This window comes from Paenibacillus cymbidii, assembly GCF_004764705.1.
In the GTDB taxonomy this organism is placed as follows: domain Bacteria; phylum Bacillota; class Bacilli; order Paenibacillales; family NBRC-103111; genus Paenibacillus_AN; species Paenibacillus_AN cymbidii.
Map to the genome: position 1 here is coordinate 1 of NZ_SHLX01000025.1, position 57,671 is coordinate 57,671.

The following is a 57,671-nucleotide window of genomic DNA, read 5'->3' on the forward strand; positions in this document are numbered from 1 at the left end:
CGGGGTTCGGGGTTCGGGGTTCGGGGTTCGGGGTTCGGGGTTCGGGGTTCGGGGTTCGGGGTTCGGGGTTCGGGGTTCGGGGTTCGGGGTTCGGGGTTCGGGGTTCGGGGTTCGGGGTTCGGGGTTCGGGGTTCTGCCTCTGCTTCTGCTCCTGGTTCAAAAAAAACGGAGACGCATGTCGTCTCCGCTCTCCTGCATCCTATGCCGTGCTCAGATCAGCGATACGTTGTCGCGGCGGCCGGCGCCGGGCGATTTGCGCTTGTCGATGAGCCGGTTGATCGCATCGATGTACGCCTTCGCGCTCGCTTCCAGGATATCGGTGCTGACGCCGCGGCCCGACACGGAGATGCCGTTCTGCTTCAGCACGACATGCACTTCGCCGAGCGCATCCTTGCCTTGCGTAACCGACTGGATCGAATAATCGTCCAATTCGACTTCCTCTTCGGTCGCTTTATCGATCGCCATATAGATCGCGTCGACCGAACCGTTGCCTTCGGCGGACACCTCGATCGCTTGTCCTTCGTGGTGCAGCCGGACCGTTGCGCTCGGCGCCGACTGGTTGCTGTACGACACCTGAATGGCGTCGAATGCGAACACTTCCGGCGTCGCCACGAGCTTCTCTTCGATCAAGGCGCGCAAATCTTCGTCGCTGACATTCTTCTTGCGGTCAGCCAAATCCTTGAACTTGGCGAACGCCACGTTCAGTTGCTCGCCCTCAAGCTCATAGCCGAGGTCGACCAGCTTCTCGCGGAACGCGTGACGGCCGGAATGTTTGCCCATCACGAGCTTGCTTTCCTTCAAGCCGATCGTTTCCGGCGACATGATTTCGTAGGTCGTCTTCTCTTTCAGCATGCCGTCCTGGTGAATGCCGGACTCGTGCGCGAACGCATTGGCGCCGACAATCGCCTTGTTGCCCGGCACCACCATGCCGGTTAGCTTGCTGACCAGACGGCTCGTGCGGTAAATTTCGCCCAGCACCAGCCCCGTCTTCGCCTGGAAAAACTCCTGGCGCGTCTCCAGCGCCATCGCCACTTCCTCGAGCGACGTGTTGCCGGCGCGCTCGCCGATGCCGTTGATCGTGCCTTCGATTTGATCGGCGCCGTTCAGCACCGCAGCGAGCGCGTTCGCCGTCGCCATGCCGAGGTCGTCATGGCAATGCGCGCTGAGCTGGATCTTTTCGATGCCGCGCACGTTGTCCTTCAGCGTCTTGAAAATATTGCCGAATTCGCTTGGCGTCATATAGCCGACCGTATCCGGGATATTGACGACCGTCGCGCCGGCGCGGATCGCCATTTCCGTCACTTCGCACAGAAAATCGAGCTCGGTGCGGCCGGCGTCCTCCGGCGAAAACTCGATTTTGCTGAAATACTTTTTGGCGTATTTGATCGCCGCTTCGGCCGCTTCCAGCACCTGATGCTTCTCCATCCGCAGCTTGTGCTTGCGGTGGATCGGCGATGTCGCCAGAAACAGATGGATGCACGGATCCTGCGCCAAGGCAAGCGCCTCGCGCACCGCCTCGATGTCCTGCTCGCGCGAACGGGCAAGGCCGATGATAGTTGCGTTTTTCACCGCGCGCGCTACCGCGCCCACGGCGGCGAGATCGCCCGGCGATGCGGCGGGAAACCCGGCTTCGATCCGGTCGATGCCCAGCTTCTCCAACTGCAGGCCGATTTCCACCTTCTCCTGCACGTTCAGGTTGACGCCCGGCGACTGCTCGCCGTCGCGCAGCGTCGTATCAAAGATATAAATTTTGCGCATAACGGTCACCTCCTGTAGCGTTGCGATAAGCTTGCAGGGAATAGGTCCGGCCGCGGCTTGCCGGCCCGAATCTATTCCCTGCACAAGGGCGGACATCGGACGCTGCCACTAGACAGCTCGGTGCCCGCCGGTACTTACTATCATGCTATGGCTTATTTCTTGATCCAATGCATCATGTCGCGCAGCTCTTTGCCGACCACTTCGATCGGATGCTCGGACTCGATACGGCGAATCGACGTCAGGAACGCACGATTCGATTGGTTCTCGAGAATGAAGTCGCGGGCGAATTTGCCTTGCTGGATGTCGCTCAGCACTTTCTTCATTTCTTTCTTCGTTTCGTCGGTGATGATGCGCGGGCCGGTTACATAGTCGCCGTATTCGGCCGTGTTGCTGATCGAATGGCGCATGCTGGCAAGGCCACCTTCGTACATCAGGTCGACGATCAGCTTCAGCTCGTGCAAGCACTCGAAGTAAGCCATCTCAGGCGCATAGCCGGCTTCCACGAGCGTTTCGAAGCCCGCTTTGACCAGCGCGGAAGTACCGCCGCACAATACGGCTTGTTCGCCGAACAGGTCGGTTTCGGTTTCTTCCTTGAACGACGTTTCGATTACGCCCGCACGGGTGCAGCCGATGCCTTTGGCATAAGCCAGGCCGATTTCTTTCGCCTTGCCGGAAGCGTCCTGGTGAACGGCGATCAGGCCGGGAACGCCGAAGCCCTCGACGTATACGCGGCGAACCATGTGGCCCGGCGATTTCGGAGCGACCAGGAACACGTCCTTGTCGGCCGACGCATTGATTTGGCCAAAATGCACGTTGAAGCCGTGGGAGAAAACGATGGCGACGCCGGCTTTGACGTTCGGCTCGATTTCTTCCTTATATACCCTGGCTTGCGTTTCGTCCGGCATCAAAATTTGCACCAGATCGGCGCGACGAGCCGCGTCGGCTACAGACAGCACTTCGAAGCCGTCGTTTTTCGCTTGATCCCACGAACGTCCCGGACGAAGACCGACAACAACGCTCAGGCCGCTGTCGCGCAAGTTTTGCGCTTGGGCGTGGCCTTGGCTGCCGTAGCCGATGATTGCGATCGTTTTGCCTTTCAGCGCGCTGAGGTCTGCATCTTTTTCATAATAAATATTGACTGCCATGTTCGTAGTTCCTCCTTTGATTTTGAACCCTGTGAGCGGGTGCCGCAGCGGACCCGCACTCACCCGGCGACACCGGACACGGACAAGCCGTGCGCGTTTCCAGGCCGGCGCGAGGGTCCGTTCCGACCCCCGCTCACAAGATTATAGCGGTTGCTTGCCCAAGTAACAATCCGATCGACGAATAACGACGGTTTACTGCGCGGCGCCGCGGATCATCGCGGTCACGCCGGTGCGGGAAAACTCCTGAATGCCGTAAGGCTTCAGCAGCTCGGCCATGGCGTCGATCTTGTCCGGCGCGCCGATGACCTGCACGATCAACGAATGCGGCCCGATGTCGACGACGGACGCGCGAAACGTTTCGACGACGCCAAGCACTTCCGGACGCTGCGACGGTTCGGCAGCGACCTTGATCAATGCCACCTCGCGGGCGACCATCGGCTGCGCGCTGATGTTGACGACGCGGATGACGTCGATCAGCTTGTACAGCTGCTTGCTGATCTGGTCGAGCATGCGGTCGTCGCCGGTCGAGACGATAACCATGCGCGACAAGCCCGCTTCCTCCGACGAGCCGACGGTAATGCTTTCGATATTGAAGCCGCGCCGGCCGAACAGACCGGACACCCGCTGCAGGACGCCCGGCTGATCGTTTACAAGAACGGATATCGTATGCTTTCTCGCGCTCATTCCGAATCCCCCATTATCATTTGCCCGATCGTATTACCCTGCGTCACCATCGGATACACGTTTTCTTCCTTGCGGACGACGAAGTCGATCACGACCGGTCCCGGCGTATCGAGCGCTTCCTGCCAGGCGCGGCGCGCTTCTTCCTTGTTCGTTGCGCGCAAGCCCTTGACGCCGTAGGCTTCGGCCAGCTTGACGAAATCCGGGCTGCCTGCAAGATCGATATGGCTGTAGCGGTTGTCGTAAATGATTTCCTGCCACTGCCGCACCATGCCGAGCACCTGGTTGTTGATGATGACAATCTTCACCGGAATGTTGTGGATCGCGCACACCGCAAGCTCCTGCGAGCACATCTGCATGCCGCCGTCGCCGTTGATCGACACTACCAGCTTATCCGGGTTGCCCATCTGGGCGCCGATCGCCGAAGGGAAACCGAACCCCATCGTGCCGAGTCCGCCCGAGGTGACCCAGGAGCGCGGCCGTTTGAACTTGTAGTATTGCGCCGCCCACATCTGGTGCTGCCCGACGTCGGTCGTCACGATCGCTTCGCCCTTCGTCGTTTCGTTGATCATTTCGATTACGAACTGCGGCTTCAGCTCCGTATCGGAATCTTTGTAGCGCAGCGGGAACTCTTTCTTCATCTGCTGGATCTTGGCGACCCACGCTTCCGATTTGGCCGGCTTCGCTTTCGTGTTGGCGTACTGCAGCACCACTTTGACGTCTCCCGCCACCGGTATGGCCGTTGCCACGTTTTTGCCGATTTCCGCCGGATCGACGTCGATGTGCACGATTTTCGCTTTGGGCGCGAAGCCGTCCAGCTTCATCGTGACGCGGTCGTCGAAACGGGCGCCGATCGAAATGAGCAGGTCCGCATCCTGGATCGCCATATTCGACGTGTACGTGCCGTGCATGCCCGGCATGCCCATCCACAGCTCGTGCGCGCTCGGGAAGCCGCTTAAGCCGAGCAGCGTCGTTGTGACCGGAATGCGCGTCTTCTCGGCAAAAGCGATAAGCTCCGCCGAAGCGTCGGCATACACGACGCCGCCGCCGGCCAGAATGACCGGACGTTCCGCCGCGGCGATCGCTTCGATCATTTTGTCCGCTTGCGCCTTGTTCGGGTCGTTGTTGACCTGATAGCCGCGAATGTTCACGCCCGTTACCGGCTTGAACACCGCCTTGTGCGCGGAAACGTCCTTCGGAATATCGATCAGCACTGGACCTTTGCGGCCGGTATTCGCGATATGGAACGCCTCGTGAATGATGCGCGGCAAATCCTCGACGTTGCGCACCAGATAGCTGTGCTTCGTAATCGGCATCGTGATGCCGGTAATATCCGCTTCCTGGAAGGCGTCCGTACCAATAAAATTCGTCGCCACGTTGCCGGTGATGACGACCAGCGGAACCGAGTCCATATACGCCGTCGCAATGCCGGTGACCAGGTTCGTCGCGCCCGGACCCGAAGTGGCGATGCAGACGCCGACTTTGCCGGTAGTGCGCGCGTAGCCGTCCGCGGCGTGAATGGCGCCTTGCTCGTGGCGGGTGAGCAAATGGTGGAAATCCGGATTGCCGTGCATTGCGTCGTAGATGAACAGCACGGCGCCTCCCGGATAGCCGAATACGCAGTCTACCCCCTCCAGCAGCAAGGAACGCAACAGCATGTCGGAGCCCGAGATGACGTCCGGCTGCCGCAGCTTGTCGAGCAGCTCTTCCTTCAGCACTTTCGACGGATTGATAACACTCATTCCAAAACCCTCCTCTCAAAATAGCGGGGTGCGCAAATACCAAAAAACCCCTCGCGTCCCGAATGTCATAACAAACATTCGACGGGACGAAAGGGGTTAAGCTTCCGTGGTACCACCCACATTTGCCGCATGCCTCACAGCATACGACCTCGACAGGTATCGACCGGAGCGCGCAGCTCGGACCGAACCTTCGGCACGGTAACGTGTGCCAATCCGATTCTCCCTAATACGCGGATCCATTCGAACACGCTTTTCAGGAAAACAGCTCCGAGGTGAGCTCGTAATAAGGGATTATGGCATTGGTTTCAGCTAATCCTCTGCTCTCTGAAACATAAGGGCCCTTAAAACTTCGTCCTCTTCATAGCCGATAACATGTAACAACGATAAAAGTATTATACGCACAGGAGCAGCCCCAAGTCAAGATGCGGTTGCAAAATGATCGGGCAAGCGCTCGGCGGCGTTATGGACGGCCGACCCACTTTTCGTTGCCGTTCGCAAGCGGAATCGCGCGGTAGCCGGTTGACGCCGCTTCGATCTCCGCGTACGCCCAATGTTTCTCCGGCACGTCGGGCCAAGTCGGCTGCGGCGCGCCTTCCAGCGCCGGGCGTCCGAGCGCGCGATTCATCAGCTTCGCCGCTTCGGCCCGCGTCAGCGACTGCTCCGGCCGGAACGAACCGTCCGGGTAGCCGTCCAGCCAGCCGGCTGCGGTTGCCGCGTCGATCGCGTCCGCCGCCCAGTGCCCGCTCGTGTCGGCATAATCGTGCGCAGCGGCCTCGCCGGCCTGCTTCCAGCGCGCCAGCACGGCGGCCATTTCCGCTCGCGTGATCGGACTTTGCGGGCGGAACAGCCCGTCGCCGTCGCCGGCCATAATGCCGGCTGCCTGCAAGCGGGCCACGGCTGCGCTCGCCCAGAACGCGTCCGGCACATCGGCATAGCCGTCCGCTTCCGTTGCGGCCCCGTCGCCCAGCGACCGGTCGATCAAAGCGGCGATTTCCGCCCGCGTCACCGGCTGGTCCGGCCGGAACGTGCCGTCTTCGTAGCCGAACCAATATGGTTCCCGCACGCGGGTATTGTCGGCCCGGACAATCGTAAACGTACTGAATTTGTCGATGGCGATTTCGATGCCGGCCGGATTGCCCGCCGCATCGTATTTGATCGTGCCCTTCTGCAGTTCCTTCGTGCCGTCGCTATGTTCGATGTAAACGGCCAGTTGGGCCAGGAACGCTTCCCGCTGCTGCGGGTCGGCAGGGATGGAGCCGGCCGGCAACGGGAACTCGACCAACGTCCGGCGGTCGGCATAGTTCGTTTCGATCGTCATCGGCTTGCCGAGCACGACAATCGTGGCCGCCTTCGTTTCCTGCCTGATTTCCTCCGCCTTGGTCACGCGGGTTTCGACCTGCTGCCGCTCGTCCGGCTTGACGATCGGCACGATGCGGAAATACAGGTCGCGATCGTCGGCTTGCAGTTCGCCGAGGGTCGCCTGCGGCAGCGTAATTTTGACATCGTTCGTTTGGATGGAAAGATCGACGTTTTGGCCGGCCGTAGCGCCGATCGCTTGTTTCGCCAGCGTCACCGCAACGGCATCAGCCGGATCCTGGGGCAAATCGTCAATCACGATGCGCACGCTGCTTTGCCCGTTCTGCTTCGCTTTGTCCACGGCCTCCAGCGCCTTCTTCTCTTCGAAGACGACTTCGTCCAGCTTCGTCCCGTCCGCTTCCTGCTTGCGCGTGATGTCGACTTTGGCGGCCGAGCCGCCAAGCTCGCCGACGACCACATCGACTTGCCGCGTAGCCGCATTCGGCTTGGCCGTTGCCGCAGGCGTCGGCGTCGGTGTCGGCGACGGTGTTGCTTCCGGTTCGCTGCGGTACACGTTCACGTAATAAGTCGTCGCGCTCGTACCATCCTGCGACGTCACTACGATCGGAATACGCGACCAGCCGTAGCCGACCGAAATCGTTTGCTGCGACAAGCCGGTTTCGGCCGCGACCCCGTTAATGCGAATGGACCCGTGGCTCCACGACTCCGCTTTAAGCGTCACGGCGTTGATATATTCGGGCATCGTCACCGAATATTCCGTCGTATCCCGGCTGAACGCCGGCGATATGCCGAAACTGACCGACTCCAACGCATGCAGCTTGCCGTCGGCATTCGGCACGACATTGGAATGCTGGAGCGTCGTCGTGTGGAAAACGACATCGGCGTGAACCATCGTCATGCGGAATTTGTAGGCCGTGCCGGCGTTCAGTCCGTAAACGTCATAAACGACGGAATTGACAGTTGCGGAAACCGGCCTGATTTGCGATAGCGACCATGAGCTCCCGCCGTCGGCGGATTGTTCGATCGACATGTCGCTCATTGTATCCTTGGGCTTAAAGGCCAGTGTCGCTTCCGTGCCGTCGACGCTTCTCCCCTGGAACTGCAGCAATTCGTCGGTGTAGAATTCGACGGAGGAATCGCGCGCCGCCAAATAATCGCGCGCAGTGTTCTGCTTGGACACGTTTTTGCCGGCGACATCCATAGCGGCCGCATAGGCCTGGTCATAGTTGGTGATCGCGATGCCATTGATCGTGAACGCCACCACCTCCGCCCAAACGCCGTCCATTTCGATGCCGATATAGTTGTGATGCACGTAGTTGTTTTCAAGTGTTACGGTAAGCGAGGCCGTCAAGAACGGCGTAATTGCAATGCCGGAGCTCGTATAGTCCGCAAGAAACGAATTATCGTAGCCCGAAACCGTATTTCCGGTCACCGTCGCGGTGCCGCCATACAGGAAGAGGGCGTACTCGTATCCGTCCGAGTCCCGCAGCTTCTGCGCCATGATGTCGCTTGCGCCGACAAATGTGTTGTTGCGGATGACGGCCGTCGTTCCTTCGCGCACCGCAATAGCATTGCGGAACGCGTTCGAGTCGTCGACCGAACTGTTCTCGACCGTAATGACCGGGGCGTAGCCCAATTTCCTTTCCGTATGTACGGCGAAAGACAAAGGAGTGTCCTTCTCGGGATGATCGGCGTTATTGTTGTCGGTAACCGCGTCGTGCTCCCCGAAAAAATTGCGGAACTTCACGCCGTTCACATTCACTTGTGCGTTGTACGCCGCGTTGATGACCGTCAAAATTTTATATCCGCCGCCCGACAGCGTCATGTTGTCGATGCGCAGGTCGCCGTCCTGCATCACCATCAGAAATCCGTGCCCGTGATAGACGCTGGAGCCTTCGATGACCGGATAATATTTGCCTTCCCCCGCCACGATTGTGGCGCCGTTGCCGTGAATGGCCACCTGCCTGGTAATTTCGGCATAATCCAGGTTGTATACTGCCGCCGCCTTCAACGAAATGACCGATACGTTCGCATCGTCCAAATACGTGCGCAGCGCGGTCGAATCCGCCGCTGTGACGGTGCTGTCCAGGTTGTCGGTCGCCGCGGACAGCGGCTGTTGCTGGCGCACCCGAATCGTTTTGGCGCCGGTCGAATCGACCGTCGTGCTGTCGCCGATCGCCGTCCATGTCGTCCCGTCCGTCGTATACGCCAATCCGTCGGATGCGGCGACCCGGCTGCCCGTACCGTCCGCGGAGCGGACGAAATAAGCGGCAGCGGATTCGACGGACGACAACGATACCGTCGGCGCGGGCAAGCTGCTGTCGGCCCAAGCGACCGCAGCCGGAAAACTGGCGGCGAACATCGCCGCTATCGTACCGATAGCCGCCATCTTGGCGACCAGGCGTTGCAAATATGTTTTCATGATGAGTCCCTTCCCCTGTTGGATTTTCCTACTAATCAACTAAAAATGACATACTTCGCCATATTTCCGCTTTATTCGCGGCACCAGCTCCCCTATTTCACCAAGTAATCATCTCTATTATAGGACAAAAGACTTACAAAAGTCTTACAAGAATGATCAAAAACACGCAAAAATATGCCCGCCCGATCGGAACCGATGGGCGCATAGCCAGTCGAACCGGCAAATAAGCCCTGTTTTATTGCCTATTGGGGTGAAAATGGGCACCCACAACAATATAGCCAGTGAAATCGCTGGCTATTTCGCAGAAAAGTCCCGTTTAGAGGTGATTTGAGCCATATACCCAGTGAAAACACTGGCTATTTTTCTCGAAGCGGATAAAACGGGGCCAATAAGCCATTTTTCATGGCCTATTTCGGTGAAATGAATAACAGAGGGGGGGTTCCGCCCGCTCCGCTTCCTCGCGAAGCGGGTCTGAACCCCACGACCAAACGAAAAAACGCCGCGACCCAAAGGTCGCGACGCAAAGATCCGGACGGCTTACGCGTTCATTTTTTGCTTGGCGGCTACGGCCAAGTCGGAAAATGCTTTGGCATCGCTGACGGCGAGGTCGGCGAGCATCTTGCGGTTGACGTCGATGCCGGCCAGCTTCAGGCCATGCATGAACTTGCTGTAGCTGAGGCCGTTCGTGCGGGCTGCAGCGTTGATGCGGGTAATCCACAGCTTGCGGAAGTCGCGCTTCTTGGCGCGGCGGTCGCGGTATGCGTACAGCAGGGATTTCATGACCTGCGCGTTTGCCGTTTTAAAAATGCGGTGTTTGGAACCGAAATACCCTTTTGCCAGCTTCAAAATCTTTTTATGACGACGACGAGTGGTGAACCCGCCCTTTACTCTTGCCATACTGTTCTACCTCCTTGGGATGATCGACGTGCGGCGCGCGTCGTTTATTTCACGTATACGAGCAGTTGTGCGATCCGTTTGGCGTCTCCGCTCGATACGAGCGCTGGCTTGCGCAATCCGCGCTTGCGGCCGGCCGACTTGCTTTCGAGAATGTGGCGTTTGAACGCGTGGCTTCTTTTCAACTTGCCGGTACCGGTTTTGCTGAAGCGCTTCGCGGCGCCGCGGTGCGTTTTCATTTTAGGCATAGGGGTGAATCCTCCTCATAATCGTGTCGTTCGTTACCGCATCAGTTCTTACTTCGGCGATAAAATCATAATCATGCTGCGGCCTTCAAGCTTCGGCCTGCGCTCGATGACGCAAATCGATTCGGCTTCGACGCCGACGCGGTCGAGCACCTTCTGTCCGATCTCGGCATGCGTAATTTCGCGTCCGCGGAAACGGACGGAGCATTTGACCTTGTCGCCTTCGCCCAGAAATTTCAGCACGTTGCGCAGCTTCGTCTGAAAATCGTGTTCGTCGATCGTAGCGCTGAAGCGCACTTCTTTCAGTTCGACGACTTTCTGGTTTTTGCGGGCTTCCTTGTCCTTCTTCTGCTGTTCATAACGGAATTTGCCGTAATCCATAATACGGCAAACCGGCGGTTTGGCCGTCGGCGCCACATTGACCAGATCCAGACTTGCATCCGCGGCGATTTGCATCGCCTCGCGAATCGGCTTGATGCCCAACTGTTCGCCGCCCGGCCCGATGAGCCTCACTTCTTTCACGCGAATCTCATCATTGATCATATGGTCCTTACTGATAACTGTCCACCTCCGTATCGATTGAATACCACTTGTTCCGCAACACACAAAAAAAGATGCGAGCATCCGGCTGCCCCCATCGTCATAGATCGACATCGCATATACGGCGCAATGGCTTGCGTCATAATTCCATGCCTAGATCATTGACCAGCCAACTTGGCGTCGGGCAGGTGAGAAGCGGGCGCTTCTGCTTCCAAAACATACTTCGTTACTATAGCACGATACCACCCGGCATGTCAACTGGTGGAAAAACGGCCCTGCAGCATATGCAGCAAGGCCGCTTTGTTGGTTCGCCCTCAGCTCGCCTGTTTGCTCCGCACGTCTTCGAGACGAAGGACACGCGTATGCTCGGTGTGGCTCCATTGCTTGTTGTTCTGGGTGAAAAACGCGTAGCAGGTGATCGGCCACCACGACAGCATGTAAACCGGGAACGTAATAAGCGTCTTGTACACCTTAAGCGGCGCGCGCTCGACGAGCATCGCCAGCGGGAACACGATCACGTTCAACGCCGTAACGGCCATGAAGAACGCCGGCGCCATATCGAACAGCGACGTCAGCCGCGCGGCACCCGGCATTACCAGATCGCCCCACATGATCATCGTCACAACCGAGCCGAAAAACAAATTGTACACGTTCAGCGCATAAATCGCGCAGTCGATCTTCGTCCAGCTGCGCTCTCTGATCCCTTGCCACAGCAGCGGGAACGAATAGCGGCGCGCCACGTCGAAGTGGCCTTGCATCCAGCGAAGGCGCTGCTTCGCCGACGCTTTGAACGTGAGCGGCTTCTCGTCGTACACTTTGGCGTCGAAGTTGAGCGTCGGCTTGATGCCGCGCTGCACGCAGCGCATCGTGAACTCGAGGTCCTCGACCAGGCTTGTCGCCCCCCAGCCCATCTCCTTCAGCAGCGCCGCGTCGAAGCACATGCCGGTGCCGCCAAGGAAATTCGCCATCTTCAGGTTGGTGCGCGGCAGCTGCCACAACCGGTTGCAGTACCAGTATGTAACCGCGTAAGCCCCCGTGATCCAGGAGTCGGTCGGATTTTTCGTATCCAGGTACGCCTGAATGACTTTGGAGCCGTTGCACAGGTCGTTGTTCATCAAGCTCAGGTAGTCCGGGTTGCACAAATTGTCGGCGTCGAACATGACGACGGCATCGTATTTTTTCGGCATCTTCCACAGTTCTTTCAGCATCCACTCGATGGCGTAGCCTTTGCCGCGCAGCTGCGGATTGTTCCGCTCCATGGCGATTACGCCGTGCTGGCGAACGATATCGGCCGTCTTGTCGGTGCAGTTGTCGCAAATGACGAAAACGTCATACAGCTCTTTCGGATAGTCCAGACGTTTCAGGTTTTCGAGGAGGGCCCCGACGACTTGCTCTTCGTTATGTGCGGCTACGAGTACGGCAAACGATTTGCGCGGTTCGTGCTTCATTTTCAGCTTGGGCTTGTACCAGCCGAAAAACGTAAGCGCCAGTTGATACACGCCGATAGCCGAGAACAGGATTTGCAGGATGAGCAGTACAACGTCGAGCACAGTATTATCCCCCTTTGGCGTTCCGTGCTCTCTTTCTATACGCACGGCAGAATGGCGATGGATTGCCGAATTTGATTTTCCTCTCATCGCGCGCAAAAGTCAAAAGCACTGTGGCGGATGATCTCCCCGCTTTTCTGACAAAAACGGGAAATGCCCCCCTTGGTACCGAAAATTCTCTTTCTCTGGCCCGATTGCCCGGTTTTCCATCGTTTTTCACAATTTACATTACATTTTCATCTCAAACATTACAGTTTCATTACATTTTTCAAGCAGTTTTATTATAATTCACCGTTACCCAGAAAACAAATCGTTCAAACAATCTCCTTATTTAACCGAAAATGCGCGAAATGACGCAAAAATGTTGATACCGGGCTAACATTCGGGGGATAAAATGAGCAGGAAGTCAAAATTACAGGGGGATTGAACCATGAATCGGGTTGCACAATGGCTGCAGCAGCAAGAAACGGGCTTGTTTCTGCGTTTGAACCGACGCAGCCGAAGCGCCGCGCTTGACCGTCTGCTGGGCTGGATCACGCATGCCGGCGGGGCCACCGCCACGATCGCCGCCGCCACGGCCATGCTGCTCGCCCCCGGACAATGGCGCGTCGCCGCGCTGCAAAGCCTTGCCGCTCTGGCCGCGAGCCATGTGCCGGTGGCGATATTGAAGCGCAAATACCCGCGTTTGCGTCCGTATCTGGTGCTGCCGCAGGCGATCACTTGCGCCAACCCGCTGCGCGACCATTCGTTTCCTTCGGGGCATACGACGGCCATCTTCTCCGTCTGCGTCCCGTTCGTCATGACCGCCCCGGCGCTCGGCGTTGCGCTGCTTCCGCTCGCGGCGACCGTCGCTTATTCGCGCATCTATCTCGGCTTGCATTTTCCGTCCGATTGCGCCGCCGGCGCCTTGATCGGCACGGCCGCAGCCGCCGCGGCTGCTGCAGCCATCTGACCGATTGCGGCAAGCAGCCGCGCGCTGCGGCTTACGGCTTCACAACCGCTCGCTGCAGCGCATTCGCGCCAATGACGACTTCGCAGCGATAGATCGGCATGCCCCGCTCGATAAACTTCGTTTCGTATTCCGTCAGCACCAGATCCTCGCGAATGCCCGCCGCATGCAAATCGAGCGAAATGTTGCGCAGGCGCAGCCCCAGATCGGCGAACGAATTCAGCGAAAATTCGAACAGCAGCTTCGAATCGGTTTTCATGTGAATCGTGCCTTCCGCGTTCAGCATCTTGATGTATTTGGTCACGAACCCGGCATGCGACAAACGGCGGCCGATGTGCTTCGTTTTGGGCCAGGGATCGCTGAAATTCAAATAAATACGCTCGATTTCCCCGTCGGCAAACACCTGCTCGATCTGCTCGATGTTGAATCGCACGAGCTGCAGGTTGGCCAGCGTCGCCCCTTCGGCGCCCTCGCGAAACCTCCTTGCCTTCTCCGCCGCACGGCGCACCAGTTCGTCGTACATATCGATGCCGATGTAGTTGATATCCGGATTGCGCATACTCAGATCGCCGATAAATTTCCCTTTTCCCATGCCGAGTTCGACATGAATCGGCTTGTCGTTGCCGAACCGCTGCGCCCATTTCCCTCTGTAGTCGGCCGGATTCAGGACGATCAGCTCCGGCTGGGCCTCGATTTCTTCCAGAATGCCCTTTCTTCCCCGCAAACGCATGCCATTTTCCCCCGTCGATTCATACTTCATCCGTTACACAGCATAGTCGATCACCCGGCAAAAATCAAAACGAAATCGCAGCATACAAAAAGCACCTCCGCAGGCCATCGGCGCGGAAAGTGCTCGTTCAATCTTATCGCGTTTTCTTTCAATTCGCCTTATACCTCAAGCGCGTGATAATCGATCTTGTCGGTTTCGGGCAAAAAGCGGCGGTCGAGCGTTTGTTTGATTTTCCTGCGGGCAACGGTGGCAAGCTGCGGTTGATCGTTGAAACGGATGCCGCTAAGCGCGATCGCTTCCTTCACCGTAAGTTCAAGAGTAATCGTCCGGTCGCCATCCGGTATCATGGTGTGCGTTTGCATGTCGGCCACTCTCCTTGGGGAAATCCCTGATTTTCGAGCAAGGATTAGAGAGAAAGTGTTGATTTTGCTCATTTCCAATATAACACATTATGTTAGGTATTGCAAGTGGGAAAGCGCCTCCAGCGCGAAAAAAAATCAAGACCGCCCCACCTTGCCGCCGGGCAGTCCTGACCTTTTTTGCAACCAGCTATTTCGCTTCGTGGCGACGATCGTTCCTGCTGCGCATGCCGAACAGTCCGATCAGGCCGAGCAAACCGAGCCAGCCCCAATTGGCGTTGTTGTTCGTCGTTGTTGCCGCGTTCGTGCGATAAGAATTCAGATGATAGCGGTTCGTCATGCCGTCGGTGCCGTAGCCGCGCGACGCGCCCATGTGGGCGTTCGGGGACGCCGTTGCACCGTTCGTCCCGTAAGTGGTATTCGTGCCGTTCGTGCCGAACATCGACGGATTGCCGTTCGTCGTGTACGAGGTCGTTCCCGGCGATGCCATCGTCCCGGGCACCGCGGCGGGAGACGAGTAAGACGCAGGAGCCGGCGAGGCCGGCGCCGGGGACGTGGTCCCTGCGGCGGAAGCCGGAAGCGCAAGGGCGAGCGACAAGGCCGATACAGCGAGAAGCGAAGACGACTTTTTCAAGGTAACGCTCCTTCCGGAAGATGATTATTGTCGAGCAGGTTTAGCATTCGCTTCGCAAGGCGCCGTTATGCCGGGAATGTTTGACGAATTCGGCTTCTCCCTCGCCCGCTCGCCTTGGCTCGCATTCGCATTTTGCCGCGTTTTCCGCTAAAATGAAGGGTGCGAATGAGTGGGAAAGGGGCTGCATGATGCTCCCTGACGAACAAACGCCACCGCTATGGGGCGACAAACGGTTTCATACATGGAATACGGAAATGCGCAAGCAGTTCGGAACGAAAGTGTTCAAGGTGATGCTGGACGCGGGTTTCACTTGTCCGAACCGCGACGGTTCGATTGCCGCGGGCGGGTGCACATTCTGCAGCGCGCGCGGTTCGGGCGATTTCGCCGGCAGCCGGCGGGACGATCTGATTACCCAATTCGGCAAAATCCGCGACCTCCAGCATCGCAAGTGGCCAAACGCCAGCTACATCGGCTATTTCCAGGCGTATACGAATACGTACGCGCCCGTACACGTGCTGCGGGACTATTACGAAGCCATTCTGCAGCAGCCCGGCGTTGTCGGGCTGTCCATTGCGACGCGCCCGGACTGTTTGCCGGACGATGTGCTCGATTATTTGGCCGAATTGAACGAACGCACGTATTTATGGGTCGAAATGGGGCTGCAGACGATTCACGAATCGACGTCGACGCTCATCAATCGGGCCCACGATACCGCCTGCTTCACGGATGCGGTCGCCAAATTGCGGGCGCGAGGCATTCGTACCTGCGCTCATATCATTTACGGCTTGCCCGGCGAAACGCGCGAGATGATGCTGGCGACCGGCGCGGCGGTGGCGCGCATGGATGTGCAAGGGATCAAAATCCACTTGCTGCACCTGATGCGCAAAACGCCCATGGTCAAGCAATACGAGGCGGGGCTGCTGCGCTTTCTGGAGCAGGACGAATATGTGGCGCTGGTCGTCGATACGCTGGAGCAGCTGCCGCCCGGGATGATCGTGCACCGGCTCACCGGCGACGCGCCGCGCGACCTGCTGATCGGCCCGATGTGGAGCTTGCGCAAGTGGGAAGTGCTGAACGCGATCGACGACGAGCTGGTGCGGCGAAATACGTGGCAGGGTAAGCTTTCGCAGGGGCTGCTGCCGACGGTTGGCCGGTAAAACGAACGCGGTAGCAGCGGCGGAGGGACAGGCATGGGATTTGTATCGATTCTGGGCATGGCGCACCGGCTGGCGCAGGAACGCGTGCAGCCGGGCGACACGGTTGTCGACGGCACGGCGGGCGGCGGCAACGACATGCTCGCGCTGGTCCGGCTCGTCGGCCGCAGCGGCTGCGCTTACGGCTTTGACGTGCTGCCGCAGGCGATTGCCCGTACGGAAACGCGACTGCAAGAAGCGGGCATAGAAGCGGAGCGCTATCGGCTGATCACCGATTCCCACGAACGGATGGAAACGTGGATTCCGCCGGAGAAGCACGGCCGAGTCGCTTGCGTCATGTTTAATCTCGGCTATTTGCCCGGAGGCGATCACGCCGCGATTACGACGCCGGCCACGACGCTGCCGGCGCTGGTTGCCGCGCTGCGCCTGCTGCGGCGCGGCGGCTTGCTGACCGTCGTCGTATACCCCGGACACGCCGGGGGACGCGAGGAAGCGGATGCGGTGGAACGCTGGGCGGCTTCGCTGCCGCAGCGCGAGTTTCAATCGCTGTTGTACCGGTTTGCCAACCAGCGCAAAGATCCGCCCTATTTGCTTGCGGTTGAGAAATTAGGGTGACGTCTGCAGGCAAAATAGGCTATGTTTCACTGGCTATTGGGCGAAAAATAAGCGACAGTGAGAAAATAGCCCGTGAAATCGCTGGTTATTTCGTAGAAAAGGTCGATTTGGGGGCTGTGGGGTTGCAATAGCCAGTGTTTTCGCTGGCTATTTTCGATGAGCAGCGTAAAATCAAGCGAATTAGCCACTATTTATGGGCTATTTTCCAAAGAAGAATGATCGACATGGGAGGAAATCTGTGATGAAACCGTATCCGCTGCAATTTGCGCCCGAGTTCAAGGAACGTGTCTGGGGAGGGCGGGCGCTCGAGCAATTCGGCTTTACGCTGCCGCCGGGCCACATCGGGGAAGGCTGGATGATCGGCGATCATCCGAACGGCACGACGCGCGTGGCGAACGGCGAACTGGCCGGACTTGGACTGGACGAAGTAAGGCGTACATACGGCGCCGAGCTGTTCGGCGCCAAAGGAGTCGCTTCCGGCAATGGGCGGTTTCCGCTGCTGATCAAGCTGCTCGATTGCCAGGACGACTTGTCCGTCCAGGTGCACCCGAGCGACAACTACGAAGGGCTGCCGAAAGGCGAGCTCGGCAAAACGGAAATGTGGTACGTGCTGGACGCCAAACCGGGTGCCAAAATCATCTACGGCCTGAAGCCGGGCAACACCCGGGAGTCGTTCGCCGCGGCGGTCGAAGCGGGGCGTATCCTGGATACGCTGCAAGAGGTGTCCGTGGCCCCCGGCGACACGTTCTACATTCCGGCGGGAACCGTACATGCGCTCGGCGCCGGCGTGCTTGTGGCGGAAATCCAGCAAAACTCCGACACGACTTACCGGCTCTACGATTACGACCGGCCGGGCCTTGACGGCAAGCCGCGCGAGCTGCACATTGCCGACTCGCTGCGCGTCACCGCCTTCGACAACGCCGGCGCGTCGCGAAGCAGCACGGCGGGCAGCGCGCCGAACGAATGGCTGCAGCTTGCGGCTTCGCCCTATTTTATCGTCGAGAAGGCGGCAATTGACGGCAGCCTGGCCGCTGCGACAACGCCGGACAGCTTCACGATCGTTGTCGTCTGCGACGGCAAAGGCGAACTGGAGTGGGAGGGCGGCGCCGCTGCGCAGCCGCTTGCCGCAGGCCAGTGCTACTTGCTGCCCGCTGCGCTCGGCGGCTATGCGATTGGCGGCAAGCTGACCGTACTGCGCAGCTACTTGCCGTAACCGGCCTCGCCTTCAAAATGATCAGGCATCGTTCGTTGCCCTCAAAGGGACGCGAGCGATGCCTGTTTCGATTCAGCGGGTTCAGAAGCCCATCTTCGCCGCGTAATTGCCCCAGTGCGGCTGGTTGCCGTCCACGTCCACGATGCCGTACTCGTCCGACAAGCCCCAGCTCGTGAACGCTTTGCCGCTTTTGTCCGCGAGCTGCGGGTCGGCTGCCAGCGCGGCAAGGCCGCGGGCCAAATAATGCGGCGTCTCCGACTGGGCAAAATGCGGATCTTGCGCAATCGCATCGCGCCAGTTCGCTTCCGTCACGCCAAAATGATCGAGCATCTCTTCCGAGCGCAGGAAGCCGGGCGTCGCCACCAGTGCATGAACGCCATGCGGGCGAAGATCGGCCGCCATGCCTTCGGCGAGATGGATGACCGACACTTTGGACAAGCTGTAGAAAAGAGAGCCGCGATACCGGTAGTCATGTCCGTCGGTAATTTCGACGATCAGCCCGCTGCCCCGCTTCACCATCAGCGGCGCCGCATAGTGGCTGGTGATGAGGTGCGTATCGATGGCGCGCTCGAGCATCGTCAGCCCTTTCGACAACGAATGCTCCCAGAACGGCACGCCCCATTCGGTCAGCTTCTCCCCTCCCCAAATATCGTTGACGAGAATGTCGAGCTTCCCGTCCTGTTCCGCCGCTACGCGTTCGAACAGCGCCTTTACGTCGGCTTCCGACGTATGGTCGGTGCGCACCGCATAAGCGACGCCGCCGCGGGCAACGATCAGCTCCGCCGTCTCGTCGATCGTCTCCGTCCGCCCGATGTCGGACGGGCTTCCTTTGACGCTCCTCCCCGTGCAGTAGACGGTCGCTCCCGCTTCGCCCAGCGCGAGGGCGATCGCGCGGCCCGCTCCCCGCGTCGCACCGGCGACAAGCGCCACTTTGCCTTGCAATGGTTTCATCAATGGTTGCTCTCCTTTCGCGGCGCTTGGCGCCATCGATTTCACCTTCATTGTAGCGGGCGAATATGTCAACTGCTGTCATGTTTGAATCAAAGGTGCAACCGAATCGCCTGCGGCAGCCGCCGCCGGATTGCCGCCTTCGTCAAGCGGCACCGTATAGGAAGCCGGTTTGCCGGCGGATTCCGGATCGTAAACGACAAGCAGAAGCGTTTGCCGCTCGCGGCCCGCGACACCGCTGTCGAAATAAGCCGCAGCGTCAAACGGCAGCACCTCGACAACCGCGTGCTTGTGCAGTTCCTTCTCTCCCCAGCCGTACGCGGCAAAATCCGCTTGCCCGGCTTGTCCCGTCCGCGCCAGTTCCGGCCGCTCGGCGAGCAGCCGCATATACGCGCTTTGCCGCGCCTTGTCCGGCGCGTCGTTCCACCATATTTTGCGCGGCTTGTACTTGTGCCCGAGGAAGTAGTCCAGCTTCATCAGCCCGAGCGCTGTGGCCAGATTTGACACACCTGTCCCGCGGAAAACAAGGAAATCCTGCAGCCGGGTGAACAAATCCTCCAGCTGGTGCCCGATCTTCTGCCAGCCGCGGCTTTCCCAGTAATCGCCGAACTGTTGAAAAAAGTCGAACGGCGTTTCGAACTCGGCGCCGATCAAATACGCAACGCTGTGGTCCAGCCGGTGCGCGTTCCAATATTTTTCCAGCACGTCCTCCACTCGTTTGATCCGCACCAGATCGGAGAACGGCAGAATGTCGTTGCCGAGTATTTCGTAAGGCGCGTGGTCCATGTATACGTAGCCGTACTTGTCCGCGTCCGCGCGCAGGCCGGTGCCGCGCAGCATCTTGAGGAAGCCGAGCTGCAGCTCCTCCGGCCCGAGAGCGAACACATCGTTGAACGTGCGGCGGAACGACGCGTAATCTTCCTCCGGCAAGCCGGCGATCAAGTCGAGATGCTGGTCGATGTTGCCGCTTTGGCGAATCGTCGTCACCGTACGCGACAGCTTGGCGAAATTTTGCCGCCGTTTCACCAGCTCGTTCGTCAAGTCGTTCGTCGACTGAACGCCGATTTCGAAGCGGAACACACCCGGCGGCGCATGCTCCGCCAGGAAGTCGAGCACCTCCGGCCGCATGATGTCCGCCGTAATTTCGAACTGAAAGACACAGCCCTGGTGATGCTCCAGCAGGAATGCAAAAATATCGAGCGCCACGTCCCGTTTGATGTTGAACGTACGGTCGACGAACTTGATCAGCTTGGCGCCGGCGCCGATCAGGTAGAGCAAATCCTGCTTCGTCCGCTCCAGGTCAAAATAGCGCACCCCCACTTCGATGCTCGACAAGCAAAACTGGCAGCTGAACGGACAGCCCCGGCTCGTCTCGAAATAAACGACGCGGCTGCCAAGATGCGGCACATCCTCGGGAAACCGGTGCGGGGACGGCAGCGTCGCCAGATCGAGCTTCGGTCTTCCCGGGTTGATCACGATTTCGTCGCCCTTGCGGTAAGCGAGCCCGAACACAAAATGAAACTTGCGCGCGCCGGCAAGCTCCCGCAGCAAATCGCGGAACGTCTCCTCGCCTTCGCCTACAACAATACAATCGACTTCCGGCAGCCGCTTCATCCAATGCTCCGTGTCGTACGACACTTCCGGGCCGCCGAGCACGATCGTCAGCTTCGGCATGATTTTGCGCAGCATGCGCACGATGCCGATCGTTTCTTCGATGTTCCATATATAACACGAAAAACCGACCACGTCCGGGCGCCGCTGGAACAAATCGGACACCACGTTCATAGCCGGGTCTTTGATCGTATACTCGACAATATCGACTGCAAACTCGTCCGCGCAATACGCTTTCAAGCAGCGCAGCGCAAGCGAAGTATGAATAAATTTGGCGTTAAGTGTCGTCAGAACGACGTTCATGGCTGTTCCATCCTCCCGTGTGTTTCCCGCCTATTTTACCACAGAAGGGGCCTCACAGGGAAAAAGCGACGCTAAACGGGACAACCGTTACCCTTGTTAGCGCGTCGACAAAACCGCCAAATCCTCCGTTGCTTCCGGATGCATGTAGGCCGCGGCCGCAACCGGGAACTCCGCCGCCTCTTCGGCTTCTTCGAGCTCAAGCGCCGTCAATCTGCCGCTTCCTTCGAGCCAAAGCGTCGCCTGTTCCATCATGCGTTCCTCGACCAATTCCTTGCGCTGCTTCAAACGGCCAATGTCTGCGCCGCCTTCGTGAATCGTCCGGTTCAGCCGCGTCCGTTCCTCCATCCATTTCGCCAGTTGGTACAAGATCATTGTCGTCATCCCTTTCGCCTGTTGAAATCGTTCCTGCCGTGTATGTCGCCGCCACGCTGCCGACCTTGCTATCCATATGCGCTGCGCCGCTTTTGGTGCGGGCTGCGCTGCCCTTTTGGAACCGCTTGCTTGATGTATCCATCTTACCCGGGCTATATTAATGGCGGATGAAAGCTTCATTAATAAAGCGTGAACATCCGGTGACAAATTGTTACGCTTTCATTAATGTAGCTTGCACAGCGTGTTGGCATTCCATACGGCGCGAAAGGGATCCGGTTTCAAAAGATTGCTGTCTACTCCCAGCGGAACGTAAAAGCGGAAACGGCAAACGCCACGATCGTCCATCCCGCGAGAATCGTCAACTCCGGCCAAAGCGTGCCGACACCCGCGCCGACGTTCATCACCTGGCGCAGCCCGGTCGTCAGGTGCGTGATCGGGATCAGTTTGACGAGCGCTTGCAGCCAATCGGGCAAGTTTTTGACCGGGAAGAAGACGCCGCCGAGAAACATGAGCGGAAACGAAATAAAGCCGGAAATCGGGCCGGCGCTTTCCGGGTTGCGCGCCAGGGATGCGATGATGAAGCCGATCGCCATAAAGGCGAGCGTGCCGACGATGACGAAGGAAAGCAGCAGCCACCAGGAGCCGTTGATATTCGTGCCGAAGCCGAGGCTGCCGACGAGCAGCACAATGACCGCTTGCGATGCGTTCAGCAGCAGCCGGGCCGTAATTTGCGCGGCGATGAACGTCGACGAGCGCAGCGGCGTGCTCTGCAGCCGGCGCAGGATGCCGCGTTCCCGCCAGGACGCGATTTGTGCGGCGACGCCGTTCAGATTGTTCGACATAATCATCATGCCAACGATGCCGGGAACGAGAAAATCCATATATTTTAAATGAAGCGACTGCACTCCTTCCGCCTGCACCGTCACGATCGGCTTGTAGCCGGTCAGTTGCTTGCTGACGCTGTCCGCGGCCAAATCGACGGCCGTCTGTCCGAGCTGCGCGGTTACAGCATCCGTATCGTCATAGTACAACCGGATGCGCGCTTCGCCCGATTTGGCATTGACGGCGGTTTCGTAGCCTTGCGGGACGATGACGACGATTTCGCGGTCGCCGCGGCGAAGCTCGTCCAGCGATTTGCTTTCGTCGCTTCTCGGGGTGACGACGGCCACCTTCGTCTGCTGCAGCGCCTGCACGAACGACTGCGACGCCGCGGTGCCGTCCTTGTCGATAACGACGACGTCAACCGTGCCGGAGCCGCCTTTGCCGAAAAACGTGCCGAGCATGATCATGAAGACGATCGGAAACAGCAGCGACCAGAACATGACTTGCCGGTTGCGGCCGAACAGCCGCAGCTGCGCCAGCGTCAATTGCCAATAAGCTTTCATGCTTCCCGCAGGCTCCTTCCCGTCATATGAATGAACACGTCCTCCAGCGTCGCCGTGCGCGTCTGCAGATCGGTCAACTGCAGCTGATGCACGGTCGCCGTTCGCACCAGATCGGTTAACGTTTCCTGCAGCCGATCCGTGTACAGCACGAACGTGTCGCCGCGTTGCTCCGCCTGCTTCACCGCCGTCACCTTGCGCAGCAGCTCCAGGGTGTGATCCCGCCGCCTCTCGCCTTCTTGCGGCTCCGCCGTCTGCTTCCGGCCGATCAGCGCATCCCGCTCGGCGTCGCCGCCATGCCGTTCCGCCGCCGTCACGATCCGCTGGCCGAAGGCGTATTGCGCCTGGCCGGCCGTACCTTCCCTCTCCGGAACGACCGGCTCCGGCAGCCGGAATTCGATCGCGCTGAAAGATTGCAAGCTGCGCACCAGATTTCGCGGCGTGTCGAGCGCGATCACTTCGCCGCGGTCCATCAGACAGATGCGATCGCAAAGAACGTGCGCTTCATCCATGTAGTGCGTGCTGAGCACGACCGTTTTGCCCTGCTGTTTCAGACGTTCGACGATGTCCCAGAGCGAGCGCCGCGCCTGCGGGTCCAGCCCCGTCGTCGGCTCGTCGAGAAACACGACCTTCGGGTCGTTGATGAGCGCAAGCGCAATCGCGAGCCGTTGTTTCTGGCCGCCGGACAAGTTTTTGACCCGGCCGTCGATCTTGTCCGCAGCAGCATGTCCGCAAGCAGCGGTTCGATCGGCACCGTATGCGTGTAGAAGCTGGCATACATCTGCACGATCTCCCTCACCTTCAGCAGATCGAATAAGGAAGTGGATTGCAGCTGCACCCCGATCACTTCCTTTACCTGGCCGAGCTGCGTGTCGAACCCGGCCACGCGCGCGAATCCGCCGTCCGGCTTGCGCAGCCCTTCGATCATTTCCATCGTCGTCGTTTTGCCGGCGCCGTTCGGTCCGAGCAGGCCGAATATTTCCCCTTCGTATACGTTGAAACTGACGCCGTTCACCGCCGTAAAAGTACCGTACCGCTTGACGAGCCCTGCCGCTTCGATGACCGTTTTGTCCGATGCCATGCCCTCGCCCTTTCGTGAAATCGGATTCATCGCTTTCGCTTGATGCCATTTCATGATTATACCATTTCCGGCGGCACAGGTGCATTTTCACCCGCATTGCGCTATAGTGATCATTATAATCGGTACGGCTCGTCAACCCCCATTACATGCTGCGAGGGATGAATCATGAACCGTTTTAAAGGCTTACGCATGAAAGCGATCGTTATCGGGTTTATTATTCAACTGGCTGTCGGCATGCTGCTGAACGCGTTGTTCTCGCTGCTGCTGATCGGCATCCACCAACCGGCCGAAGGCACCACGCATCCGCTTTATTCCCACAACGGCTATATCGCGATCGCGCTGCTCCTCGGTTTGGTGGCGGTCGCCGCCGGCAGCTATTCGGCCAGCAAAGTGTCAGGCGAGCCGGGCAATCGGCACGCGCTGTTCCTTGGCATCATCATCGTTTTGATTGGCCTCATGTCGGTAGACAACGGCAAAAGCCTGATGCCGGTCTGGCATCAAGCCGGAACGCTGCTGCTGACAATCCCGGCGGCGCTGTTCGGCGCCTACGCTTATAACAAACGAATGGCAACTGCCGCCGGAACGAACAACCAAGCATCGGAGTGAAACGGATTTCATGAACGGTCAGAAGCGAAATGGCCCCGCGAAGGGCGGCACGGCGAAGGGCGATACGGCAAAAACCGGCACGGCTCCCGCTGCGGCGCCTGTGACCGCCGAAGACGTTCGTGTCGGCGAACGTGTCGTCGTGACCGTCAAGCGGCTCGGCATCAATGGCGAAGGCGTCGGTTACTACAAGCGCAAAGCCGTGTTTATTCCTGGCGCGTTGCCGGACGAAGTCGTTCATGCCGCCGTCACGCACGTCGAACCGAGCTTCCTGCATGCCGAACTGCAGCGTATCGAGAAACGTTCGCCGCATCGCAAAGAGCCCGAGTGTCCTGTCTACGAAGCTTGCGGAGGCTGCCAGCTGCAGCATATGGCGTATGCCGGCCAATTGCAGGCCAAGGAAGCGCTCGTACGCGAAGCGTTCGATCGTTACGCGCGCGTGGCGGACTTGACGATCCGGCCGATCATCGGCATGGAAGAGCCGTGGGGATACCGCAACAAAGCGCAGCTGCAGGTCGGTTTCGAGCAAGGCCGCGTCATCACCGGCTTGTATGCCGCCGGCAGCCACAAGCTCATCGACATCGCCGGCTGCCGCGTCCAGCATCCGGCCATTAACCGCGCGGTCGCTGAAGTGGCCGCCGTCGTCCGGGAGCTGCGCATCCCGGTCTACGACGAGCGCAAACGCACCGGCTGCTTGCGCACCGTTGTCGCCCGTATTGCACTGGCAACCGGAGCGCTGCAGCTGACGCTCATTACAGCCACGGGCGAACTGCCGCAGCAGGACCGGCTCGTAGCGGCTATCCGCAAGCGGGTGCCGCAGGTCGCGGCGATCGCGCACAACGTTAATGCGGGCAAAACGCCGCTCGTTTTCGGCGATACGACCCGCTTGCTCTGGGGCGCGGAGCGGCTGGACGAAACGCTGGGCGACGTCCGGCTGTCGCTTTCCCCGCGCGCCTTCTTTCAGTTGAATCCGGCGCAGACGATTCCGCTTTATCGGGCGGCCCAGGAAGCGGCGGCGCTCACCGGGCGCGAGTTGGTCGTCGACGCTTATTGCGGCTCCGGCGCCATCGGCTTGTGGCTCGCTCCGCATGCGCGCGAGGTGCGCGGCATCGAAGCGATCCCCGAGGCGGTGCGCGACGCCAAGCGGAATGCCGCGCATAGCGGCGCCGCCAACGTCACGTTCTACGAAGGGCAGGCAGAGAAACTGCTGCCCGAATGGATACGCGCCGGCGTGCGGCCGGACGTCGTCGTCGTCGACCCGCCGCGCACCGGCTGCGACCGCCGTTTGCTCGACGCCATTGCTGCCGCCAAGCCGCAGCGCCTCGTTTACGTCAGCTGCAACCCGTCGACGCTGGCCAAAGACTGCCGCGTGCTGCTGGACGCCGGCTTCCGCATCGAATGGGTGCAGCCGGTTGATATGTTTCCGCAGACGAGTCATGTGGAGTGTACAGTGTTGCTAAAAGCGAAGGGGCGGGAATAACCTATGCCCCTAAGTTTTGACTTTGCCTCATACGCGCCATCCCCCATCCGCCAACTCCCCCCTTGCCAAATAGGCCATGTTTTCTTGCCTATTTCGCCAAAAACGGGCAGCCTCTTCAAAATAACCAGCGAAATCACTGGCTATTTCGCTCGAAATGCCGATTTGAAGGCGATTTAGGGCAAATAACCAGTAAAATCACTGGCTATTTCCGACGCGCCACCCCAAATCGGGCAAATAGGCCATTTTTCATGGGCTATTTTCGTTGCCGAGCAAGAAATCGGGTCACTAAAAGGGCGATTCGCCAGGACAGGTGGAAAAGAGAAATAGTATGGAAAATTACAGGACTCTATCGACAAAACGATTCTACTCAAGTAGAATGTTATTATGTGATTCTACAGCAGTAGAATAAATGGACGAGGTGTTTTCATTTGGTTATGAAGTTATTCGATAGCGAGCTTAATATTATGGAAATCTTGTGGAATGAAGGCGACACTTCCGCAAAGCGAATTGCAGAAATTACAAAAAAAAACGTCGATTGGAGTAAAACAACAACGTATACCGTCATCAAGAGATGCCTTGATAAAGGGGCAATCGAGCGACGGGAACCTAATTTCATTTGCCATGCGCTTGTTACACGAGAGCAAGCGCAAGAACATGAAACAACGGAATTAATAAATAAAATGTATAATGGCGCTCCAGACAGGCTGATTGCTTCATTGTTGGGACAGAAACGATTGTCGATTGAAGAAATCAGCCGCTTGAAACGTCTCATCGATAGCATGGAATGAGGTGAGGGAATGTCGTTGCTTCAAATGAGTATTTCGGCTTCCGTCCTTATTCTTGCCGTTATTTTCTTACGTTCTTTGTTTATTCACAAGCTGCCCAAAATGACCTTTCTGTTTCTTTGGGGTGTTGCATTAATTCAATTGCTTGTACCTGTTTCCGTTCAATCGCAATTTAGTATTTTTACGGCTGCGGAACAATTAAGCGAAATGTTTACAGTGCCAAAATTGATTCCCACGCCGGAAAGTTCAACATTTATTAATGGAACTACGGTAATCATGCCGCCAATTACAGAAGATCTAACAGAACCGCTTGCACCACTGAAGACGGCTTCACAAATATCGCCTATTGTATGGGTGTGGTTAGTTGGTTTTATGGGGTGTGCTATATTTTTTATTATTCCGCATGTAAGGTATCGCAAAATCTACAAAATGGCTGTGCCTATTAGAAACGATTTTATAAGAAAATGGCAGCATTCAAATTTGTTATGGCGAGATGTTCAAATCCTGCAACTGGATAATATTTCAACGCCGCTTACCTACGGTATTTTTCGACCTGTTGTACTCTTGCCTAAAAATGTAGATTATGACGATGAGAAGCAACTTGCGCTTGTCCTGACCCACGAATTTACGCACGTCAAACGATTCGACACACTAAAAAAATGGATTCTTGCCGCTAGCGTATGCGCCCATTGGTTCAACCCTTTTGTATGGGCCATGTATATCCTTGCCAACCGCGATATCGAGCTATTCTGCGATGAAGCGGTCATACGAAAATTGGGGGAAAACACGAAATCTACGTATGCCAGAGCACTCGTACGTTTGGAAGAAAAGAAAATCGGTTTGTCGCCGATGATTAGCAGTTTTTCCAAAAACTCAACGGAAGAAAGGATTATATCGATCATGAAAACCAAGAAAATCACGATCCCTACGATGCTGCTCGCTACTGGGCTTGCAGCCGGTGTCGTTATCATCTTTGCGACTTCTGCATTGGACAAAACGGAAGCTCCAACGGGTGTCGACCATCCTGTAGCCGAAGTTGTGCCCGCATTATATCATGGTGCCACCACTACAGAGTTAATGCCGCACGATTTAACATTCAACAAGAAATATGATGTACCGAAGATGATAGACAGCCTTATGGCTTCAAAGTATCGGGCCGTTTATATGGACAACGAAATATATCTTCGTGTCATGACGGATAACACCATACAGATAAGCAAAGATAATGGCGCAGTTTGGAAAAAATATGATACCGATGAAATCGATGCAAAAGATTTTGCAAAATGGCTGCTGATCAATGATCCGATACCGGGCTATTCAATGGAAGAAGTTCAGAGTCGCTTGGCAAACGGGGCAGAAGTAAAACATTTGGTGTTTGAAAATGGAAAAGAGATGTATTTCATCATCGACAGGAACGGCGTACAGATTGAACTTGTACAGCCTGAAAAAATATCTTCTGTTCTGATCGACGGTCAAAGAATGATGATTACTTCCGCTATATCAGCCCAGATGCTGAAATCGTTTTATGACTTGTTAGTGTCGAACAATATACTTTCGGAAACTTTTGCCAAACAAGATTATTCGGAAAGAATGAAGTATCTTGAAAAAAATCTCCCTAACTTTATCGTGATGAAATAAAGGAGGGTTGCCGTTTACCCTTCTATCCGAATTATTTATCCAAATTCTCAATAGCATAGTCGGCTTCTTCTTTTGTGAATTTTTCACCGTGTTCGGAAACAAGTTGGTCATAAATTCCTTGCTTCGACATGTACATCGATTTTGAATAGGATTCCGCTTTTTTCAAAGCATTTGCTTTCCAGTCGAATTCAAGATTATTTATTGCATACGTAGCGGCTTCTTGAGAGAACTTCACTCCATATTCCGAAGTTAATTGGTCATTAATGGACATTTTGGACATGTTCATTGTTTTTGCGTACGATTCCGCTTTTTTCAAAGCAGACTTATATTCCTTGGGAACGTTGTCCTCAGCTTTTTTATCTTCTTTTGGAGGTTCCTCTTTTTTCTCCTTTGTCCCGTCTTTTGCCGGTGTGACTGCCGGTTCGCTTGTATTAGTACTTGTAGCCGCTTTATCAGCGTCATTGCCATTGACAGCTGGGGTTTTAGAAGAAACAGCTCGTACAACAGAACTACCCGTATAATTGGTTGAACCACAACCAGAAAGAATTGCCGTCAAAACGGTGATAATCATTGCGGTCTTCTTCATTATTTACTTCTAAAGTTTTACCTGAAGCATACCATAATTCGACACCATGAAGGAACGAGTCAACCGTTTGCAGAAGCGTTGAATCCTTTGACGATAAGCCATACAGCCATAACCATTTCTTGTATGGCAAGCGGAAGCAATAAAATCGTAAATGGAGTTTCAAACAAGGCGAACATACCTGTAGCCAAGTAGAGTATGCCTGCAATAACTCCCCAACCTGACAGCCATCTTGGAATTAATTTGAATTTGTACGACAGATAATAAAACATCAGGGCACCAAGGCTAAAAATAATCATTGTAATGGAATTAACCCATTCCCCCGAATCCGATATAAAGTTCCCTATGAGCTGTAAGCCGGCGCTGTCGGCGGAAACATTCCTTTCATATTCCTTGCTTAATACCACAAGCAATAACCAGCTTATAGCCGTCACAAGGTAGGTGAAGGTCTCAAGGGCTCCCCGGAAAACAACATACCCCAGAGCCAAAACTTCATTATACTTTTTTGCGATTGGATAGAGGAAAACCGGTACCAAAGCAAGTGATATTGCCATGATCAACAAAAAGAACGTTCCTAGCAAGATCTGGTTTTCATTTGTTGAAACTTTCGCAAGCAGATTAGCTTTTCCAAGAATGTCTCCCGTAGACACACCGCTGAGGACGCCTGCAACTGTCCCAATGATAAATAACACGCCAATAGTTTTTGCAGTCCTATTATTATTGCCGGACATTCGATTCCCCTCCACACGATTGGATCAATCACAATGAATTATACATATTGTTCCATGCGGCCTACAGATACTTAAGTATGGTTTTACATTAGTATTTGTTGACGGTGAATCACATGGATTTCTATAATGGATTCATGAATATTCCGATTATCGCGACAAAACTTTATTTGCCCGGGACGAGGCCGAAAGCCGTTCGCCGTCAGCGATTGATCGATTGCTTGAATGATGGCTTGCAGCACAGATTGACGTTGGTCTCCGCATCGGCCGGCTACGGAAAAACCACGCTTCTGAGCGGATGGCTGCAGGAGTGCGGCCTGTCTTCCGCGTGGCTTTCCATGGATGAGGAAGATAACGATTTCGCACGTTTTCTCGCCTATCTTTTTGCTGCCATGCGCAGAATTGAAACGACGTTCGGAGAGAACGCTGCCGGTCTATTCGATGCTCCGCAACCGCCTGCCGAGCTTCTATTCTCCATCTTCCTAAACGAACTTCATGCCATTGCCTCCCCTTTCGTTCTTGTCTTGGATGATTACCATGTGATCCGCGAGGAATCGATTCATAAAGCGATGGGAACATTGATCGAGCGTATGCCATCCCGGATGCACGTGGTTATTGCCACGCGCGAGGATCCGCCTCTTCCATTGGCACGTTTGCGTGTCCAAAACCATTTGGCGGAGGTCCGCGTCGAAGATTTGCAATTTACTTCCAACGAAGCAGAACAATTTCTAAATCGGGTGATGGGGTTAAACCTTGCGCAGAAGCATGTCGATGAGCTGAAATCCCGCACGGAAGGTTGGATTTCCGGGTTACAGCTTGCTGCGCTATCCATACAGGGTCAACCCTCAAATCCTGCCGATTCGGTTAGGTCCTTTACCGGCAACCATCCTTTTGTCCTCGATTATTTGCTTGAAGAAGTGTTGAAGCGGCAGCCTGAAAGCATTCAAGCTTTCCTGCTGCATACTTCGATTCTGGATCGAATGTGCGGTCCTCTTTGTGATGCCATGTTAAAAAAACAGGCCGGATTTCCTTTAAGCGGGCAAGAAACCTTGGAGTATTTGGAACGAGCCAATCTGTTCGTCATCCCTCTAGATAACGAAAGAAAGTGGTACCGGTATCACCATCTTTTCGCCGATTTATTGAGGAATCGATTACAGAGGGTCCACAAGTTTACATCGACCGCTGACACTGTTGCTCAATTGCATGAAATAGCAAGCGAGTGGTATGAGGAAAACGGGCTTGAGATCGAAGCCTTTCAGCATGCGGCGGCTGCGCATGATATGGAGCGAGCCGCACGTCTGATAGAGGGCAAAGGGATGCCTCTGCTCTTTCGCGGAGCCATAACGCCTGTCCGGAATTGGTTGAATACATTGCCTAAGGATGAATTGAATAAACGGCCGCTATTGTGGGTATTCGATGCTTCTTCGCGGATGGCGATAGGACAGCTTGGCGAAGTAGAATCCAGACTGAGGGCTGCCGAAATCGCTTTGCATACCTTTGACAATGACGAGCAAACCCGGGAAATAATCGGTCAAATCGCCGCCACCCGTGCGACGCTTGCCGTGAGTCAGCATCAAGTGGAAACGATTGTAGCCGAGTCGACCCGCGCGCTTCTATATCTTCGTCCCGATGACTTGTCCGCCCGTTCGGCAGCAAGCTGGTCCTTGGGTTATGCCTGCCAACTGCGGGGGGATCGCGCCGCCGCTGCCGATGCATACGCCGTTGCGTTATCGATGAGCGAGCGAACAGGACATCGAATCATGGCCATCTTATCTACGCTTGGGATAGGAAATATTCAAGAGCAACAAAATCAGCTCCGGCAGGCTGCCGACAGGTATTGCTCAGCACTGGAACTGGCGGGGAACGTACCGTTTCCGGTTACTTGCGAGGCGTACATGGGATTGGCTCGAATTTATTATCAATGGAACGACCTGGACGAGGGCATGAAATATGGACGGCAAGCCGTTCGTTTCGCCGAAATGATTCACCCTTCAGACAGATCGATTGCCGCGAAGGTCGTACTCGCCCGGATGAACATTGCGTGTGGAGAAGAAAGCGTCGCATCCGCCTTATTGGACGAAGCATTTCGGGCCGCTCGTCAGCATTCATATCCCCATCAGTTTCCTCCGATTGCTGAAGCCCAAGTGCGAATCCGTATTCGACAAGGCCGATTGAAGGATGCTATGCAATTGGCGCAAACCTATTGTCTCCCCTTCAGTATGGCTCGTATCCATCTGGCAGCAGGAAATTCCGCCGAGGCATTGGCAGTGCTTAATCCTGTAAGGAAACAAGCGGAGGAAAGGGAGCACGAGGATACTCGAATTCAAACGCTCGTGCTTCAAGCCATCGCCGGGCAATCCGTGCAAGTGCTGGCAGATGCTATTGCGACCGCCGAGCAGGGCGGGTTCATTCGTATTTTTGTTGATGAAGGCGAATGGATTGCGGGCCTTTTGCGACAATTATCCGCACGAGGATTGAAATCCGATTTGTTCAATAAAGTGTTGGCTGCGTTTAAAGCGGAAGGGGCATTGAACGAGAAACGCGGATCGGATTTGATTGAACCGCTCAGTGAACGGGAACTCGAAATATTGCGCTTGATTGCCCTTGGGCTGTCCAATCAGGAAATCGCCGAACGCCTCTTTCTTGCTCTGAGCACCGTAAAAGGACATAACCAAAATATTTTTGGCAAACTGGAGGTTGGGCGCCGCACCGAAGCCGTAGCGCGAGCCCGAAGATTTGGGTTATTGTAAGGTCGTTCAAAGGCGGCCGCTCATGAGGTAAATGCGACTGTTGGTCACTGGACAGCGATTGGGAAAAAGAATACTATTTCAATAGAATCCATTTGAAAGATTAGGAAGAGCCTGGGAGGGTTCTGCGTTGATGGCGGAAATTCGAATAACCAAATTGGCGAACGGAAATGGATATCAGGCAAATGGCGAATTCGTATGAGCACTCGTGGCATGTCCCTTCTCTCCCGCCGGCTCAAGCGGAGTATCGAATGCCGCTGCACAACCTGCCTGATCGACTGTATGGACGCGACCGCGAATTGGAGTGTATTAAAGAAGCATTCCACTGGACAACGCTTGGCTCCACGCAGATGGTTTGCGTATCGGGGCCTTCGGGAATCGGGAAAACAGCGCTTATACAGGAAGCGACTCGGCAAATAGCGCTCGGACAAGCGTATATCATTTCCGGCAAATTCGAACCCCTGCAACAAGATCACGCTAAATCACCGCTCATTGCCGCTTTTCGCGAGTTGATCGAACAATTATTGAGCGAGGATAAGATCAGCCTGGATAGGTTGCGGGGATCCATAACCCGTGCGCTTGGCGCGGGCGCTGCCGTTATTTCGGAAGTCATTCCCGAGATCGAACGAATTATCGGACAACCGGCGCCAGTCGAGCCGCTGCCGCTCGAAGAATCCATTGAGCGATTCCAGTTTGCCTTTCGTCGCTTCATTCAAGTGTTCTGCCATCAGAAGCACCCGCTCATTCTGTTCATGGACGATCTGCAATGGGCTGACGAGGCATCCTGGCGAATCATTCGCTCCTTCATGACAGACCCGCATAGCCAAAGCTTGCTGCTTATTGGCGCTTTTCGCGACACGGACAATGCACAGGCAAGCCGAATCAAGGAGGAAGCAGCGGCAATTGCCGCTTCCGGCGCCGCGGTGCAGTCGTTGCCTCTCCAGCCGCTCGCCTCTGCCCATTTGACGCGTATGGTTAAAGATACGATGCGCGTGAAAGAGAGCAACGCCGCAGAAATAGCCCATGCCCTGCTGCTGAAGTCGGAAGGCAATCCGCTTCTGTTCCGGCGATGGCTGCAGCGAAGTCTGGAAGAAGAAACGCTTCGATTCGATGAGACAACGGATCACTGGGTATGGCATTGGAACGATAATCACCTTGCCGGGGACCTCGCAGATGCCGATTTATTGTTGACCTATATGACCGATAGCGTCAATCGACTTCCTCCTGACACGCGTCAAGCGGTTCTGGAGGCGTCTTGTCTGGGTGGCGAAATCGAGCTTGAATTGCTTTCGTCCTGGCGCAAGGAAGTGCCCGATCAAACGCTGTTAGTGCTGCAACCGGCTGTTCGACGGCAAATCATCATTCTCCTTGAGGGAAGCCGAATTCGGTTTGTTCACGACCGCTTGCAAGAAGCGGCGAACGCGCTGCTCGACGCCTCTATGAACGAAAGCATCCATTGGCATGCGGGGAATTACTGGCTCGATCATCCCGATCCGTTCGTTCGCGAGCGGCATCTGTTCGACTCGGCAGACCATCTTAATAAAGGATGCCGATTGGCACGTTTGCCCGAAGACGGAGAACGTCTTGTTCAAGCCAATGCCAGCGCCGGGAGCAAAGCGAAGGCTGCCACTGCCTACGAGTCGGCGGCGGTTTACTTCCGTGCGGCTGCGGCAAGCATGAACGGGGAGATGTGGGAGCGGGACTTTGACTTTTGCTTCGATATGTTCGTCGATCTTCTGGAATGCGACTATATGAACGGCTGGCTGCCTTCTGCCGACGATATGCTTGCCGCTATCCTGGACAAGGCCCGCAACGCGTATGAAAGAATGCGTGTGCAACAATTCGAAATCAAACGCCTCCTGCACACGGAGAAAATGACCGAAGGAATTGCGCTCGGCTTGCAATGCCTTCGCGATCTGGGCATTTATGTTTCTTCCAGGCCAGGAAAAGAGAAGCTGTTCGTGGAACGGTTGGTCACCGGGCTGCAGCTCCGCCGTAAAGTAGGCCGAATAAATGCCGGTCGCTCGGTATCGAACCCTGCCATCAGCGCCGCGCTGCAAGTTTTGACTTTGTTATCCGGCTCGGCGTTTTTATGCGACAAGCCGCTTTTCCGGGCGTTGACGTTTAAATGCGTCCGGCTTTCCCTTCGATATGGGAGTTTCTCTCAGGCGGCGGCTGTTTTCGGCAGCTTCGGCGGCATCCTCAATCACGCGAGCGGCGAACGCAAGCTGGCGAGAGCCGCATTAAGCGAAGGGGTAAAAATTGCCGAAACGTTCCATCAGCCCTCCGTCTTATGCCGGGCCTATCTGACCGTTGGCGTCATGTTTTTTATTATGGATGACGATCATCGGGATTTCCGCGCGAGCTTTCAGAAATCGATCGATTACGGGCTGGAAGCCGGCGACTTGTTTTTTGCCGGTCATGCCGTCATCATGCTGCTCGTCCATCTGCATATGACGGGAAAGCTCGAGCAGATCAAGTCGGTTCTCCCCGAATACAAGACGATGCTCGCAGACACGCATAACGAGTATTTATTTCCTTATTGGACGATGTTCGATCGCTGGGTTCGCGCGTTAACAGGAAATCGGAAAGAAAGGAATGCCGCCCCCGACGATCAAGAGCTGTTGAGCCAAATCGGCAGCTCGGCGATGAAGTCGCATCTTCTTTTTCAGTACGGGCTGGGCCTTCTTCAAGAGGGATACTTGCTTGGCGAGCGGCAGTTGGCGCTTCGCGGCGCCGAAATTGCCGGGCGCCATACGCTTGACGCCATGCATTACCTGCAGCTTTCCGAATATGAGCTGTATTATGGCCTGGAACTGCTGGCCGGGTGGCCGAATTCGGAGCCGAGCGTTGCGAGAATCGTTGCCGATTGCCGAAAAAAGCTGCGCCGTTCGGCGAATAAGTGCCCCGAGCATATCCGGCACAAAGCGTTGCTGCTGGACGCCGAGTACGCTCGCTTTCGAGGAAAGTACGATGCTGCCGGCCGCTTATACGACGATGCCATTCGTGAAGCCAAACGCAGCGGATATATGCATCATGCAGCGATGGCATGCGAATGTGCAGGTCGGTTGTATTTGGCGCAGTCCCGAGAAACGATGGCCAAAGGATATTTGCTTGAGGCATACACCCTTTATCGGCAATGGGGCGCTTCGCGCAAAACCGAACAATTAAGCGATTGCTACGCGGATTATGGCAAGGAATCGGCTTGGGACGATTTCGTTGCGACCTCCGCAGGCGCGTTGTCCGTCCCCGCGGGTTTATCGGAACAAAGCGTCGTTCCGGACGCGCCGGATTTGTACGTCGTTCAGCAGGCTTTTCAATCGATCGCCGCGGAGTCCGATCAGCGCACGCTGATTGAAACGCTGATGCGAACGATTATCGAGCATGCAGGGGCGCAAAGAGGCTGTTTCGTCATGGAGCATCCGAAATGTCTCACGGTCGAATTGTCGGTAGATAGCGAAGGGAATATTGGGCGAACGCGAACGCCGTTGGAGCGATACGACGAGGCGTGTTTGCCAGCTATCAGGTATGCGGCGAATACGGGCGACACGGTGCTGCTGGAGCACGCATCGGTTGCTGGACGCTACGCGCGCGATCCTTATGTGACGAGCTGTCAAATCCAATCCATGCTGGTCTTGCCTTTGCCATTTCAAAATCAACTTGCAGCGGTATTATATCTGGAGAACAACAGGCTTCCAGCTGCGTTTACCCTGGAGAGGCTGGATATGATTCGCATGTTGGCTACGCAAACGGTGTTTTTGCTCAAGCTGTTTCCACAGGAAGACGAACAGAAGCCGCAGGACGATATAGCGGAAATCGATGAAGCGGACGACGCCCAATCGGAGGTCGCGTCTGCCCTCGCCGCACCGATGGATCCATTGACGAAGCGGGAGTTGGAAATATTGCAGCTCATGTCGCTCGGATTGTCCAACCAGGAAATTGCGAATCAACTGCAAATTGCCGTAAGTACCGTTAAATTGCACACGAACCGGATTTTCAGCAAAATGAATGTTCACCGGCGAGCCAAAGCCGTACTGGAAGGCAAAAGAATGAAGCTGCTGAAAGACTGATTGAATCCAAGGAAATTATCCGCAAACAAAGCCTAAAAAAGGGCTTTGTTTGCGGTATTTTTTGTTTTTAGGCCAAATATGCGCAAAAATACACCTTTGGTTATACGACAATAAACGAGCCGGCGTGGTAGAGTTGCGAGACAGAAGCCAAAAGCGAGCCTCAGATTACTATGCAAAGGAGGTGACCTGCGATGGCAGAGCAAAAGAAAACGGACGCAACGAAGGAGTCCTTGGAGATGAACAAGGCGACCGAGATCAAGCTCGGCGATATGCCGAAGAAGCTGACCGAGGAAGAAGCGAAAAACGTGACTGGCGGCAGATTTATTTAACGGAAAAGAGAAGATGGCGCGGGAGCGATTCCCGCGCTTTTATTTTAACTGCGGACAGATAAAGGGGTTTGGCGCCATGTCGCTCGATCAAGTCATTGCTCTGCAAATTGAGGGAAGCAGCTTCTCGCTGGAGACCGTGTTGAGATCGGCCCAAATGCGCGGCGGCTTCGGCGCGATTCATGATTACCTTAAAGTCGTGCTGATCGACGCTTATGCCGAGGAGCAGCGTATTCTGACGAGCCAGGAGGAAATCCAGGAAGCCGTTACTCGCTGGAGAGAAGCGAATTCGCTGTATCAAGCGTCGGAAGTGACAGCTTGGCTGAATGAACGTTCGCTGTCGATGGCGGACCTGGCCGAATTCGCCAGGACCGAGGCGGTAAAGGAAGGAGTCCGCAACCACGTGGCCGCCGGCAAGGTCGAACGGTATTTTGCCGAGCACCGGACTCGATTCGAAGCGGTCGCCCTCTCGCAAATCGTCGTGAACGAGCGAGGGATTGCCAGAGAGCTCAAGTTCAAGCTCATGGAGGGGGAACCGTTTTGGGGGCTTGCCCGCACTTTCTCGACAGAAGAGTCGTCCAGGCTTGGAGGAGGTTATATCGGCCGTAAGACGAGAGCACAGTTGCCTCATGCAATTGCTTCGCAAGCGTTCCGGTCGGCTCCGGGAACGATCGTCGGCCCGCTTGAGATCGACAAGAAATTTTTTGTCGTCAAGATCGAAGAAGTTTACCCGGCAGAACTGAATGCCGACACAAGGGTGCGGATCGAACATCTCTTATTCGAAGACTGGCTAACATCCAGACGCAAGGAAGCGAACGCATCCATGCCGCCATTATGGGCGCATAATTAAGTTAGGGGAACGGGATCCATGGAGACGAACAAGCTGCTTGACTACATTGAGAAAAGTCCTTTTTGCGTTGTATTCAGCCTGCGCGAGAAGCAAAAGCTGGCCCAATATGCGCGGATCGTTCCGTTCTCAATCGGTCAGACGGTACAGGGTAAGGATGAGTTGGCGGAATTTATGTATGTCGTCGTTTCGGGCGAGGTTCGCATGATCGACGAGCGGGCGGATGGAACGGAGATCAGCCTCGGCTTATTGAAGGACGGGGACTGCTTCGGCTGGGAGAACGGGACGAAGCTGTCCAACCAGCCCGTCACCTACTGCGCGGCGGGAAGTGTGCGGCTTCTGGCCATTCCTGTTGAGATGCTTCGCGAGGTGCTGGCGCATAATCCGGGTCTGGAAGATCTGCTGGCTACTTACGCTTCGTCCCGGGCCGTCTCGATGTTTCTGAGAAGAACGTCGTTGCTGTCCTCGGAAGATTATCATGCCGTTCGTACGTTTCTGGAACGGATGACCGTTATTCATGCGGACAAAGGGGAGCCGATCGTGCGCGAAGGGGACGTGGGAGATGCATTCTACATCGTTCACTCGGGTCATTGCGTGGTCGTTAAGGAAGGAGATGGCGCTGTTCTCAACCGCCTCCTCTCGGGCGACTTCTTCGGTGAATTGGCTTTGCTCACCGGGGCGCGGCGTCAAGCGACTGTGATCGCTGTCGAACCTGCGCAATTGTTCCGGCTAAGCAGGGACGATTTCGATGTCATGATTGTAAAGTACCCGGCGCTCCGCACGGCCATTGAAAGTATTTCTTCCCATTATGTATCGAAAGCATCCATGTATAACGATGACGAAGAAGATCAATTAGAACGATCGGAGGCGCCTTCTGATCTATCGATGAAGCTGGAATCGGTTGTCAAGAAGGGAAGCAGACGATTCCGGCTGCATAAATACCCGATACGCCTGCAGCAGAACGAGATGGATTGCGGCCCAACCTGTCTTGCTATGGTGATGGCGTATTACGGTTCGCATATTTCGATCAACCGAATCAGAGAGCAGACGGAGATGTCGCGCTCCGGAAGCACGTTGTACGGCTTGATGGAAACGGCGGAATCGCTGGGGCTGGCCGCACAAGGCTTTACGACGCAGCTCGATGCTCTCTCCGGGATGAGGCTGCCCGCGATCGCGCACTGGAAGGGCGAACACTTCATCGTTGTATACGAGGTGACCCCGAAGCACGTGATAGTCGGCGATCCCGCTTACGGCCTGGAGAAAAAAAGCAAAGCCGATTTCGAAGCGGGCTGGAGCGGGGCTATTTTGACGCTGACTCCGACGGACCGGCTTGCGGCAAGCGAGCGTATGCGCAGCCCGGTTTCCCGATTTGTCGCCTATGTGACCCCGAATCGCAAAGCGTTGATCTCGCTGCTGATCGCGTCGCTGCTCGTCCAATTGACCGCGCTGATGATTCCGATTGTTACGCAAGTTATCGTGGATAAGGTGCTCGTCAATGAACAGCGTGACATTCTGCGAATGCTGCTGGTCGGCATGCTTGCTCTATCCCTCTGCTATATCATTTCCAATTCGTTCCGAACTTTCATAGCGGCTCGAATCGCGCTGAAGATCGACATCGGCATGTTGGGCGATTTCTATAAACACTTGCTGAGCCTGCCCTTGTCCTTCTTCCTCGCTCGAACGATCGGCGATCTGACAAGCCGGGTCGGCGAGAATCAGAAGATCCGCAGAATGCTGACGACCGGGGCGGTCCAGTTGATGCTGGACTCCTTGACGATCGTCATTTATGGGACGCTCATGCTCGTCTATCATGTGAAGCTGGCGTTTCTCGCGTTCGCCATCCTTCCATGCTACATCGCGCTTGTGCTTCTCTTCTCTCCGCTGATGCGTCGGAACAGCCGCAAGCAGTTCGAAGCGGAGGCGGAATCGCAGACGACGATGGTTGAAGCCATCAAGCTGATTTCGACCGTGAAGGCGCTGGCAGCGGAACCGACAATCCGCTGGAAGCTGATGGACAAGCTGCAGCTTGCGCTGAAACAGCGAATCAAAGCCATTCAACTGCTGGTAGTGTCGGAGACTGTCGCGGATTTTATCAAGATGATCGGCAACTCCCTGGTGTTATACGGGGGCGCTGTGTTCGTCATGCGCGGTCAACTGACGGTGGGACAATTCGTTGCTTTTTTATCCGTTTACTTTACGGTGACCCAATCGATTACCCGAATGCTGCAAATGCTCAATGATATGATGGAAGTTCGGGTATCGATGGAGCGGATCGACGACGTATTCCGGGCAAATCCGGAGGAGCTGGAGCCGCAAAATATGCGGAGATTGGCCGCGCTGAAAGGAAACATTCAGTTCGACAACGTCTCCTTTCGCTACAGCAAGGACGGTCCCGACATTTTGCAGCAGATCAATCTGAAGATCGGGCCAGGGCAGACGGTTGCGCTTGTCGGAAGGAGCGGAGCAGGCAAATCCACGTTCGCGAATTTGCTGACCAAGCTGTTCGCTCCTTCGAGCGGGACGATTCGTGTCGACGGGCACGACATCAGGCAAATTCATGCCGCTTCCTTGCGCCGCAAGATCGGGATCGTCCAGCAGGAGAACCGGGTATTCCGCGCCACGATTCAAGACAATATTGCGATCCGATTTCCGTCAGCTACGCTGGAGGAAGTCGAGGCGGCCGCGAAGCTGGCGGGGGCCTACGATTTTATTGCCGCTTTGCCGCTCGGGTTCAAGACGATGATCGGAGAAGGCGGTTTAAGCCTCTCCGGAGGGCAGCTGCAACGAATCGCCATTGCGAGAGCGCTGCTTGGCGAGCCGGGCATTTTGATTTTCGACGAGGCGACCAGCGCGCTCGATTCGGAGTCGGAGCGAATCATTCAGCAAAATATGGAGTTGATGCTGAAGGGCCGCACCTGCTTGATCATCGCTCACCGTCTCAGCACGGTGCAGAAGGCGGATCTAATCGTCGTATTGGATCGCGGAGCTGTTGTGGAGACCGGTTCCCATGCCGAGCTGATCGAAGCCAAAGGGCTTTATTATTACCTGATCAGTCAGCAGTTGAGCTGACAATTTGCACTTGATTTTATTCTTCAGACAATGGTAAAATTTTTTAAGAACATTTGTTTGCATGTATCGTTAAGGAGACACGTCCATGATCCATTTGACGAATCGCCAAGCGCGGCAGTTTCTGTTATTGAAGCACGGGCTGTTGGGCAACTATCGCTTTACGGGAAAGCAAGGCATCATGGACTTTGTGCGGCAGGTCGGCTGTATTCAATATGACCCCATCGATGTTTGCGGCAAAAACGCCGAGTTGGTGCTGCAGTCGCGAATCAAAGGATTTACCAAGCCCCTGCTCGACGAGTTGCTGTATCAAGATCGCTACCTTGTCGATTATCCCGACAAGAATTTGGCTATTATCCTTGCCGAAGACTGGCCGTACTTTGAGCGATACAGGCAAGCTGCAAGGCGACATGCCGGGCGTTATCCCGAAATGGAGGCTTTGACAGCCCAAGCACGGACTTATATCCAGCATAACGGTGCGATAAGCTCGAATGAACTGAAATTGGACGGAGATTTCACCTGGCAATCCGCCATCCATTGGAGCAGCGGCAACAATGTATCGCGGTCGGTGCTGGAGCAGATGTATTCGACAGGCGAACTGATTATCCATCGCAAGAAAGGAACGCGCAAATATTATGATGTCGCCGAAAATTACTTCCCGCCCCATCTGTTGAATGCGCCGGAGCCGCTGGAAGACGAGCTTGAGCATTACAAGTGGCGGGTACTGCGCCGAATCGGCGCTATTGGTCTTTTATGGAATCGTGCATCCGATGCCTGGCTGAATATATGGGGATTAAAAACGGAGCAGCGCAATGAGGTTTTCCGCCAATTGCAACACGAAGCTCGCATTGTTGCCGTTACCGTAGAACAAATGAAGGATATACTATATTGCCGCGCGGAAGACTTGCCGCTTATGGAAGCCGTTCTGCAGCATCCGGCGCCCAAGTTGCGCTGCGAGCTGATTGCTCCGCTGGACAACTTGTTATGGGATCGAAAGCTGATCAACGAATTGTTTGGCTTCGATTATACGTGGGAGATTTACACACCGGAAATCAAACGGAAATTCGGCTATTATGTGCTGCCCCTGTTGTATGGAGATCGCTTCATCGGCCGGGCGGAGATCATCGCGGAACGCAAAACAGGGACGCTCGTTGTCAAAAACATCTGGTACGAGAACGGCATCAAGCCGACCAAACCGTTGCGAACCGCTTTGAACAGTTGTTTTCAACGTTTCGCATCCTTTAACGGCTGCGAGTTGATTCGCCAGCTTCGGTGATCTGATATTACGAGCCTCTGCGCCTCCAGCCGAATACGCGCACATGCACTATCCCCCTGGTCAACCAGTGCGCCGCGACGTACAAGACGATAAATACGACCAACAACGGTTTGAACAACAGCGCGGCGGCGAGCCAACCGAGGAAAATTTGCCACGGCTTCAGCCTGCGAATCAACCGCACCGGCAACATAACCAAGCGGAACAACGGCTGGTTATGCTGCAGCGCCTCCAAATATTCGTCTTGAAACTGCTTGTCCTCGGGATGAAGCCGAACCGCATTCTTCATATACGCTTCCTGCAGACCGAATTCGCCGCGCCGATTCGCCGCCCATGCCAAATACAACAGCGCATGCGGGTTCTCCGCCTCATACTGCACCGCTTGCCGGTCGAGCCTTCTCGATTCGGCATCGTTTCCTCGAAGTGCTTCCACATAGCTGAGCGCGGCCAAATACAGCGATGACACCGGCACCAGCTCAAGCGCATGAAGCAATTGCACCCGGGCTTCCCCGATCTGTCCCTTCTTGAGCAGGCGGGTCGCTTTCATAAACGGATAAAGCGATTCGTTAGGGTCGATGCGGACGGCTTCCCGAATCGCCTCCTGGAATGCTTGCTCCTGGTTCGTCTCGTAGTAGACGCCGACGCGCACATACCAGGCCACCTGCTGCTCCGGCTCCCGCTTCAGCGCTTCGTTCGCCCAGTGGAGCGCCTTCTCATGCTCGTTCTGCATGAAATAAATCCGCCCGATCAGCGCGAACAGATCCGGGTCCTCGGGATTGTCCCGCAGCGCGTTCTCCGCTTCCTTCAACGCTTCCTTATACCGACGCCACTCCATCAATTGCTGGACCGCTGCATAGACGGCTTGTATCCGCTGCCTCTCCAACGCTCACAACCTCCCGTTCGTTCGCAGGCGTTACTTACGCTATTTGATCCCATGCTTCTTGATATAATCCACTACCACCTGGTAGTCCCGGTTCACATCGCTGAACGTCGCATAGCTTTTGGCCGTTTGAAACCATTCGAGCGTTGTTGCTTTTCTTGCTTTTGCCGCCTTCTTCAGATCGTCCTGCGTCACCGGCTCGATTCGGCCCGATTCGAACGTACGCTCCATGGCCGACTCTACCGCTTCCTTCACGACTTGCTCCAGGTCGGCGCCGGAGAAAAGCGGCGTATCCGCAGCGATTTTCGCCGTGTTCAGCGCTTCGGTCGGCTTTCCCGCCAGCTTCAGCTCAAGAATGGCACGGCGCTCGGCATCCTCCGGCGGCGGTACGAACACCAGGTGATCGAACCGGCCCGGACGGCGCAGCGCCGAATCCAGATACCAAGGCGTATTGGTCGCACCGATGACGAATACCTGATCATTCTGCGCCTGAAGTCCGTCGAGCTCAAGCAGCAGTTGGTTGACCAGCATCCGGTCGTGATGCTGCCGCATGTGATGGCGGCTTCCGCCCATCGCGTCCAATTCGTCGATGAAAATGACGCAAGGTTTGTTCTGCCGCGCCTTCGCGAACAGATCGTGCAGATTGTGCTCGCTTTGACCGACGTACATCGACAGAATCGCCTGCAGCTCCAGATGCATGAAGTTCGCTTCGATCTCGCCCGCCACCGCGCGCGCCAGAAACGTTTTGCCGCAGCCCGGCGGGCCGAACAGCAGCAAGCTTCCGCCGGCCGACTTGCCGTACGCCGCGAACACCTCCGGCTGCTGCAACGGCAAAATAAAATTCATCCGGATTTTTTTCTTCACATCCTCGAGCCCGCCGACATCGGCAAACGTCGTTTTCGGCTTCTCCGATTCAATTAACGTCTGATCCTCGGGACTGAATGAGATCAGCTTCAAATTTTTGCGCCGTCGTTCGGCCAGTTCATCACGATCCGACATCCGGAATCTCTCCTTTTGCTGGGATTGTGTCTAAGTTTACCATATTTTGCAGCGCTGTGGCGCATTTCCTGCCGGAATCCGACGGGGAACTACGAGCTTTTATTCATTCCCGTATCTCCTTTTCCGAGCCTGCTGCACGAAGCGAAAAGTAAAACACCGTTTTCTGGCGCGGCACGCTCTCCATCCAAATTTGTCCGCCGCTCATCCGCACGAATTGTTGGCAAACTTGCAAGCCCAGTCCGGTTCCTCTCTCCCCGGCAGTACCCGTTGTGGACACGAGTCTCAGCGGATCGAACAATTCCTGAACCCGCTCCTCCTCCACACCCACACCGTTGTCGCTGACCGATACGATCACCCGCCCGGCATTCGTCTCAGCGCCAACCTGAACGCTCCCGCCCCGTTCGGAAAATTTGATCGCATTCGTCAGCAGATTGCGAACGATCAAATTGACCGCTTCCCGATCCGCATAAACTTCCACGTCGCTGTCGATTTCCGTATGTATGGCGATTTGTTTGGCCTCGCTCTTGATGCGCAGCGTTCGGCATACTTCCTCGACCGCCTCTTTCAGCGGCAATCGTTCGGGGTGCAGTTGCATGCCTTCCTTCTGGCTGCGAAACCATTCCAGCAAATTTTCGATCATCACAAATGTCGTTTGAATTTGTCCGCTTAAAGCGTCGATCACTTCCCGATGACTGCGGGTAAACATCGTTTTATCGGCTTCCAGCACTTCAATCAAGCTGGCCTGAACGGCCAACGGGTTGCGGATATCATGGGAAACGATGGCAAACAATTGGTCTTTCAACTGATTGAGCTTCATAAACCGCTCCATCTGGCGTTTCTTTTCTGTCACGTCGAACAATACGGATACGGTTCCTTGGCCGGCCCTTCCCCGGGAAGCAAGCAGATACACCTTGACCGAATAGACTCGCTCTTCTCCGTTCACCCGGGCGTCAATCTCGATAATGCCCGTCTCCAAACGTTTGCAGGCACGATGCCATTCCGGCCAATCGGCCAACAAGCTGTCAATATGCCGTCCCGCAATCGAACCTTCTCCCGAACCCGCAAATAAAGGCTCCACATACGCATTGCAATCGATCACGCTTCCTCTGTGATTGACAATGAGAATCCCTTCTTCCATCGTCTCCATTACAACTTGCCTTGCCAGCGGTACGACGGAGAACATCCGGTAACGGATCACAATCCACAGCATGGTCATTCCCGCAAATCCGCTATAAACCGAAACAGGAAGCAGCCACGGAGCGAAGCCGGGATAAGTCGATTTGGCAATTTCCATCGCAGCGGGGATGCAGCCGCACAGTAGCAGCCAGATGCCGGGCTTGCGAAGCTCGGGCCGAACACGCCGCAGATAAACGAACAAATAAAAGACGCAAACCGCAATAATCAGGTAACAGATGATAGTAAACGCAAGCGAATAAACGGTTTTCGTTATTTCCAAATGCCCTTCGTTGAGTTCCATGCTCCGGAAAAGCAGATGGTGGTACGGATTCGTCCATATAAGCAACAACCAGAACACGAAAATCGACAGGATCTGCATCATGCGAAACGGGCGTAAATAGTCGTCTTTCCCGAACAGGGCCAGCACAAAAAAAATCACCATCGGCACCGCTAACAACAAGCTGGACTGTTCCATATTTCGAAACAGCATTTTGGCCGATAAACTTTCGCTGTTGATTTCCATAATCACACTTCCGGCATAAATCACGCGACACACCATGACCCAGGCAAAGTAGCGGATTCCCCGTTCCCGGCTATACAGAAAGGCGTACCATAAAAACGCGATCATGAGCACAATGGAAACCAGCATGACCACATTGGATAACGTTACACTCATACGATCAAGTTCTCCTTACAACTTTAAACATCTCTATTGATCATATGCCGACGATGAGCAGATTCCGGCTTGGGCCAAGAACGCCGTAGCGTCGATTCGCCAATTGGGCATTGCATTGTCACCGGCCGCGGCGGCTCTTGCCGACTATTCTTCCTCGAACAACTTTTCGCCGCGGTGCAAACGCGAGGCGATTTTCGCCGTATGCGGCAGCTCCCGCGCCGTTGGCGCATGAGCTGCCAAATAGCGGGCACAGGCAAGCAGACAGGTTTCTTTGGCCTTACCGGCAAATGCATCGGCGCGTGCGTCCCAATGTTCGTATTCGGTGACTGCGGCCTCATAAAGCTGAAAGGTATGGAAGTCCGCATCCTCGCGAAGCAAACTGTGCCCCAATATGCCGAGCAGAACCTGCGGGTCGCGATTTTCGCCCAGATAGCCGGTTACCCAGCTTGCCGCCTCATCAACTTGCTGCCTGCGGTCCATCAAGTCAAGCAGTTCCTGCGGCGCGTAGCTGCGCCCGCTTGTCGGCTTCGGTTTCGACGCTCGCGGCACATTCAGAAAACGGTCATGATAAATGGCCATCGCCCCGTAATAAAGCGCCCGATTAAGAAGCGGCTCCTTGGAGCGACGCAGACGTTCATGTACCGCATGGGCGTAAGTAAAAGTATGCAGCACGGCGATCCAGTCGCCAAACTCGTTCTGGGTGTGAAACCGGACGATCCGCTCGGCAGCGGCCAGACAGATCAATTGCGCCAGCCGTTCCGGCGATGCTCCGCCCAGCAGGAGCCGGGTCAACTGATCGACCGTCTCCAATACCCGATCGCTGAGCAGTTGATCCACCATGGCCTGTTCGTCAAGTTCATCAAGTGTGTCGGATTGGTTCGTAGCCTCCCGCAACTGCAGCTTTGCGAAAGCATACCGCAGCGGTGCGACCAGATCGACCGGCGCTTGCCAGTGATGAAGCTCCTCGCTGCGGACGGGCGAACGGAGCAGCGGGACAAGCGAAGCGAGAATCGGCTCTGCGAGCGAAGTTCCCAAGCTTTCCAGCGCCTCGAAAGCTTTATGATGAAAATCGAACGTATGGCCGCCGTCCAAATAAAAATGGTCCGTCACCGAAATCAGCAGCATATCCGCCAGTTGCTCCGTCGAAGCTCCCTTGGCGATTGCCGTCAGGAGTACTTTCTCCGCCCCTTGGGTATCGCGAACCCGGGCACAGTTCCGGTACCACTCCATCACTCTCTCCATAGAGGCCGGCGAGGCGGGCAGCGCCCCAAGCAGGTGCCGGGGAGCACGGCCGGCGCTGGCTCTGGCTACTTGTACCAAGCCGTGATACAAGGCGAGGAAACGATCCGACGCATCGAGCTTGGGCAGCACGTTTCTCATCGCGGTCAGGATGGTCAAACCTGCTCCCCATCCATTTCCTTGCGACGTGCCGAACGCAACGCCGATCCGGACGATTTCGTCCGCCGGGACGCCGGATTCGACCAAGCCGACGACCGCCTTGGCGATTACGATGCCGATGTTCTGTTCAAGCCCTTCCCGCAAACGCTGTTTGAGTTTCTCGGTATGACCAACGTTCCTTGCTTTCGAGTTGACCCAGATTTGTTCGCGCTCGATCTTGACTTCATAGGCCGGCACGTCGTCCGCCCACGGGTCCAATGTCCCGCCGCTGCAAATGTCGAAGCGCGCATGATGCCAGTGGCAGGTCAATATCCCGTCGCAGACACTTCCCAAGTGAAGCGGAAAACCGAGATGCGGGCATCGATTGTCAATTGCTCGGAACTCATGTTCGTGGTAAAATACGGCAATTCCGCCTTTGATCACTTTCGCGTGTATTTGCTTCAGTTCCTCCAAAGTGCCCGCGAGAATCCATCCCTCCGTGCTCATCCGTAATCGCCTCCGCCTCCGCGTATTCCATCTCTTTCAGTATACACCAATTGAGCGAAGGTTCACTTGTCGTCGTCCGGCCAAGGGACTTTCCGGAACTGGATAGGATGAGGATGAATGGGGATTATAAGTCCGTTCGTCAAATCAAAGGAGGTATTCATCCATGCAATACGCCAACAACGGCACTCAACAAGCGCTTCAGCAATGCGAGCAAATCGTTCAACAGTTGATCCAGCAAACCCAGCAAGCCAGCCAAAATTATCAACTGCTGCTGCAGCAGGAGCAACAAAATGCGCAGCGCCTCGAAGAGTTGGCCCAGCGGGAACAACGCGCTGCACAAACGATTCAGACCGCGCTTCAAGGACATCAAACATGCATCCAGCAATTGCAGCACGTCACGCAGCTATGCAAACAAGTGGAGCAACAGGTTCAACAACAATCCTTCAATACCGTCTATTCGCCTTACGCAAACACGCAACAGCAGCAACCGATGTTTGGCCAGCAGCACGGCATGTTCACCGGTGCCAATACCGGCACAGGCATGCACACGAATACGAACTTCAGATCGATGCAGTAAATGAGGAAAACGCAAGCCCGCCGTTTTGGCGGGCTTTTTGGCGTGTTCATATATATTTGGAAGTCCTTCTTCTGGTACACTAATTGTAATACCTCTGTTGTCCTCGCCCAAGAAAGGAGCGGTGCACAAGGATGGGACAGTTCAAAATGAAGCGGGTTTACGAAGCGGCGGACGGAAGCGACGGGGATCGGGTGCTGGTGGACAGGCTGTGGCCGCGGGGAATGACCAAGGAGCGCGTCGGCGCGGACGTTTGGCTGAAAGAGATTGGCCCCACTCCCGAATTGATTCGCTGGTTCGGTCATCGGCCGGAACGATACTATGAGTTTCGAACGCGTTATGTCGCGGAGTTGAATAGCGAGGCGTTGCAACCGTATGTGGACCGACTGCTGGAACGGGTGCAAGCGCGGGACGTGACGTTGCTGTATTCGGCCAAAGACGAACAACACAATCAGGCGGCTGTTCTGATGGAGTATTTGAAGGAACGGCAAGGCGGCGGCTGAAACTATTGTAACGTTGCGGGTTGTAACGCGATTTCCACGTTGTCTTTCAAAGGATCATGTGATTGAATAAATGTGGGTCCAACGTAATCGTTTCGTCAAGCGGAAAATAGTCCCAAACGATCAGATGCCCGATCAATCAATCTCGTGGAGTTGATAGATTTGAGAAGGAAGCTTGCGCTTGCTGCCCTGCTGATCGGTCTGCTGCTTTCGCTGATACCCGCAGCGGCGTTTTCGGAGACGTTCGACGCAAGTAATTACACGGAATGCGCGAATGAAAACGGTACATGCACTTTCGAAGGAACAAGAGTTGTAGCTTATGGCGCAAACGGCCATTATGCCTTTGGAGTATTTACGTCAATCACACCGTGTACGAATGGCGTCTTTGGCGATCCGATTGGCGGAACCGCCAAGAAGAGCTACTACAAAAACGGAGACAAGACGCCTCCCGTAACATCGGACGATGCGCCGACCATATGGGTGAATCACGCGGTGACGGTGAATTTGTCCGCGACGGACGGTCTCGCCGGTTCGGGGGTAGCCGCTACATACTATAACTTGGACGATAACGGGGAGCAATCGGGTACGACTATTGCCGTAAGCACGGAAGGCATCCATACGATTCTGTATTGGAGCGTGGATCAGGCAGGAAAGGTCGAGGCACCGCGCACAACAACCGTCAAAATCGACAAAACCGCGCCGTGGACGACAAGCGCTGCGTCCCCGGGCTGGGCGAACGCAACCGTAACCGTTACTTTCAGCACATATGATTACGGTTCCGAGGTAGCTTCTACATTCTACACTGTGGACGACGGCGTTCCGCAAACGGGCACGTCGGTGACGATTGCGGCGATTGGCGACCATTCGCTCGAATATTGGAGCACGGATCACGCCGGAAATATCGAAAGCAAGCACCGCACGACTGTCCGTGTCAAGCCGCTGCCGCTGGACAGCGCGGGACAGTTTCATCTTGTCGATGCCTTGCATGTCATCCAACAAGGCACTCTGGAAGAGAAAGATTTGAATGGCGACGGCCTGTTTAATCGCGATGACGTCATCATTATGTTGCAGTCCATTACGCCAGTGAGCATGTTTTTGCCTGGTTAGATGTTGCCGAACCGAAATAGCCCATATTAAATGGCCTACTACGGCACCCATTTGACCCGTTGCGATGAAAATAGATGCGAAAGAGACTCCCGCAAAAAAATAGGTGAAAATTTTGCGGAATGTTGTGTACAAAATGTATCTATTATGATACGATACGTATCAAGCAGATGTATTTTGCATCCATAGTCCCAATAATGAAATGAGGTGCCAAGGAACTAAAAAAACGTTGCTCGCAGGTCTCGGGAAGAACAGGAAAGGCAGGTGTATCCATTTTATCACGAGGAGCTATGTCGATGAAAAAAACGGTAACAAAACGTTTGGCCACTGTCGCACTATCGTGCATTCTGGTGGCTGGATCTATGTATGTAGTGCCGGTGGCTTCCGCTGCTGGCCAAGTGTTCCGCGATGATTTTGGTGCGGCGGGGTCCGCGCTGACAGGCTGGACGACCAGCGGAGGAACATGGAGCAAGTCGGGCAATGCCGCCCAAGGCCAAATTTACGGCAACTCAAGCATCGGAAAACTGACTCGGGCAGATCAGGGCACGAATTTTACGTTTGAAGCCGATGTGATCCCGAAGTCGCAAGATGCGGTCGGTTATTTGCTCTTCCGCAGCAACAGCGGGTATACGAATTATTACAGTGTGGCGGTGAATAACGATACGAACAGTATCGTCCTCTACAAGACGACAGGGTCGACCGTTTCCTCCCTGGACTCAGCCAATGTCTCGATCAGCACGGACAGCAGCTATCATGTGAAGATCGTCGCATCCGGCTCCAGTATCAACGTCTATTGGAACAATTCCGCTACCGCCAGCCTGACGGCTGCCGACACCGCTTACAGCTCCGGCCAGTTCGGCCTCGGGGTGAAAAACAATGTGAACTATGCAAACGGAACGGTGCAATTCGACAATGTGAATGTGTATGACGACGCCGTTGTGTTCGCCACTAACGGAAGCGCCGTACCGGCCAAAAGCGTTTCCACCGCCGTCAACGTTTATCCGAGCGGAGCAGGCTCCCTGCAGTACCAGTGGACGCAAAGCAGCGCCAATCCGGGCAGCTCCGGTTGGACGACTTTCAGCAATGGCGCAACGATAACGAAAAATAGCGGCGACGGCGATTGGTACTTGCACGTCCGATACGTCGTTTCCGGCACCACCTATATTGCGCCCTCTTCCAACGTCTTCAAGCTGGACAACACCAAGCCGGTCATCACGCTGAACGGCGCCAACCCGCTCGTCGTTGCGCTCGGCGGCACATTCACCGATCCCGGCGCTACGGCAACGGACAACCTTGACGGCACGGTTGCAGTAACCGTCAGCGGCTCCGTCAACACCGCCGCAGCCGGCAGCTACACGCTGACGTACAGCGCGACGGATTCGGCTGGCAACAGTGCCAGCGCGACGCGCACGGTGCAAGTCGTCGACCAGGACGCTCCGGTCATCACGCTGAACGGCGCCAACCCGCTCGTCGTTGCGCTCGGCGGCACATTCACCGATCCCGGCGCCACGGCGACGGACAACCTTGACGGCGCGGTTGCAGTTACTGTCAGCGGCTCAGTTAACACCGCCGCAGTAGGCAGCTACACACTGACGTACAGCGCAACGGACTCGGCTGGCAACAGCTCCAGCGCGACGCGCACGGTACAAGTTGCCGACCAGGACGCTCCGGTCATCACGCTGAACGGCGCCAACCCGCTCGTCGTTGCGCTCGGCGGCACATTCACCGATCCCGGCGCTACCGCAAATGACAACCTCGACGGCTCGGTTGCAGTAACGGTCAGCGGCTCGGTCAACACCGCCGCAGCCGGCAGCTACACGCTGACCTACAGCGCAACGGATTCGGCTGGCAACAGTACCAGCGCAACGCGCACGGTACAAGTTGCCGACCAGGAGGCTCCGGTCATCACGCTGAACGGCGCCAACCCGCTCGTCGTTGCGCTCGGCGGCACATTCACCGATCCCGGCGCTACGGCAACGGACAACCTTGACGGCACGGTTGCAGTAACCGTCAGCGGCTCCGTCAACACCGCCGCAGCCGGCAGCTACACGCTGACGTACAGCGCAACGGACTCGGCTGACAACAACGCCAGCGCAACGCGCACGGTACAAGTTGCCGACCAGGACGCTCCGGTCATCACGCTGAACGGCGCCAACCCGCTCGTCGTTGCGCTCGGCGGCACATTCACCGATCCCGGCGCTACCGCAAATGACAACCTCGACGGCGCGGTTGCAGTTACTGTCAGCGGCTCCGTCAACACCGCCGCAGTAGGCAGCTACACACTGACCTACAGCGCAACGGACTCGGAAGGCAACAGCTCCAGCGCAACGCGCACCGTTACGGTTGCCGATCTCACGCCGCCGGTCATTACGCTGATCGGTCCGGATTCGCTCACCATCGAGTTGGGCAGCTCGTACACCGATGCCGGAGCAACGGCGTTTGACAATGTCGACGGCGATCTTGGCGCGCTGACGCCATCCGGCTCGGTCGATACCAGCCAAGTCGGCACGTACAGCCTGGTCTTCAACGTGTCCGATGCGGCCGGCAATGCGGCAACCGCCGTCACTCGCACGGTTCATGTGCAGGATACGGCCGTATCGCACAGCTTCGCACCTAATGGCGACGCCACCGCCCACAAGACGGCATCCACCGTCGCAACGGTGACGGGATCGGGCATCAGCGACCTCGGCTACCAATGGACGCAAAGCAGCGAAGAACCGGCAGGCGGCAGTTGGACTTCGTTTGCCAGCGGCGAAACGATCGGCCAACTGTTCGGCAACGGCAACTGGTACTTGCATGTGAAGTACACGAAGAACGCGCAGGAGCATCAGTTCGTCTCGAACGGTTTCCTGCTCGACAACAGCAAGCCCGTCATTGCCTTGAACGGCTCGGCAACGGTTACGCTCAATCTCGGGGAAACTTACACCGAACAAGGCGCAACGGCAACGGACAATATCGATACGAATTTGACAGTGACCCCGAGCGGCAGCGTCAATACGTCGACCGCCGGAACGTATACGGTCAGCTATAACGTGGCCGATGCGGCCGGGAACGCAGCAGACACCGTCACCCGTACCGTAATCGTGGCGCAAGCGGGCGAACTGGCGACGACGCTGAACGGGCTGGCCAGCGTAGGGGCGGGCAAACCGTTCACCGTAACGCTCGGACTGAAAAATGTGACGGACGCTGTATATGCCCAGGATATTACAGTAAGCTTCGATCCGCTCAAGGTCGAGTTCGAGTCGGCCGCATCCGCGCAGACCGGGCTCAGCCTGATCAGCACCACCCAAACCGCGCCGGGGCAAATGCGCTTCATTCTGGTCAGCCAAGGCGCTGAACATGCGATTTCCGGCACTGCGCCGGTACTGCAGCTGAACTTCAAAGCGAAGTCGCTGGCTGAGCAAACGACGAGCGTTATTGCCGCAACAACCGCCAAAGTGGCGGACGGAACCGGCCATGAGCAGTTGGCGGCAACAAGCTCGCTCAGCGTATCGATCCAGGTTGCCATCCCGGGCGACGTCAATCAGGACGGCACGGTAAGCATCGGCGATCTCGCATTGGTTGCCGCCTACTACGGCATCGATTGGTTGAATCCAAACTGGCCGCTGGTCGAAAACGCCGATTCGAACGACAACCACGTCATCGATATTGCCGACCTGGCGGCCATGGCGCAAAAAATCGTCGGCGAATAATCGACCGGCAAGCAACAAACAAGAGGATCAGAGAACATCGCTCTGATCTTCTTGTTCGCTTGAACCGATACAATTCGTATCGAAACCAACCCATTTCGGAGGGATATTTTGATGAAACGAACTACCGGCCTGCTTCTGCCGCTGCTGCTCGTATGGGCGGGACTCGCCGCCTCCGTCCCGGCGGCCCGGGCGGCGGATGCGCCGACGTTTTTGTTGTCCGTTGCCGACAACGACCCTAACCACGAGTTGCTCACCATTACGCTGCAAGGGGAACATATCAACGACCTGTATGCTTATGAAGCCAGGTTCGCGTTTGATCCGGATCGTATGGAACTGATCGGCTCGAAGTCCAATCTGGACGGCTTTTCGGTTGCGCCCTCCGTGAAGGACAAGCAGCTCGTCCTTGCCCACACGAAGGTTGGCAAAGTGAAAGGCGAATCCGGATCCGTGGCGCTCGAAACGTTGACGATCAAACCGAAGAAGCCCGGCTCCACCTCCCTGCGGCTGCTTGCCGTCAATACGGTCGGAAGCGACAAGAGCGAGCGGTTGATCGAAACGGACCAGACGGTCCGGCTGCTGAAGCTGTTCCCGGATTTGCGCCATCATTGGTCGCAAGACGACGTCATGTGGATGGTCGACCGCCAAATCGTCGACGGCATGGACGACGAGCATTTCAGTCCCGATACGAATGTCACGCGGGCACAATTCGCCAAATTGCTGGCGGTGGCGCTGAAGCTGGAGAACAAGGCGGCGAAGCTGCCGTTTGCGGATGTGGCGGACGACGCCTGGTACGCGGACACGGTTCGTGGGGCGTATGCCGCCGGCATTGTGGAAGGCGTTTCGGATACGGCATTCGAACCGGAGACTGCGATTACGCGGGAACAGATGGCAGCGATGCTGCTGCGGGCGCAAGCGTATGCCGGCGGCCGGAAGCAGCCGGTCGCCGCGCTCGCGTCCATGCCCGAACCGCTTGACGGAGCGGAAGTCAGCGACTGGGCCAAAACAATCGTCCGCCAAACCATGGCGGCGAAGCTGATGAACGGCAGAGCCGACGGCATCTTTGCCCCGTTGTCCCAGGCAACGCGGGCGGAAGCGGCGGTTGTCGTCAAACGGCTGCTGAACGGCCTGGAGGCGGAATAATCGCTTGAACCTTCACGCAAACAATCGCATCGCCTTGCCGTCGCCACGGTCCCCCTCGCCGCTTGCCAGCGCGAGCCGGGGACTTTGCGCTGACGGGGGCTTGTTACCGAATGAACGGCCTGTCCCGTCTAATGAATAAGAAGCATCCATCCAATCAACCTTCGCCACAGAGGAGAGCGCGCCCATGATTATTTGGCTGAACGGCGCATTCGGCGCCGGCAAAACGACATGCGCTTTCGAGCTGCATCGCCGGCTGCCCGATTCATTCGTCTACGATCCCGAAAACATCGGCTACTTCATCCGGCGCAATACGCCGCGGCTTCTGCACGAGCCGGATTTTCAGGACCACCCGTTATGGCGTTCATTTAATTACGAGATGCTGGCGTGGCTGGCCCGCGACTATCCCGGAACGATCATTGTGCCCATGACCGTCGTCGACAGGCGTTATTACGATGCGATCATCGCGCGGCTGCGAGCGGACGGGCTCGAAGTCAAAGCGTTCATCCTGTACGCGGACAAAGAGGTGATTATGAAGCGGCTGAACAAGCGGGCCAAATTCGGCGAAACCTGGGCCAAGGCGCAGGTAGATCGCTGCCTGGAAGCGTTCAACACCGTCATCCCGGACGAAAAAATCGTCACCGACCGCAAACCGGTGGACAGCGTCGTGGAAGAAATTGCGGCGAGAAGCGGACTCCGGCTGCCCCCGGACAACCGTTCGCGCCTGAAAAAACAAACCGACCGTCTGCTCACTTTATTCCGCCATATCCGGTAGTGTACAATAAGGGATGACGTTCGATTTTCCGCAAAAAGGAGAATGGCGACCATGGAAAGCAACGCAGCTGTGTACACAACGACAGATGAATACATAAGCATGTTTCCACCCGAAATCCAGACCCTGCTGCAAAAGGTTCGTGCCGTCATCAAGGAAGCCGAGCCCGATGCCGCGGAGAAAATCAGCTACCAAATGCCAACCTTCGCGCTGCATGGCATCAATCTGGTGCATTTTGCCGCGTTCAAGCAGCATATCGGCTTCTATCCGGGGGCGAACGGCATCGCCGTTTTCAAGGACGAGCTCGCCGCCTACAAGGGGGCCAAAGGTTCGGTGCAATTCCCGCTGGACAAGCCCATTCCGTACGAATTGATCGGCAGAATCGTCAAGTTCCGCGCAGCGGAAAATCGCGAACTGGCAACAGCAAAAAAAGCGAAAAAATCATAACCGGCATCCGGAAACGGCGAGCGCAGCGGCTCGTCGTTTTTTTGTTGTCGTTGACTTTGTGCGCCGCACGTGCTATTAATTGTTTAGTAAATTAGTAATTTAGTAAATAGTAAACGAGGGATCCATCATGTCATCCGTTCAAAATCAACCTCTCCCCTCTTGCATCGTATCGCCGGATCGCAAGCTTACGGAGGCCGAACAAACGATGGTGTGGAAAGCGCCCGCCTCCCATCGGATAAGCGAGGAAGAACGCCGCATCAGCGAAGAAATCAAACGCAACTGGCACCGCGGCGAAATGAAAATCGCCACGATCCTGCTCGAAGGCGACGCCGGCTCGGGCAAAACGCAGCTGGCCAAAGCGTTGTCTGCCAACCTGGGGCTGCCTTACACGAAAATTACCTGCTTCGCCGATATGGACAAGTCCGACGTTGTTGGAGCGATTTTGCCGGTGGTGTCCTCGTCTTCGGCGTCCGCCGGCCGGGAAATCGTGGAATACCGGTACTATCCTTCCGAAATCGTGACGGCTTTCCAGCACGGGTACTTGCTCGAAATCCAGGAACCGACCGTCATTCGCGACGCCGGGGTGCTGATGGCGCTGAACTCGGCGCTCGAACCCGATGGTTGTCTCAACCTGCCGACGGGAACGATTCGGCGGCATCCGGATTTTGTCGCCGTCATTACGACGAACCGTCATTACGCCGGCTGCCGTCCGCTAAACGAGGCGCTGCGCGACCGGGTGCAGCATGCGGAGAAGATGGATTTGCCATCCCGGGAGGTGATGGTCGAACGGACGGAAGCCAAAACCGGCTGGCGCAACCGGCCGCTGCTTGAGCTGCTGGCGGATATCATCATTACGCTCGATCAAACGGCAAGAGCCAACGCGATCAAAGGCGTGGCCGGCATGCGTTCCTTGTTCTATTGGGCGGAAGCCGTGGCCGCGGGCGCGTCAGCGGGGCAAACGCTTTACCCGAAAGTGATTTACAAAATATCCACCGACCCGGATGACGTCAAGCTGCTCGAGCAAGCGCTGGCCGGTCGCGGCATGCTGGCGCAATTGGCCGACGCGGAGCGGGAACCGGCACGGGGGCCGAAACGGCCGGAACCGCCACAGACGGAAGAGATTCAGACGTCGGGCGACAGCAACGCCGAACACGAACCGCTCGGCGAAGTCGACGAACGGGCGATTGCACTGAAGAAGTCGCCGGACAGCGAAGACCGTTCCGTGGACCGCGCGGAACGATCCGGCGATGCGGCAAGCGACGACCTCGGAGCGGACGGGGCTCCCTTCTATCGCCCGGAGCAGCCGGAGGAAACGCCGGCGCAGAAACAGCAGCGGGAACGGGATTTCCGCAAACAGCGGAATCGGGAGGCGCGCGCCGCGGTCAACGGCTCGATGCATCAGGGAGTGAAGCTCGTGGTGCATCGGCCCGGATTCGAAGCGCGAGATGTGGAAGCCTATGAGCGGCTATGCGCGGAGCTGGTGCCCGTCATCCGGGAAACGGCGCGCAACGTGCTGCCGCTGCTTTCGCACGACGTTGCCGCGGACTTTGCGGGGAACCGTCTGTACGGCGGCAAATTCCAGGCCGAACGCGCGGCGTACCGGGATTATCGCTATTTTGCCAAGAAGCTGCCGCCTTCCGAATCGCCTTCGCTTGCCGTAGGCCTGCGCATCGACGAATCGGCGTCGATGACCGCCGAGGGTCGGCTGGAAGCGGCCAAACGCGCCGCCGTTGCCGTCTGCGAATTTTGCCGGCTCTGCGATATACCGCTCCTCGTCTATGGGGATACGGCGGACGTATCGCGGCTGGAGCAAATGTCGATTTACGCATACGCCGACTACGACAAACCCGACCCGGACGACAGGTTCAAGCTGATGGGCATCCGGGCGCGCGGCAACAACCGCGACGGGATGGCGCTGCGGATTATGGCCGACAAACTCGCCGGCGCGCCGCAGCAAACAAAGCTGCTGATCAGCGTCAGCGACGGACAGCCCAAAGCGATGGACGACTATGCCGGCAGCCGCGCCATCGCGGATATGAAGC

The 57,671-nt window shown here is 56.2% G+C and carries 44 protein-coding genes and 1 pseudogene (1 of these 45 running past the window's edge); 22 read left to right on the forward strand and 23 right to left on the reverse strand.

Features of this window, described 5'->3' with window-relative positions:
• Nucleotides 1-210: 210 nt before the first annotated feature.
• The 9 genes from EXY20_RS27500 to EXY20_RS27540 form a co-directional block, all read right to left on the reverse strand.
• On the reverse strand, nt 211-1,758 hold the full coding sequence (locus tag EXY20_RS27500; protein ID WP_135555347.1) for a 2-isopropylmalate synthase: 1,548 nt from the start codon (nt 1,756-1,758) through the stop codon (nt 211-213).
• A 152-nt stretch (nt 1,759-1,910) separates the two neighbouring features.
• On the reverse strand, nt 1,911-2,903 hold the full coding sequence (gene ilvC / locus EXY20_RS27505; protein ID WP_135555348.1) for a ketol-acid reductoisomerase: 993 nt from the start codon (nt 2,901-2,903) through the stop codon (nt 1,911-1,913).
• Between the two features lie 192 nt (nt 2,904-3,095).
• Nucleotides 3,096-3,587, reverse strand: coding sequence for an acetolactate synthase small subunit (ilvN, locus tag EXY20_RS27510; protein WP_135555349.1), 492 nt, complete (start codon nt 3,585-3,587; stop codon nt 3,096-3,098).
• On the reverse strand, nt 3,584-5,326 hold the full coding sequence (gene ilvB / locus EXY20_RS27515) for a biosynthetic-type acetolactate synthase large subunit (protein WP_135555350.1): 1,743 nt from the start codon (nt 5,324-5,326) through the stop codon (nt 3,584-3,586). The genes ilvN and ilvB overlap by 4 nt, the downstream gene beginning before the upstream one ends.
• Nucleotides 5,327-5,786: 460 nt before the next feature.
• The gene (locus EXY20_RS27520) at nt 5,787-9,065 is read right to left on the reverse strand and encodes an S-layer homology domain-containing protein (protein ID WP_135555351.1); all 3,279 of its coding nucleotides are present in this window, start codon (nt 9,063-9,065) and stop codon (nt 5,787-5,789) included.
• Between the two features lie 537 nt (nt 9,066-9,602).
• Nucleotides 9,603-9,962, reverse strand: a complete 360-nt coding sequence (gene rplT, locus EXY20_RS27525; RefSeq protein WP_135555352.1) for a 50S ribosomal protein L20 — start codon at nt 9,960-9,962, stop codon at nt 9,603-9,605.
• A gap of 44 nt (nt 9,963-10,006) precedes the next feature.
• Entirely contained in the window at nt 10,007-10,207 is a 201-nt protein-coding gene (gene rpmI / locus EXY20_RS27530) for a 50S ribosomal protein L35 (RefSeq protein WP_135555353.1), read from the reverse strand.
• A gap of 48 nt (nt 10,208-10,255) precedes the next feature.
• Nucleotides 10,256-10,747, reverse strand: a complete 492-nt coding sequence (gene infC, locus EXY20_RS27535; protein WP_135555354.1) for a translation initiation factor IF-3 — start codon at nt 10,745-10,747, stop codon at nt 10,256-10,258.
• Between the two features lie 311 nt (nt 10,748-11,058).
• Nucleotides 11,059-12,294, reverse strand: coding sequence for a glycosyltransferase family 2 protein (locus EXY20_RS27540; RefSeq protein WP_135555355.1), 1,236 nt, complete (start codon nt 12,292-12,294; stop codon nt 11,059-11,061).
• Nucleotides 12,295-12,721: 427 nt separating this feature from the next.
• On the opposite strand from EXY20_RS27540, the gene EXY20_RS27545 reads away from it, so the two are divergent.
• Nucleotides 12,722-13,243, forward strand: coding sequence for a phosphatase PAP2 family protein (locus EXY20_RS27545; RefSeq protein ID WP_135555356.1), 522 nt, complete (start codon nt 12,722-12,724; stop codon nt 13,241-13,243).
• Between the two features lie 31 nt (nt 13,244-13,274).
• Here EXY20_RS27545 and trmB read toward each other — a convergent pair whose 3' ends face one another.
• From trmB to EXY20_RS40060, 3 genes are all read right to left on the reverse strand, one after another.
• Nucleotides 13,275-13,970, reverse strand: coding sequence for a tRNA (guanosine(46)-N7)-methyltransferase TrmB (trmB, locus tag EXY20_RS27550; RefSeq protein WP_135555357.1), 696 nt, complete (start codon nt 13,968-13,970; stop codon nt 13,275-13,277).
• Between the two features lie 158 nt (nt 13,971-14,128).
• Entirely contained in the window at nt 14,129-14,332 is a 204-nt protein-coding gene (locus tag EXY20_RS27555) for a hypothetical protein (protein ID WP_235886221.1), read from the reverse strand.
• Nucleotides 14,333-14,519: 187 nt separating this feature from the next.
• Complete coding sequence (locus tag EXY20_RS40060; protein WP_135555358.1) at nt 14,520-14,963, reverse strand: WGxxGxxG family protein; 444 nt, start codon at nt 14,961-14,963, stop codon at nt 14,520-14,522.
• Between the two features lie 188 nt (nt 14,964-15,151).
• Here EXY20_RS40060 and EXY20_RS27565 point away from each other — a divergent pair, with 188 nt between their 5' ends.
• From EXY20_RS27565 to EXY20_RS27575, 3 genes are all read left to right on the forward strand, one after another.
• On the forward strand, nt 15,152-16,120 hold the full coding sequence (locus EXY20_RS27565) for a TIGR01212 family radical SAM protein (protein WP_135555455.1): 969 nt from the start codon (nt 15,152-15,154) through the stop codon (nt 16,118-16,120).
• Between the two features lie 33 nt (nt 16,121-16,153).
• Nucleotides 16,154-16,732, forward strand: coding sequence for a class I SAM-dependent methyltransferase (locus tag EXY20_RS27570; RefSeq protein WP_135555359.1), 579 nt, complete (start codon nt 16,154-16,156; stop codon nt 16,730-16,732).
• A 238-nt stretch (nt 16,733-16,970) separates the two neighbouring features.
• Entirely contained in the window at nt 16,971-17,945 is a 975-nt protein-coding gene (locus EXY20_RS27575; protein ID WP_135555360.1) for a type I phosphomannose isomerase catalytic subunit, read from the forward strand.
• Between the two features lie 81 nt (nt 17,946-18,026).
• Here the strand turns inward: EXY20_RS27575 and EXY20_RS27580 are convergent, their stop codons facing one another.
• The 5 genes and pseudogenes from EXY20_RS27580 to EXY20_RS40340 all read right to left on the reverse strand — a co-directional run bounded on the left by EXY20_RS27580 (nt 18,027) and on the right by EXY20_RS40340 (nt 23,642).
• Nucleotides 18,027-18,896 carry an SDR family oxidoreductase gene (locus EXY20_RS27580; RefSeq protein ID WP_135555361.1) on the reverse strand — a complete coding sequence of 290 codons (870 nt, stop codon included), beginning with the start codon at nt 18,894-18,896 and terminating at the stop codon, nt 18,027-18,029.
• A 78-nt stretch (nt 18,897-18,974) separates the two neighbouring features.
• Nucleotides 18,975-20,807, reverse strand: coding sequence for a B12-binding domain-containing radical SAM protein (locus tag EXY20_RS27585; protein WP_135555362.1), 1,833 nt, complete (start codon nt 20,805-20,807; stop codon nt 18,975-18,977).
• A gap of 96 nt (nt 20,808-20,903) precedes the next feature.
• A complete protein-coding gene (locus EXY20_RS27590) occupies nt 20,904-21,188 on the reverse strand; it encodes a hypothetical protein (protein ID WP_135555363.1) in 285 nt (94 codons plus the stop codon).
• 284 nt (nt 21,189-21,472) lie between these two features.
• On the reverse strand, nt 21,473-22,564 hold the full coding sequence (locus EXY20_RS27595; RefSeq protein ID WP_135555364.1) for an ABC transporter permease: 1,092 nt from the start codon (nt 22,562-22,564) through the stop codon (nt 21,473-21,475).
• A pseudogene (locus tag EXY20_RS40340) lies at nt 22,561-23,642 on the reverse strand (ABC transporter ATP-binding protein). The gene EXY20_RS27595 and the pseudogene EXY20_RS40340 overlap by 4 nt, the downstream one beginning before the upstream one ends.
• 165 nt (nt 23,643-23,807) lie before the next feature.
• Between EXY20_RS40340 and EXY20_RS27605 the strand changes: the two are divergent.
• From EXY20_RS27605 to EXY20_RS27620, 4 genes are all read left to right on the forward strand, one after another.
• A complete protein-coding gene (locus EXY20_RS27605) occupies nt 23,808-24,248 on the forward strand; it encodes a hypothetical protein (RefSeq protein ID WP_135555365.1) in 441 nt (146 codons plus the stop codon).
• Between the two features lie 10 nt (nt 24,249-24,258).
• A complete protein-coding gene (rlmD, locus tag EXY20_RS27610) occupies nt 24,259-25,725 on the forward strand; it encodes a 23S rRNA (uracil(1939)-C(5))-methyltransferase RlmD (RefSeq protein WP_135555366.1) in 1,467 nt (488 codons plus the stop codon).
• A gap of 434 nt (nt 25,726-26,159) precedes the next feature.
• The gene (locus EXY20_RS27615) at nt 26,160-26,513 is read left to right on the forward strand and encodes a BlaI/MecI/CopY family transcriptional regulator (RefSeq protein WP_235886222.1); all 354 of its coding nucleotides are present in this window, start codon (nt 26,160-26,162) and stop codon (nt 26,511-26,513) included.
• 9 nt (nt 26,514-26,522) lie between these two features.
• On the forward strand, nt 26,523-28,148 hold the full coding sequence (locus EXY20_RS27620) for a M56 family metallopeptidase (protein WP_135555368.1): 1,626 nt from the start codon (nt 26,523-26,525) through the stop codon (nt 28,146-28,148).
• 31 nt (nt 28,149-28,179) lie between these two features.
• On the opposite strand, the gene EXY20_RS27625 is transcribed toward EXY20_RS27620, so the two are convergent.
• Both EXY20_RS27625 and EXY20_RS27630 read right to left on the reverse strand, forming a co-directional pair.
• Nucleotides 28,180-28,719, reverse strand: a complete 540-nt coding sequence (locus EXY20_RS27625) for an Ltp family lipoprotein (RefSeq protein ID WP_135555369.1) — start codon at nt 28,717-28,719, stop codon at nt 28,180-28,182.
• A gap of 74 nt (nt 28,720-28,793) precedes the next feature.
• Nucleotides 28,794-29,462, reverse strand: coding sequence for a DUF4386 domain-containing protein (locus tag EXY20_RS27630; RefSeq protein ID WP_135555370.1), 669 nt, complete (start codon nt 29,460-29,462; stop codon nt 28,794-28,796).
• A 113-nt stretch (nt 29,463-29,575) separates the two neighbouring features.
• Here EXY20_RS27630 and EXY20_RS27635 point away from each other — a divergent pair, with 113 nt between their 5' ends.
• The 6 genes from EXY20_RS27635 (at nt 29,576) to EXY20_RS27655 (ending at nt 41,791) form a co-directional block, all read left to right on the forward strand.
• Entirely contained in the window at nt 29,576-32,209 is a 2,634-nt protein-coding gene (locus EXY20_RS27635) for a LuxR C-terminal-related transcriptional regulator (protein ID WP_235886224.1), read from the forward strand.
• 248 nt (nt 32,210-32,457) lie between these two features.
• Nucleotides 32,458-36,276 carry an AAA family ATPase gene (locus EXY20_RS27640; RefSeq protein WP_167859563.1) on the forward strand — a complete coding sequence of 1,273 codons (3,819 nt, stop codon included), beginning with the start codon at nt 32,458-32,460 and terminating at the stop codon, nt 36,274-36,276.
• A gap of 191 nt (nt 36,277-36,467) precedes the next feature.
• Entirely contained in the window at nt 36,468-36,605 is a 138-nt protein-coding gene (locus EXY20_RS39210) for a hypothetical protein (RefSeq protein ID WP_167859564.1), read from the forward strand.
• Between the two features lie 76 nt (nt 36,606-36,681).
• The gene (locus tag EXY20_RS27645) at nt 36,682-37,452 is read left to right on the forward strand and encodes a peptidylprolyl isomerase (protein ID WP_167859565.1); all 771 of its coding nucleotides are present in this window, start codon (nt 36,682-36,684) and stop codon (nt 37,450-37,452) included.
• An 18-nt stretch (nt 37,453-37,470) separates the two neighbouring features.
• On the forward strand, nt 37,471-40,518 hold the full coding sequence (locus EXY20_RS27650) for a peptidase domain-containing ABC transporter (protein WP_135555373.1): 3,048 nt from the start codon (nt 37,471-37,473) through the stop codon (nt 40,516-40,518).
• 85 nt (nt 40,519-40,603) lie between these two features.
• Complete coding sequence (locus tag EXY20_RS27655; protein ID WP_135555374.1) at nt 40,604-41,791, forward strand: winged helix-turn-helix domain-containing protein; 1,188 nt, start codon at nt 40,604-40,606, stop codon at nt 41,789-41,791.
• A gap of 7 nt (nt 41,792-41,798) precedes the next feature.
• On the opposite strand, the gene EXY20_RS27660 is transcribed toward EXY20_RS27655, so the two are convergent.
• From EXY20_RS27660 to EXY20_RS27675, 4 genes are all read right to left on the reverse strand, one after another.
• Nucleotides 41,799-42,671, reverse strand: a complete 873-nt coding sequence (locus EXY20_RS27660) for a tetratricopeptide repeat protein (protein WP_235886225.1) — start codon at nt 42,669-42,671, stop codon at nt 41,799-41,801.
• A gap of 39 nt (nt 42,672-42,710) precedes the next feature.
• Nucleotides 42,711-43,667, reverse strand: a complete 957-nt coding sequence (locus EXY20_RS27665) for an ATP-binding protein (RefSeq protein ID WP_135555375.1) — start codon at nt 43,665-43,667, stop codon at nt 42,711-42,713.
• 103 nt (nt 43,668-43,770) lie between these two features.
• Entirely contained in the window at nt 43,771-45,519 is a 1,749-nt protein-coding gene (locus EXY20_RS27670; protein WP_135555376.1) for a sensor histidine kinase, read from the reverse strand.
• 144 nt (nt 45,520-45,663) lie between these two features.
• Nucleotides 45,664-47,403 carry a Rieske (2Fe-2S) protein gene (locus EXY20_RS27675; protein WP_135555377.1) on the reverse strand — a complete coding sequence of 580 codons (1,740 nt, stop codon included), beginning with the start codon at nt 47,401-47,403 and terminating at the stop codon, nt 45,664-45,666.
• Between the two features lie 163 nt (nt 47,404-47,566).
• Here EXY20_RS27675 and EXY20_RS27680 point away from each other — a divergent pair, with 163 nt between their 5' ends.
• The 8 genes from EXY20_RS27680 to EXY20_RS27715 all read left to right on the forward strand — a co-directional run.
• Nucleotides 47,567-47,980: a hypothetical protein gene (locus EXY20_RS27680; protein ID WP_235886226.1), complete on the forward strand. Its 414-nt coding sequence runs from the start codon at nt 47,567-47,569 to the stop codon at nt 47,978-47,980.
• Between the two features lie 131 nt (nt 47,981-48,111).
• A complete protein-coding gene (locus EXY20_RS27685) occupies nt 48,112-48,480 on the forward strand; it encodes a DUF488 domain-containing protein (RefSeq protein WP_135555378.1) in 369 nt (122 codons plus the stop codon).
• A 159-nt stretch (nt 48,481-48,639) separates the two neighbouring features.
• The gene (locus tag EXY20_RS27690; RefSeq protein WP_135555379.1) at nt 48,640-49,584 is read left to right on the forward strand and encodes an OmpL47-type beta-barrel domain-containing protein; all 945 of its coding nucleotides are present in this window, start codon (nt 48,640-48,642) and stop codon (nt 49,582-49,584) included.
• 293 nt (nt 49,585-49,877) lie between these two features.
• Nucleotides 49,878-53,273: an immunoglobulin-like domain-containing protein gene (locus EXY20_RS27695; protein ID WP_167859566.1), complete on the forward strand. Its 3,396-nt coding sequence runs from the start codon at nt 49,878-49,880 to the stop codon at nt 53,271-53,273.
• 111 nt (nt 53,274-53,384) lie between these two features.
• On the forward strand, nt 53,385-54,413 hold the full coding sequence (locus tag EXY20_RS27700) for an S-layer homology domain-containing protein (protein ID WP_135555381.1): 1,029 nt from the start codon (nt 53,385-53,387) through the stop codon (nt 54,411-54,413).
• Between the two features lie 184 nt (nt 54,414-54,597).
• On the forward strand, nt 54,598-55,185 hold the full coding sequence (locus EXY20_RS27705) for an AAA family ATPase (protein ID WP_135555382.1): 588 nt from the start codon (nt 54,598-54,600) through the stop codon (nt 55,183-55,185).
• A gap of 51 nt (nt 55,186-55,236) precedes the next feature.
• Complete coding sequence (locus tag EXY20_RS27710) at nt 55,237-55,629, forward strand: iron chaperone (protein ID WP_135555383.1); 393 nt, start codon at nt 55,237-55,239, stop codon at nt 55,627-55,629.
• A 127-nt stretch (nt 55,630-55,756) separates the two neighbouring features.
• Nucleotides 55,757-57,671 carry the 5' portion of an AAA family ATPase gene (locus EXY20_RS27715; RefSeq protein ID WP_135555384.1) on the forward strand. 167 nt of this gene lie beyond the right edge of the window, so only the first 1,915 of its 2,082 coding nucleotides appear in the window; it begins with the start codon at nt 55,757-55,759; the stop codon falls past the right edge of the window.

Bases quoted from the DNA above. Each gene is read 5' to 3' on its own strand.
- EXY20_RS27500 (WP_135555347.1), bottom strand. From the start codon at position 1,758: ATGCGCAAAATTTATATCTTTGATACGACGCTGCGCGACGGCGAGCAG.
- ilvC (WP_135555348.1), bottom strand. From the start codon at position 2,903: ATGGCAGTCAATATTTATTATGAAAAAGATGCAGACCTCAGCGCGCTG.
- ilvN (WP_135555349.1), bottom strand. From the start codon at position 3,587: ATGAGCGCGAGAAAGCATACGATATCCGTTCTTGTAAACGATCAGCCG.
- ilvB (WP_135555350.1), bottom strand. From the start codon at position 5,326: ATGAGTGTTATCAATCCGTCGAAAGTGCTGAAGGAAGAGCTGCTCGAC.
- EXY20_RS27520 (WP_135555351.1), bottom strand. From the start codon at position 9,065: ATGAAAACATATTTGCAACGCCTGGTCGCCAAGATGGCGGCTATCGGT.
- rplT (WP_135555352.1), bottom strand. From the start codon at position 9,962: ATGGCAAGAGTAAAGGGCGGGTTCACCACTCGTCGTCGTCATAAAAAG.
- rpmI (WP_135555353.1), bottom strand. From the start codon at position 10,207: ATGCCTAAAATGAAAACGCACCGCGGCGCCGCGAAGCGCTTCAGCAAA.
- infC (WP_135555354.1), bottom strand. From the start codon at position 10,747: ATGATCAATGATGAGATTCGCGTGAAAGAAGTGAGGCTCATCGGGCCG.
- EXY20_RS27545 (WP_135555356.1), top strand. From the start codon at position 12,722: ATGAATCGGGTTGCACAATGGCTGCAGCAGCAAGAAACGGGCTTGTTT.
- trmB (WP_135555357.1), bottom strand. From the start codon at position 13,970: ATGCGTTTGCGGGGAAGAAAGGGCATTCTGGAAGAAATCGAGGCCCAG.
- EXY20_RS27555 (WP_235886221.1), bottom strand. From the start codon at position 14,332: ATGCAAACGCACACCATGATACCGGATGGCGACCGGACGATTACTCTT.
- EXY20_RS27565 (WP_135555455.1), top strand. From the start codon at position 15,152: ATGCTCCCTGACGAACAAACGCCACCGCTATGGGGCGACAAACGGTTT.
- EXY20_RS27570 (WP_135555359.1), top strand. From the start codon at position 16,154: ATGGGATTTGTATCGATTCTGGGCATGGCGCACCGGCTGGCGCAGGAA.
- EXY20_RS27580 (WP_135555361.1), bottom strand. From the start codon at position 18,896: ATGAAACCATTGCAAGGCAAAGTGGCGCTTGTCGCCGGTGCGACGCGG.
- EXY20_RS27585 (WP_135555362.1), bottom strand. From the start codon at position 20,807: ATGAACGTCGTTCTGACGACACTTAACGCCAAATTTATTCATACTTCG.
- EXY20_RS27590 (WP_135555363.1), bottom strand. From the start codon at position 21,188: ATGACGACAATGATCTTGTACCAACTGGCGAAATGGATGGAGGAACGG.
- EXY20_RS27595 (WP_135555364.1), bottom strand. From the start codon at position 22,564: ATGAAAGCTTATTGGCAATTGACGCTGGCGCAGCTGCGGCTGTTCGGC.
- EXY20_RS27605 (WP_135555365.1), top strand. From the start codon at position 23,808: ATGAACCGTTTTAAAGGCTTACGCATGAAAGCGATCGTTATCGGGTTT.
- rlmD (WP_135555366.1), top strand. From the start codon at position 24,259: ATGAACGGTCAGAAGCGAAATGGCCCCGCGAAGGGCGGCACGGCGAAG.
- EXY20_RS27615 (WP_235886222.1), top strand. From the start codon at position 26,160: ATGAAGTTATTCGATAGCGAGCTTAATATTATGGAAATCTTGTGGAAT.
- EXY20_RS27620 (WP_135555368.1), top strand. From the start codon at position 26,523: ATGTCGTTGCTTCAAATGAGTATTTCGGCTTCCGTCCTTATTCTTGCC.
- EXY20_RS27625 (WP_135555369.1), bottom strand. From the start codon at position 28,719: ATGATTATCACCGTTTTGACGGCAATTCTTTCTGGTTGTGGTTCAACC.
- EXY20_RS27630 (WP_135555370.1), bottom strand. From the start codon at position 29,462: ATGTCCGGCAATAATAATAGGACTGCAAAAACTATTGGCGTGTTATTT.
- EXY20_RS27635 (WP_235886224.1), top strand. From the start codon at position 29,576: ATGGATTTCTATAATGGATTCATGAATATTCCGATTATCGCGACAAAA.
- EXY20_RS27640 (WP_167859563.1), top strand. From the start codon at position 32,458: ATGCCGCTGCACAACCTGCCTGATCGACTGTATGGACGCGACCGCGAA.
- EXY20_RS39210 (WP_167859564.1), top strand. From the start codon at position 36,468: ATGGCAGAGCAAAAGAAAACGGACGCAACGAAGGAGTCCTTGGAGATG.
- EXY20_RS27645 (WP_167859565.1), top strand. From the start codon at position 36,682: ATGTCGCTCGATCAAGTCATTGCTCTGCAAATTGAGGGAAGCAGCTTC.
- EXY20_RS27650 (WP_135555373.1), top strand. From the start codon at position 37,471: ATGGAGACGAACAAGCTGCTTGACTACATTGAGAAAAGTCCTTTTTGC.
- EXY20_RS27655 (WP_135555374.1), top strand. From the start codon at position 40,604: ATGATCCATTTGACGAATCGCCAAGCGCGGCAGTTTCTGTTATTGAAG.
- EXY20_RS27665 (WP_135555375.1), bottom strand. From the start codon at position 43,667: ATGTCGGATCGTGATGAACTGGCCGAACGACGGCGCAAAAATTTGAAG.
- EXY20_RS27670 (WP_135555376.1), bottom strand. From the start codon at position 45,519: ATGAGTGTAACGTTATCCAATGTGGTCATGCTGGTTTCCATTGTGCTC.
- EXY20_RS27675 (WP_135555377.1), bottom strand. From the start codon at position 47,403: ATGAGCACGGAGGGATGGATTCTCGCGGGCACTTTGGAGGAACTGAAG.
- EXY20_RS27680 (WP_235886226.1), top strand. From the start codon at position 47,567: ATGCAATACGCCAACAACGGCACTCAACAAGCGCTTCAGCAATGCGAG.
- EXY20_RS27685 (WP_135555378.1), top strand. From the start codon at position 48,112: ATGGGACAGTTCAAAATGAAGCGGGTTTACGAAGCGGCGGACGGAAGC.
- EXY20_RS27695 (WP_167859566.1), top strand. From the start codon at position 49,878: ATGAAAAAAACGGTAACAAAACGTTTGGCCACTGTCGCACTATCGTGC.
- EXY20_RS27700 (WP_135555381.1), top strand. From the start codon at position 53,385: ATGAAACGAACTACCGGCCTGCTTCTGCCGCTGCTGCTCGTATGGGCG.
- EXY20_RS27705 (WP_135555382.1), top strand. From the start codon at position 54,598: ATGATTATTTGGCTGAACGGCGCATTCGGCGCCGGCAAAACGACATGC.
- EXY20_RS27710 (WP_135555383.1), top strand. From the start codon at position 55,237: ATGGAAAGCAACGCAGCTGTGTACACAACGACAGATGAATACATAAGC.